The sequence below is a fragment of the Pseudoruegeria sp. SHC-113 genome (genome assembly GCF_025376885.1).
GTDB lineage: Bacteria > Pseudomonadota > Alphaproteobacteria > Rhodobacterales > Rhodobacteraceae > Pseudoruegeria.
This window is the reverse complement of sequence record NZ_JAHUBR010000005.1, coordinates 113,282-160,950: the sequence shown is the minus strand read 5'-3', so window position 1 is coordinate 160,950 and position 47,669 is coordinate 113,282. Positions and strand designations below refer to the sequence as shown.

General features: G+C 64.4%; 46 protein-coding genes (1 of these 46 cut by a window edge). 29 read left to right on the top strand and 17 right to left on the bottom strand.

What is annotated here, in order from left to right; translation table 11 throughout:
* The 9 genes from KVX96_RS19165 to KVX96_RS19125 all read left to right on the top strand — a co-directional run.
* The coding region (locus KVX96_RS19165) for a carbohydrate ABC transporter permease (RefSeq protein WP_261196463.1) at positions 1–421 on the top strand (421 nt) is incomplete at its 5' end.
* Entirely contained in the window at positions 421–1,302 is an 882-nt protein-coding gene (locus KVX96_RS19160; protein WP_261196462.1) for a carbohydrate ABC transporter permease, read from the top strand. The genes KVX96_RS19165 and KVX96_RS19160, both read left to right, overlap by 1 nt.
* A gap of 4 nt (positions 1,303–1,306) precedes the next feature.
* The gene (locus KVX96_RS19155) at positions 1,307–2,419 is read left to right on the top strand and encodes an ABC transporter ATP-binding protein (RefSeq protein ID WP_261196460.1); all 1,113 of its coding nucleotides are present in this window, start codon (positions 1,307–1,309) and stop codon (positions 2,417–2,419) included.
* Positions 2,419–3,876, top strand: coding sequence for a GMC oxidoreductase (locus tag KVX96_RS19150; RefSeq protein ID WP_261196458.1), 1,458 nt, complete (start codon positions 2,419–2,421; stop codon positions 3,874–3,876). Before KVX96_RS19155 ends, KVX96_RS19150 begins: the two co-directional genes overlap by 1 nt.
* The gene (locus KVX96_RS19145) at positions 3,876–5,468 is read left to right on the top strand and encodes a GMC family oxidoreductase (RefSeq protein WP_261196457.1); all 1,593 of its coding nucleotides are present in this window, start codon (positions 3,876–3,878) and stop codon (positions 5,466–5,468) included. The genes KVX96_RS19150 and KVX96_RS19145 overlap by 1 nt, the downstream gene beginning before the upstream one ends.
* Positions 5,465–5,773: a Dabb family protein gene (locus KVX96_RS19140; protein ID WP_261196456.1), complete on the top strand. Its 309-nt coding sequence runs from the start codon at positions 5,465–5,467 to the stop codon at positions 5,771–5,773. The genes KVX96_RS19145 and KVX96_RS19140 overlap by 4 nt, the downstream gene beginning before the upstream one ends.
* A 29-nt stretch (positions 5,774–5,802) precedes the next feature.
* Positions 5,803–6,810, top strand: a complete 1,008-nt coding sequence (locus KVX96_RS19135) for a LacI family DNA-binding transcriptional regulator (protein ID WP_261196455.1) — start codon at positions 5,803–5,805, stop codon at positions 6,808–6,810.
* Between the two features lie 16 nt (positions 6,811–6,826).
* On the top strand, positions 6,827–7,993 hold the full coding sequence (locus tag KVX96_RS19130; protein WP_261196454.1) for a Gfo/Idh/MocA family protein: 1,167 nt from the start codon (positions 6,827–6,829) through the stop codon (positions 7,991–7,993).
* Between the two features lie 22 nt (positions 7,994–8,015).
* A complete protein-coding gene (locus KVX96_RS19125; RefSeq protein ID WP_261196453.1) occupies positions 8,016–10,088 on the top strand; it encodes an FAD-binding protein in 2,073 nt (690 codons plus the stop codon).
* Between the two features lie 38 nt (positions 10,089–10,126).
* On the opposite strand, the gene KVX96_RS19120 is transcribed toward KVX96_RS19125, so the two are convergent.
* Both KVX96_RS19120 and KVX96_RS19115 read right to left on the bottom strand, forming a co-directional pair.
* Positions 10,127–12,016: a bifunctional sugar phosphate isomerase/epimerase/4-hydroxyphenylpyruvate dioxygenase family protein gene (locus KVX96_RS19120; RefSeq protein ID WP_261196452.1), complete on the bottom strand. Its 1,890-nt coding sequence runs from the start codon at positions 12,014–12,016 to the stop codon at positions 10,127–10,129.
* 131 nt (positions 12,017–12,147) lie between these two features.
* Positions 12,148–13,074: a LysR family transcriptional regulator gene (locus KVX96_RS19115; RefSeq protein WP_261196451.1), complete on the bottom strand. Its 927-nt coding sequence runs from the start codon at positions 13,072–13,074 to the stop codon at positions 12,148–12,150.
* A gap of 215 nt (positions 13,075–13,289) precedes the next feature.
* Here KVX96_RS19115 and KVX96_RS19110 point away from each other — a divergent pair, with 215 nt between their 5' ends.
* The 3 genes from KVX96_RS19110 to KVX96_RS19100 all read left to right on the top strand — a co-directional run bounded on the left by KVX96_RS19110 (position 13,290) and on the right by KVX96_RS19100 (position 18,795).
* Positions 13,290–14,420, top strand: coding sequence for a Hint domain-containing protein (locus KVX96_RS19110; RefSeq protein WP_261196450.1), 1,131 nt, complete (start codon positions 13,290–13,292; stop codon positions 14,418–14,420).
* 333 nt (positions 14,421–14,753) lie between these two features.
* Positions 14,754–15,707: a Hint domain-containing protein gene (locus KVX96_RS19105; protein ID WP_261196449.1), complete on the top strand. Its 954-nt coding sequence runs from the start codon at positions 14,754–14,756 to the stop codon at positions 15,705–15,707.
* 61 nt (positions 15,708–15,768) lie between these two features.
* Positions 15,769–18,795, top strand: a complete 3,027-nt coding sequence (locus KVX96_RS19100) for a tetratricopeptide repeat protein (protein ID WP_261196447.1) — start codon at positions 15,769–15,771, stop codon at positions 18,793–18,795.
* Positions 18,796–18,805: 10 nt separating this feature from the next.
* Here the strand turns inward: KVX96_RS19100 and KVX96_RS19095 are convergent, their stop codons facing one another.
* The 3 genes from KVX96_RS19095 to KVX96_RS19085 all read right to left on the bottom strand — a co-directional run bounded on the left by KVX96_RS19095 (position 18,806) and on the right by KVX96_RS19085 (position 21,036).
* Entirely contained in the window at positions 18,806–19,573 is a 768-nt protein-coding gene (locus tag KVX96_RS19095; protein WP_261196446.1) for a nuclear transport factor 2 family protein, read from the bottom strand.
* Between the two features lie 104 nt (positions 19,574–19,677).
* On the bottom strand, positions 19,678–20,175 hold the full coding sequence (locus KVX96_RS19090) for a nuclear transport factor 2 family protein (RefSeq protein WP_261196445.1): 498 nt from the start codon (positions 20,173–20,175) through the stop codon (positions 19,678–19,680).
* Between the two features lie 24 nt (positions 20,176–20,199).
* Positions 20,200–21,036, bottom strand: a complete 837-nt coding sequence (locus KVX96_RS19085; protein WP_261196444.1) for a nuclear transport factor 2 family protein — start codon at positions 21,034–21,036, stop codon at positions 20,200–20,202.
* A 111-nt stretch (positions 21,037–21,147) separates the two neighbouring features.
* Between KVX96_RS19085 and KVX96_RS19080 the strand changes: the two genes are divergently transcribed.
* Positions 21,148–22,041 (top strand): LysR family transcriptional regulator, encoded by an 894-nt coding sequence (locus tag KVX96_RS19080; protein WP_261196443.1) that lies wholly within the window; start codon positions 21,148–21,150, stop codon positions 22,039–22,041.
* Between the two features lie 3 nt (positions 22,042–22,044).
* Here the strand turns inward: KVX96_RS19080 and KVX96_RS19075 are convergent, their stop codons facing one another.
* Genes KVX96_RS19075 through KVX96_RS19065 form a run of 3 tightly spaced genes read right to left on the bottom strand, consistent with a single transcriptional unit; the run spans position 22,045 to position 23,887 of the window.
* Positions 22,045–23,100 carry a YeeE/YedE family protein gene (locus KVX96_RS19075; RefSeq protein WP_261196442.1) on the bottom strand — a complete coding sequence of 352 codons (1,056 nt, stop codon included), beginning with the start codon at positions 23,098–23,100 and terminating at the stop codon, positions 22,045–22,047.
* A gap of 43 nt (positions 23,101–23,143) precedes the next feature.
* Positions 23,144–23,512 carry an ArsR/SmtB family transcription factor gene (locus tag KVX96_RS19070; protein ID WP_409977143.1) on the bottom strand — a complete coding sequence of 123 codons (369 nt, stop codon included), beginning with the start codon at positions 23,510–23,512 and terminating at the stop codon, positions 23,144–23,146.
* An 18-nt stretch (positions 23,513–23,530) separates the two neighbouring features.
* Positions 23,531–23,887: a hypothetical protein gene (locus KVX96_RS19065; protein ID WP_314733149.1), complete on the bottom strand. Its 357-nt coding sequence runs from the start codon at positions 23,885–23,887 to the stop codon at positions 23,531–23,533.
* A gap of 121 nt (positions 23,888–24,008) precedes the next feature.
* On the opposite strand from KVX96_RS19065, the gene KVX96_RS19060 reads away from it, so the two are divergent.
* The 12 genes from KVX96_RS19060 (at position 24,009) to KVX96_RS19005 (ending at position 34,499) form a co-directional block, all read left to right on the top strand.
* On the top strand, positions 24,009–24,749 hold the full coding sequence (locus KVX96_RS19060) for a cytochrome c biogenesis CcdA family protein (protein WP_261196441.1): 741 nt from the start codon (positions 24,009–24,011) through the stop codon (positions 24,747–24,749).
* 19 nt (positions 24,750–24,768) lie between these two features.
* The gene (locus KVX96_RS19055) at positions 24,769–25,341 is read left to right on the top strand and encodes a thioredoxin family protein (RefSeq protein ID WP_261196440.1); all 573 of its coding nucleotides are present in this window, start codon (positions 24,769–24,771) and stop codon (positions 25,339–25,341) included.
* 110 nt (positions 25,342–25,451) lie between these two features.
* Entirely contained in the window at positions 25,452–25,925 is a 474-nt protein-coding gene (gene soxX, locus KVX96_RS19050) for a sulfur oxidation c-type cytochrome SoxX (protein WP_261196439.1), read from the top strand.
* Positions 25,926–25,949: 24 nt separating this feature from the next.
* Positions 25,950–26,372, top strand: coding sequence for a thiosulfate oxidation carrier protein SoxY (soxY, locus tag KVX96_RS19045; protein WP_261196438.1), 423 nt, complete (start codon positions 25,950–25,952; stop codon positions 26,370–26,372).
* A gap of 23 nt (positions 26,373–26,395) precedes the next feature.
* Positions 26,396–26,725, top strand: a complete 330-nt coding sequence (soxZ, locus tag KVX96_RS19040) for a thiosulfate oxidation carrier complex protein SoxZ (RefSeq protein WP_261196437.1) — start codon at positions 26,396–26,398, stop codon at positions 26,723–26,725.
* A 26-nt stretch (positions 26,726–26,751) separates the two neighbouring features.
* Positions 26,752–27,612, top strand: a complete 861-nt coding sequence (gene soxA, locus KVX96_RS19035) for a sulfur oxidation c-type cytochrome SoxA (protein WP_261196436.1) — start codon at positions 26,752–26,754, stop codon at positions 27,610–27,612.
* 90 nt (positions 27,613–27,702) lie between these two features.
* Positions 27,703–29,400, top strand: a complete 1,698-nt coding sequence (gene soxB, locus KVX96_RS19030; RefSeq protein ID WP_261196435.1) for a thiosulfohydrolase SoxB — start codon at positions 27,703–27,705, stop codon at positions 29,398–29,400.
* Between the two features lie 26 nt (positions 29,401–29,426).
* Positions 29,427–30,704: a sulfite dehydrogenase gene (gene soxC, locus KVX96_RS19025; protein WP_261196434.1), complete on the top strand. Its 1,278-nt coding sequence runs from the start codon at positions 29,427–29,429 to the stop codon at positions 30,702–30,704.
* Positions 30,688–31,950 carry a c-type cytochrome gene (locus KVX96_RS19020; RefSeq protein ID WP_409977142.1) on the top strand — a complete coding sequence of 421 codons (1,263 nt, stop codon included), beginning with the start codon at positions 30,688–30,690 and terminating at the stop codon, positions 31,948–31,950. Before soxC ends, KVX96_RS19020 begins: the two co-directional genes overlap by 17 nt.
* A 1-nt stretch (position 31,951) precedes the next feature.
* Complete coding sequence (locus tag KVX96_RS19015) at positions 31,952–32,659, top strand: c-type cytochrome (RefSeq protein ID WP_261196433.1); 708 nt, start codon at positions 31,952–31,954, stop codon at positions 32,657–32,659.
* A 42-nt stretch (positions 32,660–32,701) separates the two neighbouring features.
* A complete protein-coding gene (locus tag KVX96_RS19010; protein WP_261196432.1) occupies positions 32,702–33,967 on the top strand; it encodes an NAD(P)/FAD-dependent oxidoreductase in 1,266 nt (421 codons plus the stop codon).
* A 103-nt stretch (positions 33,968–34,070) separates the two neighbouring features.
* Positions 34,071–34,499: a DUF302 domain-containing protein gene (locus KVX96_RS19005; RefSeq protein WP_261196431.1), complete on the top strand. Its 429-nt coding sequence runs from the start codon at positions 34,071–34,073 to the stop codon at positions 34,497–34,499.
* Between the two features lie 12 nt (positions 34,500–34,511).
* On the opposite strand, the gene KVX96_RS19000 is transcribed toward KVX96_RS19005, so the two are convergent.
* From KVX96_RS19000 to KVX96_RS18975, 6 genes are all read right to left on the bottom strand, one after another.
* Positions 34,512–35,570, bottom strand: coding sequence for a YeeE/YedE family protein (locus KVX96_RS19000; protein WP_261196430.1), 1,059 nt, complete (start codon positions 35,568–35,570; stop codon positions 34,512–34,514).
* 59 nt (positions 35,571–35,629) lie between these two features.
* Positions 35,630–36,559: an MBL fold metallo-hydrolase gene (locus tag KVX96_RS18995; RefSeq protein ID WP_261196429.1), complete on the bottom strand. Its 930-nt coding sequence runs from the start codon at positions 36,557–36,559 to the stop codon at positions 35,630–35,632.
* Between the two features lie 102 nt (positions 36,560–36,661).
* Positions 36,662–37,507 (bottom strand): metal ABC transporter permease, encoded by an 846-nt coding sequence (locus tag KVX96_RS18990; protein WP_261196427.1) that lies wholly within the window; start codon positions 37,505–37,507, stop codon positions 36,662–36,664.
* Positions 37,507–38,382, bottom strand: coding sequence for a metal ABC transporter permease (locus tag KVX96_RS18985; RefSeq protein WP_261196426.1), 876 nt, complete (start codon positions 38,380–38,382; stop codon positions 37,507–37,509). The genes KVX96_RS18990 and KVX96_RS18985 overlap by 1 nt, the downstream gene beginning before the upstream one ends.
* Positions 38,379–39,257: a manganese/iron ABC transporter ATP-binding protein gene (locus KVX96_RS18980; protein WP_261196472.1), complete on the bottom strand. Its 879-nt coding sequence runs from the start codon at positions 39,255–39,257 to the stop codon at positions 38,379–38,381. Before KVX96_RS18980 ends, KVX96_RS18985 begins: the two co-directional genes overlap by 4 nt.
* A gap of 95 nt (positions 39,258–39,352) precedes the next feature.
* Complete coding sequence (locus KVX96_RS18975; RefSeq protein WP_261196425.1) at positions 39,353–40,249, bottom strand: metal ABC transporter substrate-binding protein; 897 nt, start codon at positions 40,247–40,249, stop codon at positions 39,353–39,355.
* Positions 40,250–40,590: 341 nt separating this feature from the next.
* Between KVX96_RS18975 and KVX96_RS18970 the strand changes: the two genes are divergently transcribed.
* The 4 genes from KVX96_RS18970 (at position 40,591) to KVX96_RS18955 (ending at position 45,485) form a co-directional block, all read left to right on the top strand.
* Entirely contained in the window at positions 40,591–41,859 is a 1,269-nt protein-coding gene (locus tag KVX96_RS18970) for an imelysin family protein (RefSeq protein ID WP_261196424.1), read from the top strand.
* A 64-nt stretch (positions 41,860–41,923) separates the two neighbouring features.
* On the top strand, positions 41,924–43,441 hold the full coding sequence (locus tag KVX96_RS18965) for a di-heme oxidoredictase family protein (protein ID WP_261196423.1): 1,518 nt from the start codon (positions 41,924–41,926) through the stop codon (positions 43,439–43,441).
* Positions 43,441–44,430, top strand: a complete 990-nt coding sequence (locus tag KVX96_RS18960; RefSeq protein WP_261196422.1) for an imelysin family protein — start codon at positions 43,441–43,443, stop codon at positions 44,428–44,430. The genes KVX96_RS18965 and KVX96_RS18960 overlap by 1 nt, the downstream gene beginning before the upstream one ends.
* A complete protein-coding gene (locus KVX96_RS18955; RefSeq protein WP_261196421.1) occupies positions 44,430–45,485 on the top strand; it encodes a DUF1513 domain-containing protein in 1,056 nt (351 codons plus the stop codon). The genes KVX96_RS18960 and KVX96_RS18955 overlap by 1 nt, the downstream gene beginning before the upstream one ends.
* Before the next feature lie 13 nt (positions 45,486–45,498).
* On the opposite strand, the gene KVX96_RS18950 is transcribed toward KVX96_RS18955, so the two are convergent.
* The 3 genes in view from KVX96_RS18950 to KVX96_RS18940 are tightly spaced (at most 17 nt apart) and all read right to left on the bottom strand, a layout consistent with a single transcriptional unit that may run on beyond the window.
* Entirely contained in the window at positions 45,499–46,287 is a 789-nt protein-coding gene (locus KVX96_RS18950; protein ID WP_261196420.1) for an amidohydrolase family protein, read from the bottom strand.
* Positions 46,288–46,292: 5 nt separating this feature from the next.
* Positions 46,293–47,270, bottom strand: a complete 978-nt coding sequence (locus KVX96_RS18945; protein ID WP_409977144.1) for an ABC transporter ATP-binding protein — start codon at positions 47,268–47,270, stop codon at positions 46,293–46,295.
* Positions 47,271–47,287: 17 nt separating this feature from the next.
* Positions 47,288–47,669, bottom strand: the 3' end of a protein-coding gene (locus KVX96_RS18940; RefSeq protein WP_261196416.1) for an ABC transporter ATP-binding protein. 617 nt of this gene lie beyond the right edge of the window; only the last 382 of its 999 coding nucleotides appear in the window; its start codon lies off the right edge, out of view — the gene reads right to left on this strand; its stop codon occupies positions 47,288–47,290.

Below are 47,669 nucleotides of genomic sequence, written 5' to 3'. Positions count from 1 at the left end.
CCGCGATTACGCGATCTACACGGTGGTGCTGGCCGCTGTCTGGCAGACCTCGGGCTTCGTGATGGCGATGTTCCTTGCAGGACTGCGCGGGATCGACAACGAGATCCTGAAGGCCGCGCAGATGGACGGCGCCTCGAATTGGAACCTCTACCGCCGCATCATCATCCCGCAGCTGCGCCCGGCGTTCCTCTCGGCCTTCGTGATCCTCAGCCACCTCGCGATCAAGACGTTCGACCTGGTGATCGCACTTACCGGAGGCGGGCCGGGGCGGGCCACCGAACTGCCCGCGACCTTCATGTATTCCTACACTTTCAGCCGCAACCAGATGGGCATCGGCGCGGCCTCCGCCACCATCATGCTAATGACAATTGCCGCGATCATGATCCCCTATCTTTACGCCGAACTGCGGGAGAAGAAATGATGTCTGTCGCCACACAGGATACCGCCATCCGCACCGGCCGCGTCACCCGCGCGCTGATCTACCTGCTGCTGCTGCTCTTCTCCCTGTTCTACCTGCTGCCGCTCTACGTGATGGTGGTGAATTCGGTGAAACCGCTCGATGAAATCACCGGCGGCGGCATGATGAATCTGCCCCGCGTCTTCACGCTGGAGCCTTGGGCCAAAGCGTGGTCCTCGGCACAGATCGGCGTCGATCCCACCGGGCTGCAGCCCTATTTCTGGAACTCGATCAAGATGGTGGTGCCTGCCGTGGCGATCTCCACCGTGCTGGGCGCGCTCAACGGCTATGTGCTGACGAAGTGGCGCTTCCGGGGCGATACGATCCTCTTTGGCCTGATGCTTTTTGCCTGTTTCATCCCCTTCCAGATCGTGCTGATCCCGATGGCGCGGATGCTGGGGCTGATGGGGCTTGCGGGTACGACATGGGGGCTCGTGCTGGTGCATGTCGTCTACGGGATCGGCTTCACCACGCTATACTTCCGCAACTACTACGCGGTGTTCCCCACCGAGCTGATCCGCGCCGCGCAGATCGACGGGGCGGGCTTCTTCCAGATCTTCTGGCGCATCCTGCTGCCCTCTTCGGGGCCGATCGCTGTTGTCTCGATCATCTGGCAGTTCACCAATATCTGGAACGATTTCCTCTTCGGCGCGTCGTTTGCCGGGGCCGACAGCCAGCCGATGACGGTGGCGCTCAACAACCTCGTGCAATCCTCCACCGGCGTGAAGGAATACAACGTTCACTTCGCGGGCGCGATCCTCGCCGCCCTCCCCACGCTTCTCGTTTACATCGTCGCGGGCCGCTACTTCGTGCGCGGGCTGATGGCAGGCTCCGTGAAAGGATAATCACATGGGCTTTCTCGACATCGACAACACCACCAAATCCTATGGCTCGGTCGAAGTCCTGCACAAGGTCGACATCTCGGTCGAAGAGGGGGAGTTCCTCGTGCTGGTCGGGCCATCGGGCTGCGGGAAATCCACCCTGCTCAACATGATCGCCGGACTGGAGGACATCACCAGCGGCGAGATCCGGATCAAGGATCAGGTGATGAACGGCGTGCACCCCTCGCGGCGCAACATCGCCATGGTGTTCCAGAGCTACGCGCTCTACCCCAACATGACGGTGGGCCAGAACATCACCTTCGGGCTCGAAATGCACGGCGTTCCGAAGGCCGAGCGCGAGAAGGCCATGCGCGAGGTGGCGAGCCTTTTGCAGATCGAACAGCTGCTGGACCGCAAGCCCGGCGCGCTCTCCGGCGGGCAGCGCCAGCGTGTCGCCATGGGCCGGGCGCTGGTGCGCGACCCGGACGTCTTCCTGTTCGATGAGCCGCTTTCCAACCTTGACGCGAAGCTGCGCGTGGACATGCGCACCGAGATCAAGAAACTGCACCAGAAGCTGGGCACCACCATTGTTTACGTTACCCACGATCAGATCGAAGCGATGACGCTCTCCACCCGCATCGCGGTGATGTATGGCGGCTACGTGCAGCAGCTCGGCACCCCGCAGGAGATCTACGACACGCCCGCCAATATCTTCGTGGCCACCTTCATGGGCTCGCCCGCGATGAATGTGGTGCCCGCGACGGTGGCGGTTGAGAATGGCGTGCCGATGGCCGTGGTGGCGCTTCACGACGGTACGAAAACCACCCTGCCTTTCAGCCAGCAGAACCTCACAGCCTGGGAGGGGCGCGAGATCATGCTCGGCATCCGGCCCGAGACGATCACCGATGAAGACGCGGCGGATCGCAAATCCGCCAACATCGCGCCGATGGTCAACCGCATCGTCGTGACCGAACCTGCCGGCTCTGACACCTTCGTGACGATGACGCTGGGCGGCAAGGATGTGATCGCGCGGATGCGCTCGGACGCTGACGTCCGGCCCGGCGCGGAGTTCACCTTCGCGGTGAACATGGAGAAGGCCGTGGCCTTTGACCCGGAAACGGAAATGCGGATCCTGCCCTGATGGACGCGGATCTCCTCATCATCGGATCCGGCATGGGCGGGGCGACGCTCGCCGCCGCGCTTGCGCCCACAGGCCGCCGGATCGTGATCCTTGAGCGGGGGGAGCATCTGCGCCCTTCGCCGCTGGATCGGGATGCGGAGGCGATCTTCGCACGGGGCGTGTTCCGCCCGGCGGAAACATGGCTGGACGGAGACGGGCAGCCCTTCAATCCGGGCAACTACTACAACGTGGGGGGCAACTCGAAGTTCTACGGCGCGGCGCTGATCCGCTACCGGGCCGAGGATTTTGTCCGCGGCTGGCCCTTTCCCTACGAGGCGCTCGAGGCCGATTATCAGGCCGCCGAAGAGATGTATCAGGTGCGCGGCGACGCCACGCTGGATCCCACCGAGCCGCCCCATTCCGGCGGCTATCCCCACCCGCCCGTGCCCGATGAGCCGGACATGGTCGATCTGCGCCGCAGGCTCATGGCCGTGGGCCTCACGCCTGCGCCGATCCCGCTGGGCGTGGATCTGGACGCTTGGCTCGCGGCGGGCCAGACCACATGGGATGCCTACCCCAACACCTGCCACGCCAAGATGGACGCGGAGTCCGTCGGGCTTTCGCGGGCGCTGGCTTACCCGAACGTGGAGCTGCGCACGGGCTGCACGGTGGAGCGGCTTCAGAGCGCGGCGGACGGGCGCATCATGGCGGTGCAGCTTGCCAATGGGGCCACGTTGAGCGCACCGCTCATTGTCGTGGCCGCAGGGGCGGTGCAGACGGCGGCGCTCCTGCTGCGCTCCGCCAATGAGGCCTGCCCCACCGGGCTTGCCAACCGCTCCGATCAGCTGGGCCGCAACTTCATGAACCACAATTGCTCCGCCCTTCTGGCGCTTCATCCCCTGCGACGCAACCGCAGCATCTATCAGAAAACCTTGATGCTGAACGATTTCTACCTGCCAGAGGACGACAGGCCCGCGCTCGGAAACGTGCAGATGCTGGGCAAGATCACCGGGCCGATCCTCGCCGCCAATGCCCGCCTCCCCCGCTGGCTGGCCCATGCCGTGGCCGCGCGCAGCTTCGACTTTTACGCCATGAGCGAGGATCTCCCCAACCCGGAAAGCCGGGTCACGCTTCAGGGCGGGCAGATCAAACTGGACTGGCAACGCTCAAACTGGGAAGCGCATCTGCAGCTGGTGAAGGTGCTGAAAAGCGCTCTGCGTCGCGCGGGTTTCTCCATCGTGCTCAGCCGCCCCTTTGACCAGCGTACCCCCTCGCATCAATGCGGCACCGCCCGCATGGGCCTTGATCCCGCTGCAAGCGTTGTGGACAGCACCTGCCGCAGCCATGATCACCCCAATCTGTTCATCGTCGATGCCTCGGTCCTGCCCACGTCGGCGGCCGTGAACCCGGCGCTCACCATCGCCGCCCTCGCCCTGCGCGCCGGGCGTCACATCACCCAAACGGAGTTTGCCGCCTGATGGCTGAGGGATATGATTTCATCGTGATTGGCGGCGGCTCCGCCGGGTCCGTGATCGCGGCGCGGCTCTCGGAAGATCCCAGCGTGCGCGTGCTGCTGCTGGAGGCCGGGGGCCGTGATCGCCACCCGTTCTTCCACCTGCCCGCGGGCTTTGCCAAGATGACGAAGGGCATCGGCGCATGGGGCTGGACGACGGTGCCGCAGCGGGCGATGCAGAACAAGGTGTTCAATTATACGCAAGCCAAGGTGATCGGCGGCGGCTCCGCGATCAACGCCCAGATCTACACCCGTGGCGCGGCGGCGGATTACGACGAATGGCGGCAGATGGGCTGCGAGGGCTGGAGCTACGAAGACGTCCTGCCCTACTTCCGCAAATCCGAAGACAATGACACCTATGAAGGCCGCTACCACGGCAAGGGCGGGCCGCTTGGCGTTTCCATGCCCGCCGCGCCGCTGCCGATCTGCGATGCCTATATCGCGGCCGCCGGGCAGCTCGGCATCCCGTCAACCACCGATGTGAACGGCGAACGGCAGGATGGCGCGGGCTATTACCAGCTCACCCAGCGCAACGCCCGGCGCTCCTCTGCCGCGATGGCCTTTCTCGGGCCAGCGAGGGCGCGGCCCAATCTCACCATCCGCACCAAGGCGCAGGTGCGGCGCATCCGCGTGGCGGCGGGCCGCGCCACCGGCGTGGAACTGGCCGATGGCACGGTACTAAGCGCGGACCGCGAGGTGATCCTCTCTTCCGGCGCCATCGGCTCGCCTCGCCTACTGCAGCTCTCCGGCATCGGCCCGGCGGATCATCTCGCCAGCCTCGGCATCGACGTGGTCTTCGATCAGCCGGGCGTGGGCGCGAACCTGCAGGATCATCTGGATCTTTATGCGATCTGCGAGGTCACCGGCCCACACACCTACGACCGCTTCGCCAAGCTGCACCTGAGCGCGCTGGCCGGGCTGCAATACCTGTTCACGCGCAAGGGGCCGGTGGCCTCCAGCCTGTTTGAAACCGGCGGCTTCTGGTACGCCGACCCTGAGGCGCGCTCGCCCGATATCCAGATGCATCTGGGCCTTGGCACCGGGATCGAAGCCGGGGTGGCGGCGATGCCCAACGGCGGCGTCACGCTCAACGCCTGCCACCTGCGCCCGCGCTCGCGCGGCACAGTGCGGCTGAAATCAAGCAATCCCGCCGATATGCCGCTCATTGATCCGAACTACCTGTCCGATCCCTACGACAGGGAGATGTCGATTCGCGGCCTCAAGCTGGTGCAGGAGATCCTCGCCCAGCCCGCGCTGAGCGACTACATCCTCGCCGAGCGCCTGCCCGGCCCGGACGTGAAGACGGATGAGGATTACTTCAACTTCATCTGTGTCCACTCCAAGACCTCCCACCACTGCGCCGGCACCTGCCGCATGGGGGCCGACGCAGCCGCCGTGCTGAACCCGCGCCTGCAGTTCAACGGCATCGACGGCCTGCGCGTGGCCGATGCCTCGGTGATGCCCACCGTCAACTCCTCCAACACCAACGCTCCTGCCATCATGATCGGCGAGAAGGCCGCCGACATGATCAAGCAGGATCAGGGAATGCAGCCATGATCCGCCATATCGTCTTGACCAAATTCACACCCGAAACACCGGAGGCGAAGATCCGCGAGATCTACGAGGGCCTCGCGGCCGTTGCCGAAAGGCTGCCCGGTGCGGGCGGCTTCACCGGTGGGCGCTCCGAAAGCCCCGAACAGATCGAGCGCGGCTACATGCATGGCTTTGTGATCGATTTCGACAGCTGGGAGGCGCTGCAAACTTACGCCAATGATGCAGAGCACAAGGCGCTCGGCGGCCAGCTCGTGGCCCATGCCACCGGCGGGATTGACGGTATTCTGGTGCTCGACCTCGACGTATAGAGGGCGGACAGCCAGACCGGAGAGAGCGCATGAAGCAACGCCCCACCATCCTTGACGTCGCCAAACAGGCGGGCGTGTCGAAATCCACCGTGAGCCTCGTGTTGCAGGGCAACCCGGCGGTGAAGGAGGAGACGCGCAAAGCCGTGCGGCAGGCGATGGCGGACATCGGCTATGTCTACAACCGCTCCGCGGCCACGCTGCGCTCGGCCACCTCGGGGCTGATCGGCCTCGTGATCAACGATCTGCGCAACCCGTTCTTCACCGAGTTCGCGGCGAGCTTCCAGATGGCGCTCTCGGAGGCGGGCTTTGCCACGGTGCTCGCCAATGCCGATGAGGACCCGGCGCTTCAGCGCAGGATGATCTCTTCGCTCGTGGAGCACGGCGTCGCGGGCTTCATCATCTCGCCAAGCTACGGCGAAGAGGCCGAGACGCTGGCACTGCTTGCAGGCTCTGGCACGCCGACGCTGCAAGTCTTCCGCACGCTGGAGGCTGAGGGGGCAAGCCTTCCGGTGCTCGCGCCGGATTACCTGCGCGGCGGGCGGCTGGCGGCGGAACATCTGATCGCACAGGGCTGCCGCCGGATCGCCTTTCTCGGCGGGCTGAACGACAGGCCGGTGACGCGCGAGCGGATGAAGGGCTATCTGGCCGTGCTGGAGGAACAGGGCCGTACGCCGCTGGTTCTTACGGGGCAATCCACCCGCGCCTTCGGCAAGGCGATGGCGGCGCGGCTGCACGAACAGCACCCGGATGTGGACGGGGTGATCTGCTTCAACGATCTGGTGGCGCTCGGCGTGCTTTCAGCCTGCCCCGGCCTTGGCATCCGCCCAGGCACAGATCTGCGTGTCGTCGGCTTTGACGACATCGAAGACAGCCAGGACAGCGTGCCGCCGCTCTCCACCATCAGCTGCAACATCCCCGATTTCGCCACCGAAACCGCCCGTCAGATCGTGGGCTGGATCCGCGAAGGCACCCTGCCCCCGGCACGGGCCTTAAGCCCCGTGCGGCTGATCGTGCGGGCCTCCAGCGGCGGGGCGTAACCACAAAGGACATGCGATGACAGATGTGAAAGTTGCCATTCTGGGCGCCTCGGGCTGGATGGGCCGGGTGCATACGATGGCCTACCAGAGCTTCCCCCATTTCTTCGGCACGAAAGGCGGCACGGCCCGCGTGGTGGCGCTTGTCTCCGGCCACCCCGACGCCGAGGCCGAGCTGGGTTTTCGCGCGCCGGGGGCAAAGATCCTGCGGCATTGGCAGGAGGCGGTGAACGATCCCGAGGTGGATCTGATCGACATCTGCCTGCCCGACAACATGCACTACGAGGTGGCCAAGGCCGCGCTGCTGGCGGGAAAACACGTGTTCTGTGAAAAGCCGCTGGCCGATACGGCGGCAGAAGCCCGCGACCTCGCCGATCTTGCCCGCGCCAAGGGCCTCATCACCCGCGTCGGCCATGCCTTCCCGCGCAACCCCGTGCATGACCGCGCCAAGGAGATCATCGAGGCCGGCGAGATCGGCGAAATCACCCTCTTCAAGGGCTGCCAGCATATCGACGTCTATGGCGATCCACTGGCCCCCTACATGTGGCGCGCCGATGGAAACCTCGCGCCCACGGGCATCATCGGCGATACCGGCAGCCATGTGTTCAGCTTCATGGAGTTCCTCGTGGGCCGGGTCTCTTCCCTGATTGCCGACAGCTACATCACCGCGCCCAAGCGCCCCAAGATCGACGGTCAGGATTTGGGTGGTGCCGCGCCCGAGACCACCGAGGCCACCGAATGGGGCGACGTGACCAACCCGGATGGCACCAACATCCTTTGCACGTTTGAAAACGGCGCGAAGGGGATCGTCGATTTCAGCCGCGTCGCCACTGGGCGCAAGTTCCTGCAGAGCTACGAGATCTACGGCACCAAGGGCAGCCTCCTCTATTCGTTCGACGAGGTGAACCGCCTGCGCTTCTACTCAAGCGCCGACCCTAACGGCCGCCGTGGCTTCCGCGAGATCGACGTGGGCCCCGAGCACCCTACCTACGCCGCCTTCCTGCCGCTGCCCAACTTCGCCCTTGGCTACAATGAAACCAAGATCATCGAAGCCGCCGAAGTGATCCGCTCGATCACCACCAACACGCCGATGTGGCCCACGTTTCAGACCGGCCACCACATCTGCCAGATCGTCGACGCCTGCATGGACTCCGCGCGCCAGCGCGCCTGGGTCGACATCGCCTGACGCCGAAAGAAGGAACACCCCGATGGCCCTCGCCGTGTCGCAAGAGATCCTCGACGCCCTGACCGATGTCACCATGCCCCGCCTCGCGCCGGAGCCTGAGGCGGCGGAACATGCCGTGGTTGGCGGCTTCACGATTCCGGTGCAGCGCGCCGGGGCCGTTGTGGTGGGCAGCGGGGCTGCCGGCCTGCGCGCGGCGGTGGAGATGAAGCGGCGCGGCGTGGATGTGGCGATCCTCAGCCAGAGCGCATGGGGCGGCACCTCGGCCTGTTCGGGCTCCGACAAGCAGACGCTGCACACCGCCAACACCAAGGATCAGGGCGACAATTTCTTCCAGATGGCCGCCGCCATCGGCGCGGGCGGCGCGATGGATGAGGACACCGCCTATATCGAGGCCGTCGGCTCGATCCGCGCCATGGCCTCGCTGCAATATCTGGGCCTGCCCCTGCCGCAAGACGATCTGGGCGGCACGCTGCGCTACCAGACGGACCACGACGAAGTGGGCCGCGCCACCTCCTGCGGGCCGCGCACCTCGCGGCTGATGGTCAAGGTGCTGGCCGAGGAAGCGCTGCGCCTTGGCATTCCGTTTTTCAACCAGACGACGGTTGTGAAGGTTGTGAAAGCGGCGGGCCGCGTGGCCGGGGTGCTGGCGATCCGCGCCAAGGCGGCCAGCGCGGCAAACCCATACGGGCTTGCGCTCTTTCCCTGCTCTGCACTCGTGCTCGCTGCCGGTGGGCCAGGGGAACTCTACCGCGACAGCGTATTCCCGAACGGCTGTTTCGGCACGCTCGGACTGGCGCTGGAGACCGGCCTCACCCTCACCAACATCACCGAAAGCCAGTTCGGCATCGGCACCCGCCGCGAAGGTTTCCCGTGGAACCTTTCGGGCACCTATGTGCAGGTCATCCCGCATATCTATTCGGTGGACGCGGATGGCCACGAGCATCACTTCCTCGCCGACTATTACCGCACCACGCAGGAGATGGCCTCCAACATCTTTCGCAAGGGCTACCAATGGCCCTTCCACGCCAGCCGGATGCTGGAGTTCCAGTCAAGCCTCGTGGATCTTGCCATCTTCCGCGAAGGGCAGAAGGGGCGGCGGGTGTTCATGGATTTCAACCGCAACCCGCTGCCGATCGATCAGCCGTTCAGCCTCGCGCGGCTCGATCCGGACGTGGCGGGCTACCTGAAAAGCGCGGGCGCGGATCACGCCTTGCCGATTGATCGTTTGCGGCACATGAACCCGCTCGCGATCGAGCTTTACAAGCGTTACAAGGTCGACATCACCACTGATCCCTTGGAGTTCGCGGTGAACAACCAGCATATGAACGGCGGGATCGAGGTCGATACCTGGGGGCGCACAAACCTCCCCGGCATCTATGCCGTGGGCGAGGCGGCGGGCACCCATGGGGCCACGCGGCCCGGCGGCTCGGCGCTGAACGCCGGGCAGGTGTTCGGCACGCGAGTGGCAGAGCATGTGGCCGCCAGCGGGGCTCCCGTGCAGGCCCCAGAACAGGTACTGGATGTGGCGGAGGCAGCAGCACGGCCGGTTGCCGAGCTCGCCGCGCTCTTTGCGCCCGAAAGCCCGCTGGCGTGGAAGGATATCCGCAGCGCAGTGCAGGCAAGGATGAGCGATAAGGCCGGGATCCTCTGCACCCCCGGCGATGTGGCGGACGCGCTGATTGAGGCCCGCGCGCTGAACACAGACATCCGCGCGTCCGGCATCGCCCTTTCCCGCCCTTCCGAGGCCGCGCGCCTCGTGCAATGGCAGCAGATGGCGCTGGCCTCAGAGGCGGTGCTGACCGCGCTTGATGACTATATCGCCAAGGGCGGTGGCAGCCGGGGCGCGCGCGCGATCTGCGATCCGGCGGGCGAGTCTCTGCCGCAATCCGCAATTGGCCCGCTGCCCGACTATCGCTTCCGCGCGGAGCGGGAGGAAGACAAGGGCGATCAGCTCCTCGTGCAGATGGCGGGCACTGAGATGGTGATCTCCCGCCGGGCAAACCGCAGCCACGACGGCGCGAAATCCTTCTTCGAGCGGGATTGGCCGGCCTGGCTGACGGGGGCGATCTACAAAGGCGGGTCCAATCGGACGTAGCGGCTCCGCAAGCGGCTGCCCGGGACGAGGAGCGCGCCCTACCGTCGTGGCATGCCCTTCGGCTGCAAAAGCCGTTTCTGAGCGGCGATGCGGAACGGGGCGTTGGGCGCGCCGTAGCCGTCATAGCCGCCGCAGCGCTGCACGATTTCGAAGAACAGCCCGCCCGCGAAAGGCTGGCTGTAAAACTGGTAGAAGGCCCCATCGGCGTCTTCATCATAGAGGATGCTGAGCGCTTGCATCTCGGCGAGGCGCGCAGGTTCCAGCCCGAAACGCGCCTGCAGATCACTGTAGTAATTGCCCGTCATCGGCAGCGGCGTGAAACCGGCCTCGGCCATGCGGCGCGCGGTGTCGAAGATGTCATCGGTGGCAAAGGCCACATGCTGTACCGCGCCGCCAAAGCTGTCGGCAAGGAAACTGCCCGCCAGCGTGCGGTGGGTTTCGGCCCCGTTCAGCGTGATCCGCGCCGCGCCGCCCTTCGCCTTGATCGCCTGACTGCGCACCAGCCCATCGGGATCGATGACATCCACCATCGGCGTGCGCTCCATCTCGAAGATCGAGGTATAGAAAAGCGACCAGCTGAGCATCTCGTCGTAGTTCATGGTTTCCGCGAGGTGGTCGATCCGGGTGAGCCCCGCCCCGCCCTCAGGCACAGCGCCGACCGGGATGAACTCCACATCCCAAACCTCGGAGAGCCCGCTTTGATCGTCGATGAAATGCATCAGGCTGCCGCCAACGCTGCGGATCGCCGGGATCTGAAGCTCGCCTGGCCCGACCGGCTGATCGAACGTGGCCGCCCCAAGGGCCGCTGCGCGCGCCGAGGTGGCCGCCGCGTCCTGCACCGTCATGCCGACATCGCAGATCGTGGTGCCGTGGGTCAGGTAGGCGGCGCTCGCGTAGCCCTGCCTTTCTTGGTTCAGCACGATGCGGATATCGCCCTGCTGCCAGAGGGCAACCTTCTTGGAAATGTGATCGCCCACATGCGCAAAGCCCATGGTTTCCAGCAGCCGCGCGAGGGCCTCGGCCTCTGAGCCACGGGTGGCGAACTCGATGAAGGCCACACCGCCAAACCGGGCACGCGCCGGGATCCGGGGCAGCTGCGTCTGGATGTCAGGCTCGGCCTGCCGCACGTCATCCATCAGCGCCACGAGCGAGAGGTAGCCATCGCGCGCAAGCCCTTCGGGCCGCCCGCCCCGGAACTGATCGTTGAAGATCTCAAGGCTGACCGGCCCATCATAGCCCGTCGCCACCACCGCGCGCATGAAATTCGTCACCGCCAGATCGCCTTCGCCGGGCATATTGCGAAAGTGGCGCGACCAGTAGAGCAGATCCATGTCGATGGCCGGGGCATCGGCGAGCTGCACGAAGAAGATCTTGTCGGCGGGAATGCGGCGGATGGTGTCGGGATCGATGCGGCGCGCCAGCGTGTGGAAACTGTCGAGGATCAGCCCGATGTTGGGATGATCGGCACGGCGCACGATCTCCCAAGCGTCGCGGTGATCGTTCACGTGCCGCCCCCAGGCCAGCGCCTCGTAACCCACGCGCAAGCCGCGCTCCGCCGCGATTTCGCCGAGGGCGCGGAAATCATCCGCCGCCCGGTCGATCCCGCCAAGGGCCTCCGGGTGTACCGAGGAGCAGACAAGGATCAGATCCGTGTCCAGCTCCGCCATCGTGTCGAACTTGTGGGTCGCCCGGTCAAAGGCCCGCTGGCGGGCAGCACCCGTGAGCCCTTCGAAATCGCGGAACGGCTGGAACAGGGTGATCTCCAGCCCCTGATCGCGGATCATGGCGCCGATCTCGCGCGGGGGCCGTGTGTCGGCGATGAAATCCTGCTCGAAGATCTCGATTCCGTCGAAACCGGCTTTGGCGATGGCCTCAAGCTTTTCGCGCAGGGTGCCGGAAATCGAAACGGTGGCGATAGAGGTTTTCATGGCGGCTGTCCTTCCAGACGGCGGGCGGCGCCTGAGCGGTTTCCAGATCCCGCCAGATGCCCCTGCCACAGGTATACCGCCGGCCAGACTTTAACGCCTAATACCTCTTTGGATTACTTGTTAACGTGATGTTACGCTTTGCGGCGCAAGGCTGGGCCATCGGCAACGGCCTTGCCCAACTCGCGACGGAACTGCGCGATGGTGAACTCCGCGAAGCCCGAAAGCACCCTGCCCTTCTTGCGGGACACGAAGCTCTTGACCGGCACGTCTTCCTGCAACGGCCGACGGACAAGGCCAGGCATATAGACTTCGGCCACGGAAAACTCGTCGATGACGGCCACGCCCAGCCCGTGGCGCACCATGCTCACGAGCGTCTGGGCAAACCGGCCACGCATCGCGTAGTGCGGCCTCACGCCGGCCACTTCAAAAGGGCGCGCCAGCAGACGCCCGAAGGGATCGAACGGGTCGACGCCAATCAGTGGCTCCGCTGCCAGCTCGCGCGCAGACACCACCTCCTGCCCGGCCAGCGCATGGCCTTCGGGCAGGATAGCCACAAGGCGTCCTTCTGCGATTTCCTCGTTCTCGATCGCGGCATTCGCAACCGGCGAACTCATGATCACGAACTCCCCTCGATCCAGCAGCAGGTAGTCCACAGTTTCCTCGATCTTCAGCACGTTCAGATCGACGAAGAGATCCTGATAGCGGCTGCGCACCCGCCGCATAACGCGGGCCGCGATGAACTGGGCGATGGACGGCGCGGTGGCGAAGGGCAGGCGCACGTCCTCGCCCTTCTGCAAGGCACCTACGGCAAGATGCAGGTTCTCGACCCCTTTGTAGACCTCGCGCAGCTGATCAAACACGCGGGCAGCTTCCACCGAAGGAACGAACAGCCCCGCCTTGCGCTCGAACAGCCGGAGGCCGAGGCTCTCTTCGGTGTGTTTGACCAGCCGGCTGATGCCGGGCGCCGAGACATTGAGCATCTCCGCCGCGCCGCTGATCGTCCCCGTCAGCATCACGGCGCGGATGACTTCGATCTGCCGAAGCGTCATGTCTGGCATGGCCTGCCCTCCTGAGAAAAATTAACCTTAGAGTACAGGAACTCCGCAACGCGCATCTCAGGTTAATTTCAACCGCGCGCACCCAAGGCTCGTTTTTTCAGATCAGCGCGTTGGTATTCGGACCAAAGATGTCTTGATCCTTGCCAAAAACCGGGCGTTTCTGCGAGCAGTGGGGTATTAAGAAACCGGCCTTTCTTTGGAGCGCCCCCCTTGCCTTGACAGCCCCCGCCAGCGCCGTTCTTCTTTGGGGCAATGTGCTGTCCGACCACTGGGGATTGGCAAATTTAGTTAGCGCGCGTGTGCAGGAAATGGGCCCGTTCGTTGGCACGGCTAAGTTCAGGGCTGAGGAGCATCTGTGCCCTCAGCCAGGAGGGAGCAATATGGCCACTTTCGATTATCTTTCTGTCATTCAGTATTTCCGCAATGGAGAAAGCATCAATTTCTCCCGGGATGAATTTCTGGATACAACCGGGCAACTTGATGACGGAGAAACCGTCGGCCCGGAATCGGCGACCTTTGAAGCTGGCGATACCTTTGACTTTCTGATCACAAACGAAATCGCTGCGGTTTCTCCCAGAGGGGGATACACGCCGGGCGAAACCGTGACGCTGAACTACTACGGGACTTACGACGAAAACGGCATCACCTATGTGGTGCTCGCGGATCCGGATGATCCGGACGTTGGCTTTTTCTTCAGCCCTGTGGACTCCGAGACCGCCTTTGACAGTGGCTTGGACAAAACCGTCAGCCTTGATGACATTGACCAAGGCGATTTCACCGTCTGTTTCGCCGAAGGCACCATGATCGCCACGCCGGATGGGGCGCGGGCCGTGGAAACGCTTGCGATTGGCGACAGGATCCTTACTGCCGATGGGCGCGAGATCGGCGTGAAATGGGTCGGGCGGCAGACGGTCAGCAAGCAGTTCACGCCGGAAACCCGCTTCCGCCCGGTGCGCGTTCGCGCCGGGGCGCTTGGCGAAGGCGTGCCAAACGCCGACCTCACCGTCACACCCGATCACGCGCTGATGATCGACGGTTTCGCCATCAACGCCAGCGCGCTTGTGAACGGCACCTCAATCGACTGGGTGCCGATGCGTGAGTTGGCCGATCGCGTTACCTATTTCCACATTGAAACCGACGAACATGATGTTGTTCTTGCAAACAACACCCCTGCAGAGACATTCGTCGATTACGTCACACGCCGCCGGTTCGACAATTTTGCCGAGTACCGGGCCCTCTACGGTGACGAAGACGCCATCATCGAGATGAGCACCCCGCGGATCTCGGCGGCCCGGCTCGTGCCAAGGACGATCCTGAGCCGTATCGGCAATCGTGGCGCCGCATAGTTTGCCGAACATCATCGGTCGTGCTCGGACGTTTTCACCCCGACCATAACATATGCTTTTGGGTCAGCCTTTGCAGTACCCTAATGACACCAAGCCTGTTCCCTAAGCGATCTGGGGTGAATGAGTACGCAACTTGCAGGCATTCGGTCTGGTCGACTTGACAGTTTCGGCAGCGACCGTTCTTCTGAGGATATACACAACTGTCGGAGCCGGGCCTTCGGCGGAACATTGGAATTAGCGCGCATACTCTCGCAGGATTGAATTGCTCCACACGAGGTGCGGAATATTATTGTTTGTAAGTGCTCTCAGCACACTCAGTAATGAGGACTCGATATGGCTACCTTCGATTATCAATCCGTGATTTTCTATGACCGCGATGGCGGCAGCAGCAACTTCTCGTTCACCAATGATTTCCTCGACCAAAGCGGAACACTGGACGACGGGGATGTGGACAACACGTTCGAGAGCGGCGACGATTTTCAGTTCGAGATCACGCAGGCCATCAAAGATGCCTTCCCGGACATAACCATCCCGGTCGGTACGACCGTGACCTTGGATTACTTCGGCACCTACGAGCAGGATGGTATCACCTATGTCGTGCTTGAGTACGCGGACAACCCGGATATCGGCTTCATCTTCAGCCCCGAAGATGCGGACACGTCTTTCGATCACCTCGACAAGACCATCGACGTCAGCGAAATCAACCAAGGCGATTTCACCGTCTGTTTCGCCGAAGGCACCATGATCGCCACGCCGGCTGGGGAACGGGTCGTGGAAACGCTTGAGATCGGCGACAGGATCCTTACTGCCGATGGGCGCGAGATTGGCGTGAAATGGATCGGGCAGCAGACGGTCAGCAAGCAGTTCACCCCGGAAACGCGCTTCCGTCCGGTGCGCATCCGCGCCGGGGCGCTTGGCGATGGCGTGCCAAACGCCGACCTGACCGTCACGCCTGATCATGCTCTGATGATCGACGGCTTTGCCATCAACGCCAGTGCGCTGGTGAACGGCACCTCGATCGACTGGGTGCCGATGGGTCAGCTGGCGGATCGCGTCACCTATTTCCACATCGAAACAGACACCCATGATGTCGTCCTCGCGAACAACACTCCGGCGGAGACATTCGTCGACTACGTCACGCGGGGCCGGTTCGACAATTTTGCCGAGTACCGGGCCCTCTACGGGGATGAAGACGCCATAACCGAAATGAGCACGCCAAGGATCTCTGCAGCCCGGCTCGTGCCGCGGACGATTCTGGATCGTATCGGCAAACGTGCCGTCGCCTGACCAGCCACATAGCGCGGACGCCAACCCTGTCGCTCTGCATTTGCTAGCAGCAGCGAAACCGTTGGCGGCTGCCACGCTGGAACCTGATGTAGACCCGGCGACCCGGCGGGGATTGTGTCTAGCCCTGCGCGGCGCTGAGTTTCCCGACCTATCGGCGCAACTGCGGAAATTCCCAACGGAGCAGGCGACGCAAGAAAGACAGGTCAACCTGTCGGAAATTAGGCGGCCCTTGAGCCTCGCGGCGAAGGCGTTGTTGGGTTCCTCAGATGACACGCCTCTGGTTTCTATGACGTGGCGCGGCATCGCCAAGGCTCTGAACGCACTTCGGGTCCATGGCCTCGCGCAGAAACTCTACCGTGCGCTTCTGGCCCGCCAACCCGACGATCTGCTCGTCGCGGGCGAATTGGCCGATCTGCTGATCGAACGGGGCCAATTCAGACGTGCCGAGCGTGTTTTGACCAGGGCGGAAGCCCTTGGCCCAACCGCTCCGGACTTTGCCGAACGCCGCCTTCGGTTGCAGGTGATGACGGGCGAAAGCTTCTCGGCGGCGGCGAAACTCGATGAGCTGATCGCAACAGGGCAAGCCAGCCCGGGCCTTCTTTGCCTGCGTATTACGGCCGAACTCAATCTCGGGCAGGCGCGGCGGGCCCTCAAGATGGCACAGGGCTGGCGCAAGAAATACCCTGACCATAAGGGCCTTCTGCTCAAGAAGATCGACGCCGAAATCGCCTGCAAAGCGTTCGAAAGGGCGCACGACAGCCTCAGGCTGGCCTTTGCAACCTTCGGTTCAGAAACCAGCCTGACGCTTCAGGAAGCACGGCTGAAACGGGCTGAGGGCGATTTCGGCGCGGCGCTTGCGCTTGTCCAGCGCCTGAAAGAGGGTTCGACTGATCCTAGGGTGAATATGGAACTCGGGCGGGTTTACAGCGCCTTGGGCCGTTCGGACGATGCTGCGCTGGCCTTCCGTAGCGTGTTGGAGCGGGACCGAATGCACCGGCCAGCGACGATTGCGATGGTCGAGCTCTCCATTGCCTCGGAGGGCAGAGACTACTCTGAGGCTCGGTTCAAACAAACGCTGTCGGATTTTCCCGACGACGTGGAGTTGCAGGCGAAATATGCCTCGGGCCTGACCCGCGCAGGCCGGGAAAAGGAAGCAGAGCATACCTGCCGTAAACTTCGAAAACACGTCCCGGAGCACATCGGCGTCGGTGCCGAACTCGCACGCTTGTTGTTGATCCGCGGCGCGCCCCGACGGGCGCGACAGGTTCTTTACGATCTCCTGAATATGGCCCCGGAGAACCCGGCTCTACTTCTTTTGAACACTGAAGTGTTGTTGGAACTGGAAGGCCCAAAAACTGCTGAAAAATGGCTATCTGACCGCATCGAAATCGCGGAACAAAATTTGGCCGAGGCCCATGCGCCGAAAGCGGGGCCGGACCCCCGTGCACTTCTCCAACTGGCCGAACTGAACCTTCAAACTGGCCATTCGGACCGCGCGGCAGCCTACCTTGATTGCGCCAGCCGACAGGGTGTGCCGGGAGACACGGCGTTTTGGTTGCGCGCATTGCAAGCCGGGCTTTCGTTGCGAAACGAGGAGATCGCCGCGCTGGCCCTCAAGCAGGTGTTTTCGATGCCCACACTAAGAAGCGGGCCGGCACTCGCGGTTCTGGAAGCGGTCCGCACGACAACGTATGACCAGACAGCGCGAAGCTTGGCGGCCCAACTCGCCACGCAGGTTTTGGCCGCAGATCGGGCACGTTTCGACATCGGGGTGGCTTTTCGCCTTGAAGGGCCGGTAGCGGCACTCAAGACGGCGAAGCAGTGTCTTCCAATCGTATCGGCGTGGAACGATGCCTTACTGAAGGCACGGTTGCTGCATGCCGCTGGAACCCGCATATTGGGGGTTAGATATCTGCAACGCGCGATCCAGGTCTGGCCTGAGGTGCTCGCGTTGCGATTGCTCTGTGCAGAGATGTGCATGGAGATCGGGCGTTATGATGCGGCCCAAGACGCCTTGAGCGGGATCAGCCAATCCTTGGGAGACGAGCGGGTCGCAGCGGCCACGGCAAGGATGCTCGCAGAAACCGGGCAATTTGATCAAGCGCTCTCAACCGTTGAGAAGGTAGCGCGTAGCGCCTGCACGCGCGCGACAGCGGAACTTGGCCTGCGCATAAGTCTGACAATGGGCGATCTGCCCGCAGCGGAACGTTTCTCCGACCGTCTGAAAACCATCCCGACCGGTCAACGCAGCTACCACGCGCATTTTCAGAGCTCGATGCTTGGCGCCCAGCTCAACGAATTGCGGATATTGAACCGGGTGCCGGAGGAGGCGGATCCAACCAGCTTTTTCCTTCCTGCGAAATCCGTGGTGGCGCAATGGCGGCCGGACAGGGATACAGCGGACCAGACCGGTGAGCCGATTCCGCACCGCATCTGGCAATATTGGGATGCGCGCGTAGTCCCGCCGATGATCGGCTCCTTGATGGAGGATTGGCGGGAAAGCGGGTTTGCCTATCGCCGCTTCGATCTCCACAGCGCCTTGTCCTTCCTCTCCGAGGGCTTCGGAAAGGACTTCGTGAAAGCCTTCCGCCTCACCAGCCACAAGGCGGAAGCGGCAGATTTCTTCCGCCTTTGCCTTCTTCTGAAGGAGGGTGGTGTCTACATCGATGCCGACGACCGGCGCATCGGTGATCTGGAAGCTTTCCTGGCGGACAAGCGCGGCTGCGTGCTGTTCCGGGAACCCTGGGGCGCGCTTGCCAACAACGTGATCATCACGAGCCCGGATCACCCGGTTATGGCCACGGCTGTCGGAATGGCGCTGCGCTCCCTTCTTGCCCGCGAGCACGACAACACCTGGGCCAAGACAGGGCCGGGCCTTCTGACCCGCGCCGCGGCAAGCGCCATCGGCGCCCGTCGGGAAGACGTGGAAGCCGCCGTGCTGCAGATCCTGCCGCAGAGCGTGTTGGCCCCGGTCGTCGGAACGCATCTTGCCCTGCCCTACAAGGCGACCTCAGCCTATTGGAACTGGAGCGGCGCACACAGGCTGCCGCCGGCCGTTGAACAGGTGATCCAAACGGCCGCCGGGTGATCTCCTCTGGTTAGAACTTGCCGGAGTTGCCCCAGCTGTCGCGCGGGCCGATCTCTTCTTCGTTCATCCAGTGCTCCGCGATGCGGCCTTCCGCGATCCGGTAAAGGTCGAACACCGCGATGTCGCGCCCGTTGGCGTGACGCTTGCCGTAGGTCACCACGAAATCCCCCTGCCCGATCACGCGGAAGAGCATTTCATACTGGCCGCAGGCCTCCGACGCGAGCCAATCCGCCAGCCCGTCGCGCCCTGCGCCAATGCCCGGTGCGTGCTGGATCAGCCCTTCGGCGACGAAGTCACCGATCCGATCCAGGCTTTCGCCCTGCCGGATCTGCTTGGTGAACTCCAGCACCAGCGCCTTGTTGGCCTCGGTGTCCGCGCTGGCGTCCACCTCTTGCGGGCCGCCGACCATATCCTGCTCGGAGGCGATCTGCGCCTCATAGGGGGCGATCGTGTCCCAATGCTCAAGGATCAAGCCCTCGGTGTCGGTGTAGAACATGTCCATCGTCACCCATTGCGCCGCGCCCTCGTTGAGCGATTGATAGGCGCTGCAAAACACCCAGCGACCATCCTGAAACAGCTTCACGAGGCGGATGTCGCGCTTGGGGTTGCGGGCGAGGAAGGGCTCGAAGAAGGCCAGAAAGCCCTCGGCCCCATCGGCCACGCCGGTGGAATGCTGGGTGTAGCGATGCCCGGTGCAAGCCAGTACGGCCGCCCGCGCGTTGCCCCCGGCGATGCCCTCCATGTAGATCCGGCGGACGTTCTCAAGTGCTTTGGTCATCTGAAATCTCTCCCTCTGGCAATCGCGGACCGGCCCTCAAAGGCTGAAGGCCGGCCCCCTGATCCGTCAAGCCTGATCCGTCAAGCCTGATCCGTCAGGCCTGCTCAGGCCTTGCCGTGAAAGGCCTGGCTGATGGCGAAACTGTCCTCGAACCAGTGCCAGAGCACCACCTGCCCGTCGCGCACCTTGGCGCGCAGCGCGAAGGAGAAGACGCCGGTTTCCTGCCCCGACTGCGTGGTGATCCCGTTCATCCGGCCAAAGACGGCCACGGTATCGCCCGAGGCAAAGGCGTCGGTGTTTTCCCAGAGCGTGGTTTGCAGGTTCGCACCGAAGACGCAGAGGAAGGCGAAGATAGCTTCCTTGCCGCGTGTCTCCCCGATCCAGGGCAGCGAGGCATCGCCCTCGTTGTGCCAGACCATGTCATCGGCCATCAGCTTGTTCATGGCCTCTATGTCGCCGCTGCCCATGGCCTGCATGAAACCCATCACGGTGTCGAAAGAGGCTTTGCTTGTGTCGTCCATTTCCTGTGCTCCTGCCTGTGTTGCGAGGATGGCGGCCAATGCGCCCGCCAGCGTGGTGGAAAGAAAATCCCTGCGGTTCATGACTGTCTCCCGGTGCTGGGCGCGTCAGAACTTGCCGGCTTCGTTGTGGGGCGCATCGGCGCCGGGCATCGGGGCGATCACGTCCCAATGCTCCACGATCAGCCCGTCTTCGAGGCGGAACAGATCGTAGAAGGCCTGCGGATCTTCACCGAAAGTGCCTTCCGACATCGCCAGCACGAAATTGCCCTCACCGATCACGTGGTGGATCTTTGAATACTCCATCGAGATCCCCTTTTCGGCCATCTGCGCCATGAAGGCGCCAAAGCCTTCCAGCCCATCGGCAACCATCGGGTTGTGCTGGATGTAGGTCACCGGCGAGATGTAATCAGTGATGTTGATTTCCTCATGGGTGATCAGCCCCTTGGTGATGAACTCCGTCACCTTGGCCTTGTTGGCCTCGGTCTGGTCCAGATCGGTGATTTCCGTCGCGCCGTCGATCGGCGTGCGGCCCGAAGGATTGGGCGCGGCTTCGGGGATCAGGTTGTCCCAATGCTCCACGATCTTGCCGTTCTCGACGCGGAACACGTCAAAGGCGATCATCGGCGTGGGCCCGAAGCCTTCGTAGCGGCCATGGAAGGCGACCATGTCGCCATCGGCGATGACGCGGGCGAAATCGGCCTTGAAGCTGCCGGAGGCTGAAAGCTGCGCGATCAGCCCTTTCAGCGCCTCAGCGCCGTTGGGCACGTCGGGGTTGTGCTGGATGTAGCCCGGATCGAAATAGCGATCCACGGCCTCTGCGTTGCCCTTGGCCAGCGTTTCGGTCAGCGCCTCGATGGCGAAGGCCTTCACGTCTGCACTCTCGGCAAAGGCGGCCGGTGCGGTGGCGATCAGGGTTGCGGCGGCAATCGTTCTCAAAGTCATTGGTCAATCTCCCGGTGATGGGCACTAGGCCCGGTGGCGGGAAATCTATTGACGGGGCGGAAATCACATAAGTAGATCAATCCGGACCATTCAATTCCGCTGAGGCGAACAATGATCGACAAGCTCCGCAGCATCGCGCTGTTTGCGACCGTGGTGGAACAGGGCAGCTTTCGCGGCGCGGCGCTGCACCTTGGGCTGGCGCCCTCGCGGGTGAGCGAGACGGTCTCGGGGCTTGAGGCGGATCTGGGGGTGACGCTGCTCTATCGCTCCACCCGGCAGCTTTCCCTGACGCAGGAGGGCCGGGTGCTGTTTGAAAAGGCGCAGGCCATGCTGGCGGCGGCGGAAAGCGGGCTCGACGCGGTGAGCCCCATGGCCGGTGAGCCGCGCGGCAGCCTGCGGCTGACGGCCCCCGCCTTCGTGACGCAGACGGAGCTGATCGACCGTTTCGCCACCTACGCCAAGCGCTTTCCGCGCGTCGATCTGGACATCGATTTCTCCGACCAGCCGCGCGATCTGATCGGCGGTGGCTTCGATGTGTCGATCCGGGCAGGCTGGCTGGAGGACAGCGCCCATCTGGCGCGCAACATCGGCAGCGCGGAGCGGCTGTTGGTGGCCAGCCCGGATTACTTTGCCGCCCGCCCCACGCCCACGCACCCGCGCGATCTGGCCGAATGGGACTGGATCCGCTTCGCCCTGCGCCCCGCCCAGACCGAGATGATCGGGCCTGATGGTGCCAAGGCGAGCGTGCTGGGGAAATCGGCGCTCTCCGTCAATTCCGCCAGCGCGCTCTACGAGTTCGCCGCGCGCGGGCTGGGGCTGTCGGTGATCCCCGAACACCTCGCCTGCCGGGGCTTTTCACGCGGCGAGCTTGTCCATGTTCTGCCCGAATGGGGCGTGAAGCCGCTGGGCTTCTACGCCGTCTGGCCCGACCAATCCCGCCGCGAGAACCTGACGCTCCACTTTGTGCGTTTCCTCGCGGACGAAGCCCCCGGGGCGAAAGCGTGAGGTTTACTCGGCCGGGGCAAACCCGGTGATCAGCTGACGCAGGCCGATGGCCGCGCCAATGAAGATCGACACAAAAGCCACGGGCGCGCTGTAGGCCAGAACCGAGAAGGCCGAGATCCCCTGCCCAACGCTGCAGCCCACCGCGAGGATCGCACCGGGGCCCATAAGAGCAGCACCAAGGATTTGGCGGCGCAGCTCGCGCGGATCCTCGCAGGCTTCCCAGCGGAAATGGCCGCGCGAATAGGAGCCAAGACAGGCCCCCAGCACCACGCCCACAACGGAGCCAACGCTGAAGGAAAGCGTGTTCCCGGAGGCTGTCATCGCGTAGTAGATCGTATCGCCGATCGGCGCAGCGAAGGAGTGGGTTTCAACAGGCTCAGCCTCAAACCCGGTGGTGGCGATCCAATAGGTTCCGACCCAACCGGATACGATCGCAAGGCCCACAACAGCGCCCCAGATGATGCGAGAGGGTTCCTCAAGCATCGATTTACGCGCCGCGCCCCAGAGCACCAGCGCGCCACCGATGAGCGCGCCGGAAACAAGCGGCGACACCCCTGCCCGCACCGACATCCATTGGCTTATCCCCTGCGGGGTGGTGGCGCCCTCCTCCACCGGAAACAGCCACACACGGGCATGAGCCAGCGGGCCGGACATCACCACATAGGCCGAAAGCCCCATCACGATGACGATCATGAAAGAGCGCAGATCCCCCCCACCAAGCCGGGCCAGAGCGCCGTAGCCGCAATTGCCACTGAGGGCCATGCCATAGCCGAACAGAAGCCCGCCGACGATGGTGCCAAGCGGATTCCAGATCCGGTCCAGATAGGCCGTGGCCTCAGGCTCCAGCCCGCCAGCCGCCATGGCAAGATGGGTGCCGATCACGGCAACCCCTATGGCCACGAACCACATGCGCAGCCGCCGGTCATCGCTGCCGTAGAGGTAGTCTTCGATGGCCCCGAGCGTACAGAACCGGCCAATCCGGGCCGCAAGCCCAAGGGCAATGCCACCGATGAGGCCGATAAGGGCCACCGCATTGGCTTCTCCGATCAGATCGAGCATCCCGCGCCTCCTCCCAAAAGCCGGAACAAGGTCTGCGGTGGCGCTACTCGGCCTTGCAGAACAATTCGTAGACAACTTCCATGATTTGGCGCGGGCGGTCATCTGTCAGACTGTAGTAGATCGCCTTGCCCTCGCGGCGCGGCGTTACCAGCCCTTCCAGACGCAGGCGGGTCAACTGCTGAGACACCGCGGCCTGCCGTGCCGAGAGGAGCTTTTCCAGCTCGGTCACGGATTTCTCACCGGTGGCCAGATGGCAGAGGATCATCAGCCGCCCTTCGTGGCTGATCGCCTTCAGGAAATTCGACGCCGCCTGCGCGTTCTCCATCATCCGGTCCATGTCTTCGGCGCACATGTTCTCATCGAACACCGGCAAGCGGGACTTTGATGGGCGTGAGGCGTTTTCCTGTGTCATATGCAATGTCATAAGGCTTTACCCGTTATCGTCAAAGGCAATTTCGGCGTCCGTCAGCATGACCTGCAGCAAACCCCAGAAGAAATCTTCGCCCGGATAGCCCTCGATGCGGCTCACCTCCACTCCGTCATGCGCAAGGACGAACGTCGGGCTGAAAGCGATCCGGCGGGCAAGCTCAAGCCCATCGGGCGGCGCACGCAGGTCGAACCGCTCCAGCGGTGCGGCGCGCCCCTCCGGCGTTTTGGCGTAGATGCCACCGATCTCCCGGTTCCATTGCGCGCAATAGGGGCAGCCCGGTTCTTCCGCCATGAACAGCCGCGTCTCGGCCATGCTGGCGGAAGGCAGCCAGATCAGCGCCACAAGGGCGAGCAACACCCGTCTTCGTATCATCGCCAAGCCAATCCCGATCCAATCCCGATCCAATCCCACGATTGACGCAGGTTCTTCTATGATCATAATTTAATATGCGAATATTTCAAGACGAGGAATCGGCCGCATGTTTGACGTGAGCTTTCTGGCTGCATTCGCGGCTGGCCTTCTGTCTTTCCTGTCGCCCTGCATTCTGCCGATCGTGCCGTTCTACCTGAGCTATCTGGCGGGCGTGGGCATGAACCAGATCTCTTCGGGGGCCGAGATCACGGGCGCAGTCCGGCTCCGCGCCTTCCTCGCGGCGTCCTGCTTTGCGCTTGGCGTGATCACGGTTTTCATCGGGCTCGGCGCAACGGCCACGGCCTTCGGGCAGATGGTGCGGGAGTATTTCGACATCCTGCGCTGGATCGCTGCCGCCCTCATCATCGCCATGGGGCTGCATTTCCTCGGTGTGATCCGCATCGGATTTCTGTATCGCCAGTTTCGCTCGGACGCCGGCGATGCACGGAAAGGCGGCCTGCTAGGCGCTTATGTGATTGGCCTCGCCTTTGCGTTTGGCTGGACGCCCTGCGTCGGCCCGGTTCTGGCCGCGATCCTGTTCACCGCCGCCGGACAGGACACCGCGGGCCAGGGCGCAGCGCTGCTGTTCACCTACGGGTTGGGCATGACACTCCCCTTCATCGCCGCTGCGCTGTTCATCGGCCCCTTCATGCGCTTCATGGCGCGCTTCCGCCGCCACCTGCCGCTGGTTGAGAAGCTGATGGGCCTGCTGCTGATCCTCTTTGGCGTGCTCATTGCCACCAACGCCGTCAACTACATCGCCCAATGGATGCTGGAACACATTCCGTGGTTCGGCTCAATCGGATAGCCCGAAAAGGAGAGATCTCATGAAACGCCGGACGTTTACAACCCTCGCCGCCGCCTGCGCCCTGCTCTGGGCCCCGACGCTTTCAGCCGTTGAACTGGGGGACGACGGCCTGCACAAGGCACCGTGGATGCGCGATACGTTCAAGGATCTGGCGGAGGATCTGGCCGAGGCAAACGCGGAAGGCAAGCGCCTGCTGCTGCTGGTCGAACAACGCGGCTGCATCTATTGCACCAAGATGCACGAAGAGGTCTTCGTCGTGCCCGAGATCGCACGCTACATCGAAGAGAATTACTTCGTCGTTCAGATCAACATGTTCGGCGATGTCGAAGTGACAGACTTCGACGGTGAGGCCCGCTCGGAGAAGGACATGGTCCGGCGCTGGGGCGCGCTGTTCACCCCGACGATGATCTTCCTGCCATCCGCCGTCGGTGAGGGTCAGACCGCTGCGGAAGCGGCGGTTGCAACCATGCCCGGGGCCTTTGGCAAGGGCACGACGCTTGATCTGCTCACTTGGGTGAAAGAGGAGCTTTATCAACAGGATGAGCCTTTCCAGAAGTATCACGCGCGCATGATCGAAGCCCGGCGGAACTAGGGGAAATGCTGCAGGTGCAACATATAGAATAATTCATGTAAATGAATTTGTTGTTGCGTGAATCGGATTTGTGTGCCCAAGTATACGGACACCGAGCTTAGGGAGGGCTCATGTCTCGATTTGCCAGCATCCTCTGCGCAGCAACGATCTGTGCCACGGCCAGCAGCGCCGAAACCGTTCAGCCGACCGATGTCGCCTTTGCCGATGGGGCGGTTGAAATATCGCTCACCGGAACGCCGGGAAACCCTGACTCCGGGGCCGAGATCATGAACAAGGGTGCCGGCAACTGCATCGCCTGCCACCAGGTCAGCGCGCTGAGCCACCTGCCGTTCCACGGAGAGATCGGACCGCCGCTCGATGGCGTCGCGGATCGCTGGAGCGAGGCGGAACTACGCGGCATCGTCGCCAATGCGAAGATCATGTTCGAAGGCTCGATGATGCCGTCCTTTTACAAGACGGATGGCTTCACGCGGCTTGGCAATGCCTACACCGGCAAGGCCCACGAGGGCGATGTCGCCCCGCTGCTCGAAGCCCAGCAGATCGAAGACGTCGTCGCCTACCTGATGACGCTCAAGGAAGAGTAAGAGATCCAATTTCGGAGGAATCCCATGCAACTGACACGGCGCAACATGCTGCTGGGCAGCTCCGCCACGCTGGCCGTAGCCGCGTTCGGTGGCCTGCCTGCTGCAGCATCGCTGGCGGAAGACGCCATTGCGAAAATGACGGGCGGAGCGGCGGCCGCTGAAGGGGCGCTGACGATCAACGCGCCTGAAATCGCGGAAAACGGCAACACGGTGCCGATCGAGGTCGACGCTCCGGGGGCGGTGATGGTGTCCGTCTTTGCGGACGGCAACCCCACGCCCGCCGTCGCGACGTTCAAGTTCGGCCCGCTGGCCGCGTCCCGCACCGCCTCCACCCGCATCCGTTTGGCCAAGACCCAGAACGTGATCGCTGTGGCCGAGATGGGAGACGGTTCGTTCCAGCAGGCTTCGGCCAATGTGAAGGTGACCATCGGCGGCTGCGGCGGCTGAGGCTTTAGACGAGGAGAAAGAACATGGCATCTGGTGTGAAACCCCGCGTCAAGGTCCCGAAAACGGCCTCCGCCGGCGAAGCGATCACGATCAAGACGCTGATCAGCCACAAGATGGAGAGCGGCCAGCGCAAGGATGGCGATGGCAATCCCATTCCGCGCTCGATCATCAACCGCTTCACGGCCGACTTCAACGGCCAGAACGTGATCGACGTGATCCTTGAGCCCGCGATCTCGACGAACCCCTATCTCGAATTTGCGGCCACCGTCCCGGAAGCGGGTGAATTTACCTTCACCTGGTTCGACGACGACGGCTCTGTCTACGAAGAAAAGAAAGCCATCGCCATCGGCTGAACCGTCGGCATCTGGGAGGAGGACACATGGAAAGAACAGGACGCTTCCGCCGGAGCCTTCTGCTGGGCGCTGCCTGCGGAACGCTCGCGCTCGGCGCACAGGCAGACCCGGACGAGGATCAGCTCGTGATCAACGAGGAGATCGAGATCGTCACCGAGGTCGAGGCCCCGGCGCATATGGAGAACGTGCGCACCATCTATTCGGGCTGGCGTTTCCGCTCTGACGAAACGCAGGCCGTTCAGATGGATGATTTCGACAACCCTGCAATGCTCTGGGTCGAAACGGCCGCGGAAGTCTGGGAGACAGCCGAGGGCAGCGAAGGCAAGGCCTGCGCGTCCTGCCACGAGGGGGCCGAGAGCATGGCCGGCGTGAAGGCCGTCTATCCCAAGTGGAACGAGGCCGCGGGCGAAGTGCGCACGATCGAGATGCAGATCAACGATTGCCGCGAGAACCGCATGGGCGCCGAAGCGTGGAAATACAACGGCGGCGACATGACCAATATGGTCGCGCTGTTGGCATCTGTGTCCCGCGGGCTGCCAGTGAACGTCGCGATCGACGGGCCCGCCGCCGAGACGTGGGAGCAAGGCAAGGACATCTACTACACCCGCTACGGGCAACTGGAGCTGTCTTGTGCGAACTGCCACGAAGACAACTACGGCATGATGATCCGGGCCGACCACCTGAGTCAGGGCCAGATCAACGGGTTCCCGACCTATCGTCTGAAAAACACCAAGCTCAACTCGGTTCATGACCGCTTCAAGGGCTGTGTACGTGACACCCGCGCCGAGACCTTCTCTCCCGGCTCGCCGGAGTTTGTGGCGCTTGAGCTTTATGTCACCTCGCGCGGCAACGGGCTGAGCGTGGAAGGCCCCAGCGTCCGCAACTGATCCGGAAATAGCCCTGCCCGCTGTCGGGTGGGGCTTTTTCACACATTAATAATTCAAATATGCGAATGTGAATCAAGGAGCGCGATCGCGATGATTTCCCGGAGAGATTTCCTGCAGGTTGGCATGGCGGCCAGCGCCCTTCTGGGCAGTTCCGGCTTTGGCAACTGGGCCCGGCTTGCCGCGCAGCAGAAGCTTTCGCAGGACGATCTTCTGGCCTTCGAGACCTTCGGCAATGTCTCCCTGATCCACATCACGGACATCCACGCCCAGCTCAAGCCGATCTATTTCCGCGAGCCCTCGGTGAACCTTGGCGTGGGCGCCAACAAAGGCGCCGTGCCCCATGTGACGGGTGCGGATTTCCGCAAGCTCTACGGCATCGAGGATGGCAGCCCCAGCCACTACGCACTGAGCTCCGGCGATTTCGCCGCGCTGGCGCAGGGCTATGGCCGGGTCGGCGGGCTCGACCGGGTGGCCACCGTGATCAACGCCATCCGCGCCGATCGCCCGGACGCGATCCTGCTGGACGGCGGCGACACATGGCATGGCTCCTACACCTGCCTCAAGACGCAGGGCCAGGACATGGTCAACGTCATGAACGCGCTCAAACCGGATGCGATGACCTTCCACTGGGAATTCACCCTCGGCAGCGAACGGGTGCAGGAGATCGTGGAGAACCTGCCTTTCGCAGCCCTTGGTCAGAACATTTTCGACGCAGAATGGGATGAGCCGGCCGAACTGTTCCCGCCCTACAAGATGTTTGAGCGCGGCGGCACCAAGATTGCCGTGATCGGGCAGGCCTTCCCCTATATGCCGATCGCCAACCCGGGCTGGATGTTTCCGGAATATGCTTTCGGCATCCGCGATGAGAACATGCAGGCGATGGTCGATGAAGTCCGTGGCATGGGGGCGGAATGCGTTGTGGTGCTGAGCCACAACGGTTTCGACGTCGACAAGAAGATGGCCGGCATTGTCTCCGGCATCGACGTGATCCTCTCTGGCCACACCCATGACGCCCTGCCGGAACCGGCGCTCGTCGGGCAGACGATCATCGTGCCCTCGGGCTCCAACGGCAAATTCGTCTCCCGCGTGGATCTGGACATCCGGGACGGGCGCATGATGGGCTATCGCAGCAAGCTGATCCCGATCTTCTCGGACGTGATCTCGCCGGACCCGGAGGTCGCGGCGCTGATCGACGCCGAGCGCGCGCCGTTCCTTGCGGAGATGGAGGAGGTGATCGGACAGACCGAGAGCCTTCTGTACCGGCGTGGCAATTTCAACGGCACATGGGATGATCTGATCTGCGATGCGCTGCTGTCAGAACGCGACGCCCAGATTGCCCTGAGCCCCGGCGTACGCTGGGGGCCGAGCCTGATCCCCGGCCAGAACATCACCCGCGAAGACATCTACAACGTCACCTCCATGACCTACGGCAAGGCGTACCGCTCTGAAATGACGGGGGACTTCCTGAAGATCGTGCTGGAAGACGTGGCCGACAACATTTTCAACCCCGATCCCTATTACCAGCAGGGCGGCGACATGGTTCGGACCGGTGGGCTTGGCTACCGGATCGACGTGAGCAAACCGCAGGGCGAGCGGATCAGCGACCTGACCCTGCTTTCCACGGGCGAGGCCATCGACCCAGCCAGCAGCTACACCGTAGCGGGCTGGGCCTCGGTCAACGAAGGCACCGAGGGGCCGGAGATCTGGGACGTCGTGGAAAATCACATTCGCGGCCTTGGCACCGTCACGGTGCAGGACAACACCAGCGTCGAAGTCGTCGGCGTATGAGACGAAGGTTTGAGGAGAATTCACGCATGAGCGATGCATTGAAGCCCCCATCCCGGCGTGCCTTCCTGAGGGGAAGCGCCGCAGCGGCGGCCGGAGGCCTTGCCGCAGGGGCGGCACGGGCCAGCGGCCCCGATCCGCTGATCACGGAGGTGCAGGACTGGGCCTCCTCCACGGGTGAGGGCGTCGACGCAACCCCCTACGGCCTGCCGATCGAGTTTGAAAGCGATGTCGTGCGGCGCAACGTGCCGTGGCTGACGGCAGATCCAATCTCTTCGATCAACTTCACACCGATCCACGCGCTGGACGGCACGATCACCCCACAGGGCTGCGCGTTCGAGCGCCATCACTCCGGTGCCATCGAGCTGCGCAAGGAAGATTACCGACTGATGATCAACGGCCTGGTGGACCGTCCGCTTGTCTTCACCTACGCCGATCTCGAACGCTTCCCGCGCGAAAACCACGTCTATTTCTGCGAATGCGCCGCCAACACCGGCATGGAATGGGCCGGGGCGCAGTTGAACGGGGTGCAGTTCACCCACGGCATGATCCACAACATGGAATATACCGGCATCCCCCTGCGCACCCTTCTGGCCGAAGCGGGGCTCGCGGCGGCCGGAGATCTGGCCGACAAATGGGTCTACGTGGAAGGGGCAGATGCCTCCTCCAACGGCCGTTCGATCCCGATGGAAAAAGCGCTGGATGACGTGCTTGTCGCCTTCAAGGCCAACGGCGAGGCCCTGCGCAAGGAGCACGGCTACCCGGTGCGCCTCGTGGTGCCGGGCTGGGAAGGCAACATGTGGGTCAAATGGCTGCGCCGCATCGAGGTGACGGATGCCGCCGTGGAAAGCCGCGAGGAAACCTCCAAATACACCGACGTGCTGGCCGATGGCGTGGCCCGGAAATGGACATGGGTGATGGATGCGAAATCCGTCATCACCTCGCCCAGCCCACAGGCCCCCATCACCCACGGCCCCGGCCCTCTGGTGATCTCCGGCCTTGCGTGGTCCGGCCACGGTCAGATCACGCGGGTGGATGTCTCCAAGGATGGCGGCATCACCTGGGAAACCGCGCGTCTGGGCAAGCAGGGCGACAGCAAGGCCCTGACCCGCTTCTACCTCGACACCGAATGGGGGGGCGAGGAGATGTTGCTACAGGCCCGCGCAATTGACGAGACCGGCTACGTCCAGCCCACCAAGGCGCAGCTGCGCGAGGTGCGCGGCGAGAATTCCATCTACCACAACAACTGCATCCAGACATGGTTCGTGAACGCGGAAGGAGTCGCTGAGAATGTCGAAATCTCCTAACATCCTCCTTCCCGCCCTCGGCATCACCGGGCTCTTTCTTGGCGTGGCCTATGGTGTGAACACACGCGGCTACAAGGCCGAGGAAGCCGCTTTGGCGCAGGAGCAGGCCGCAGCGGCAGAGGTCCGCGCACAAAAGACGGCCAACGAGAACGCCGCCCTTCTGGCCCAGATCGCAGAAGTCACCGCACGCGCCGAAAGTGCAGAGGCCATGGCGGCAAGCGGCGGCGGCATCACAGCCCCCGCGCCCGTTGCCGCAGCGGCCTACGGGATTGGCCGGGAGGCGCTGCCGGAAGAGATCACCGCATGGGATGTGGACATCCTGCCGGATGGCCGGGGCCTGCCCGAGGGCCGTGGCGACGTCTTCACCGGCGAGGAAGTCTTTGCCGAGCAATGCGCAGCCTGCCACGGCGATTTCGCGGAAGGCGTGGACAACTGGCCGGTGCTGGCCGGAGGCTTTGACACGCTCGCCGACAAGGACCCCGTGAAAACGGTTGGCTCTTACTGGCCCTATCTCTCCACCGTCTGGGACTACGTCCATCGCTCCATGCCCTTCGGCGCGGCGCAGACGCTGAGCGATGACGATGTCTACGCCATCGTTGCCTACATCCTCTATTCCAACGATCTGGTCGATGAGGACTTCGAGTTGAGCCACGAGAACTTCGCGGCCTTCGAGATGTACAATGCCGAAGGGTTCATCGTCGATGATCGCGCCGAAAGCGAGTATGCGCTCTGGCGCACCGAGCCCTGCATGACGGGCTGCAAGGACAGCGTCGAGATCACCATGCGCGCTTCGGTGCTGGACGTGACACCGGAAGAAACCACCGAGGGCACCACGGACGAGGCCTCCGCAAGCACCGCGCCTGAAGCCGAGGTTCAGGTGGCTTCGGCCGAAGCCGCCGCGCCGGCACAAGACGCCATCGACCCAGTTCTCGTGGCCGCCGGAGAGAAGGTGTTTCGTAAGTGCAAGGCCTGCCACATGGTGGGTGACGGGGCCAAGAACCGCTCGGGACCGCATCTGAACGGCATCCTCGGCCGCGCTTTCGCCGCTGCTGATGGCTTCAAATACTCGAATGCCATGGCGGACGCCGGAGCGGCGGGCCGCGTCTGGGACGCCGAGGCGCTTGCTGGCTTCCTTGCCGCGCCGAAATCCTATCTGAACGGCACCAAGATGAGCTTCGCCGGCCTGAAAGACTCTGCCGACGTGGACGCCGTGATCGCCTATCTCATGAGCTCTGGCGGGCGTTGATATGCGATCGCGGTTGGCTCACGCCGGTCTGCTGGCGCTCCTTCTACCCGCGGGAGCGCCAGCCTTTGGCCAGGCGGGCGATGCGGAGAACGGGCAAGAGATTTTTGCCAAGTGCAAAGGCTGCCACCAGATCGGCGCGGATGCTGTGCATCGTATCGGCCCGCATCTGAATTTCCTGTTTGGCCGCGTTGCCGGCAGCCATGACGATTTCCGCTATTCCAAGAGCTTTCAGCGCCTGAGAAACACCGGGCTGGAGTGGCACGCGGACACGCTGGATGCCTTCTTCGAAAACCCCCGCACCATGGCCAGCGGCACGCGGATGAGTTTTCGCGGCCTGCCGGACGCGCAGGACCGCGCCGATCTGATCGCCTTCCTGCGGCACTATTCTGACGATCCGGCAAACATCCCCGAAGCCGATCCGACGGCGCAGGCCAGCGATCATGACATCGATCCGGCGATCCTCGCGCTAGAAGGTGATGCCGAATACGGCGCTTATCTGAGCGGCGAATGCACAACCTGCCATCAGGCAGCAGGGGGCGACGATGGCATCCCCTCTATCGTGCTCTGGCCCGAGGAGGATTTCGTGATCGCCATGCAGGCCTACAAGAGCAAGACCCGGGCCCACCCGGTGATGCAGATGGTTGCTGGTCGTCTTGGCGATGAGGAGATCGCCGCGTTGGCTGCCTATTTCGCGACACTGGAGGAGTGAACACCGCGTCCGGCACTGAACCAAAAAAGGGAGGAACAACAGATGACATTGAACAGAAGGGCCTTTCTGGGCAGCTCGATGGTCACCGCCGCGGGCCTGGCCGCACCGATGGTGCTGGCCGACGGTCATGGCAAGCCGCGCGTCGTGGTGGTGGGCGGCGGAGCCGGGGGCGCAACCGCCGCACGCTATATCGCCAAAGACAGCAAAGGCGCGGTCGACGTAACCCTGATCGAACCCAGCCGCACCTATTACACCTGCTTCTTCTCGAACCTTTACCTCGGTGGTTTCCGGGATATGGACGATCTTGGCCACAGCTACGGCGGACTCGCCGCGAACGGCGTGAATGTGGTGCATGATTGGGCCGTGGCGGTGGACCGCGACGCCAAGACGGTCAGCCTCGCGGGCGGGGCCGTGCTGCCCTACGACAAGCTGATCCTGAGCCCCGGTATCGATTTCGTGGAAGGCGCTGTTCCGGGGTGGGATGTCTCTGCCCAGAACGCGATGCCCCATGCCTATAAAGCCGGATCGCAAACAGAGCTTCTGAAAGCCCAGTTGAATGCCATGCCGGAAGGTGGAACCTTCGTGATGGTGGCCCCGCCCAACCCCTACCGATGCCCGCCCGGCCCCTACGAGCGGATTTCCATGGTTGCCCACCACCTCAAGGCCAACAATCCGACGGCGAAGATCATTGTGGCCGACCCGAAGGAAAAGTTCTCCAAGATGGCCCTCTTTCAGGAGGGATGGGCGAACCATTACGAAGGTATGGTCGATTGGATCGGGGCCGATTTCGGCGGCGACAACGTGTCGGTGGATCCGGCAGCAATGACCGTGTCGATCGACGGCGAAGTGACAAAGGCTGACGTCTGCAATGTCATCCCGGCCATGAAAGCGGGCCGGATCGCGGAGCTTGCCGGCGTGACCGACGGCAACTGGGCCCCGGTGAACGCGGCCGACATGTCCAGCAAGGCGGACCCGGATGTCCACGTGCTGGGCGATGCCAGCCAGCAGGGCGATATGCCGAAGTCCGGCTTCTCGGCCAACAGCCAGGCCAAGGTCTGTGCCAACGCTGTGCGGGGCGCGCTGACGGGCTCCAAGGTGTTCCCGGCGAAATTCAGCAACACCTGCTGGTCGCTGATCGCCACCGAAGACGGCGTGAAGGTCGGGGCGTCCTACGAGGCGACGCCCGAAAAGATCGCCAAGGTCGACGGGTTCATCTCCGCAACCGGTGAAACCGCAGAGCTGCGCAAGGCGACGTTCCAGGAGTCCGAAGGCTGGTACAGCGGGATCACCGCGGACATGTTCGGCTAAGGCCACTCTCCGCTGCACCTTGAGCCATACGCGAATTGACATGGCTCAAGGTGCAACAAAAGCTCATATGCAAACTTCGGAATAAATCAAAGGAGGAACCACAATGCAACGTCTTGCACTCGCCATCGTGGCCGGGCTCGCCCTGCCCGCCTCGGCCCAGGAGGCCATCACTGTCCCCTTTGACGGCAGTTTCGAAGACGCCCGTTTCGCCGTGGAAAACGCCATTGTCGGCGAAGGGCTGGTGATCGACTACGTCTCCCATGTGGGCGACATGCTGAACCGGACTGGGGGCGATGTGGGGAGCGACGCGGAGATCTTCAAATCCGCTGACATCTTCCTGTTCTGCTCGGCCGTTGTCTCGCGCGCGGTGATGGAGGCCGATCCGATGAACATCCAGCATTGCCCCTATGGCATCTTCGTTGCCGAAACAGGGGATGGCGTGATGATCGGGCACCGAGACTACCCGGATGGTGCCATGGATCAGGTAGAAGCGCTGCTGTCGGGCATCGTGGCCGAAGCGACAGCAGACTAGGTCACCGGCCCGTCAGGCTGGTTTCGGGGTTCCCCAGGCCCTGAGGGCGCGATGCGTCAGCATCGCGCCGATCCACATGCAGAAGACCGCCACCCAGGCCGTCACCGCAAGAATGGCTCCACCCGACATCCCCGCACCCACGGCGCAGCCCCCGGCCAGCATGCTGCCAAACCCCATCAAAGCCCCGCCGATCAGGTAGCGCTCCATTGGGGTATCCGGCTCAAAACGCTGGATCCTCACCTCCCCGCGGAGCGCGGCGACGATCAGCGCCCCAAGGAACACGCCCGGCACAAGGCCAAGGCCGAAGCTCATCGGCAGGTTGGGCGTATTGATCAGGGCCATGAGCGTATCGGCCGATGGGCCCGTGAAGGTGACAGACTGAAGCCCAACCACCTCGAAGGAGGCCTGCGCGATCTGATAGGTGAGCCCCCATCCCAGAAAGACAGCGCCCCCGACGCAAAGCGCAGAGACGGCCTCGGCGCGCGGCAGTTTCACGCGCGCAGCGAAGGCAAGGGCCGCCAGCAGGCAAAGCCCAACGAGCGCAACGAAAGCCGGGAAAAGCGGGGCCTCCGGGCCGATGAAGCGCCGCGCCTGCCCGCCGTCGATGGTCCAGAGCGTGGCAAGGGCGTGCCGCGCCGGTGACAGCACGCCCCGCAACGCGGCCTGCGCCACGAGCGTCAGCACAAGCCCCGTCACGATGGCGCGCAAGTTGCCCGAGGCTGAAAGCACAAGCAGACGGCTTGCGCAGCCGCGCGCAAGGATCATGCCGCAGCCAAACATCAGCCCACCGAGGATCGCGCCGGAGAGGCTCCCCGTTGTGGCCAACTGCCGCGCGGAAGAAACGTCCAGCCAGCCTGCAAGGATCGCGCCCTGCACGAGGGCGAGCGCCGAGAAAAACGCCAGCAGCCAGATCGCGAGGCGCGGGCCGGGGTGCCCGTCCGCCAGCTCCACCGTGGCCGCGCGCAGGCAAAAGCGCGAATGGGCGGCGGCCATACCGAACAGCAGACCGACCCCGCCACCCGCGGCAAGCATCAGCCGCGCCTCTCCGTATCTGTCGATCAGCTCTTCCATGACACCGAGTTCAGCTTCCTCCTGTGGCGGCGCGTTTTGACAGCGTGCAAATCCGCGGCTCAGGCGGGGACGAACCGGTAGTCGTCTTCACCCGGCGCGCCCTTTTCCACGCGCCCGATCCCACCGCCCGGCAGGTGGAACCCGACTATCTGCATCTGTTCAGAGGCCAGCCGGTCCAGAAGCTGCGACCGGCTTTTGGCGGCCAGTGGCATGTCCTGATCGGATCCGCTTTCCCAACCGGGACGGGCAAAGGCGATGTGCTCGTTGCCGATCGCATCCCCGACAATCATGGCCCCCTGCCCGCCGCCGCGCAGTTCGAACGCCATGTGTCCGGGGGTGTGGCCGGGAGTCTCGACGGCGGAAATGCCCGGCAGGATCTCCTCGCCGTCGTCGAAGAACTCGGTGATGGCCTCGATGACCTCCATCCGCCGCCGCGCGCCCACCGCGAAGGTGGCACGCGCCGCACCGATCCTGTCCACCGTTTCGGGGTTCCACCAGTAATCCCATTCGCGCCGCCCCATCATATGGGTGGCGTCTGGGAAGAGGGGATCGTCGAAATCATCCAGAACGCCCCAGATGTGATCGGGATGCGCGTGGGTGAATACAACATGCGTGATCTCTTCCGGTGTCAGCCCGGCGGCATCGAGACTGTCCAGAAGCTGGCCCGCGGAAGGCATGAAATCCGGCCCCGCCCCGGCGTCGAACAGGACGGTGTGCGTCCCATCGCGATAGAGCGCGAGGTTGCATTCCGGGGTCAGCGCATCGCCGGTGATGTTATGGGCCGCAAGGATCGGGGCCAGTTCGGCTTGCGGCATCGGCCCGAAGATGAAATCGCGCGGCAGCGTCAGGCTGCCGTCACTCACCGTGGTCAGCCGCGCCGCGCCGAGCGACAAATCGGCTAGAACGCCGCCCGCCGGGGCCAGCAGCGCCGGGGCGGCTCCCGCAGCGGCCAGCCCCCTGGCCAGAAACACCCTGCGCGATACCGGCATGGCGAAACCCTCCAATCAAATAATATTATTCGAATATGTATTGAAGAGGTGATTCACTCAAGCCTTTTGACAGTGGACGCACCGGATCGGTGCCGACCGACCTCAGACCGTGCGGCGCGCGCTGCGCCGGGTCTGGATCTGGCGGTAGGCGAAAGCCAGCAGGAAGAGCGCGGTGAGCACCAGCACGATGGTGGGGGCCGGGGCGCTGTCGAGGTGGAAGCTGATGTAGACGCCCGAGGTCATCGCGCCCATGCACAGCAGCACCGAGAGCCAGAGCATGGTGGAGAAGCGCCGCGCCAGCAGGAAGGCCGTGGCTCCCGGCGCGATCAGCAGGCCGACGGCGAGGATCAGCCCCGTTGCGGTGAGCGTCGCCACCACGGTGAGCGAGATCAGCGCCAGCAACCCGTAGTGCAGCGCGTTCACCGCAAGGCCAGAGGCCCGTGCCTGCGCCGGGTCAAAACTGTGCAGCAAGAAATCGCGCCATTTCAGGGCCAGCACGCCTGCGACCAGAAGCGAGATCGCCCCGGCCTGCAGAAGATCCGCGCTTCCTACGCCGAGCATGTTGCCAAAGAGGATGTGATCGAGGTGGCTGTCGGGTTTCACGGCCACGTAAAGCACGATGCCAAGCCCGAACATCCCGGCAAAGACGACGCCCATCACCGTGTCCTGTTTGACCCGGCTGTTACCAGCCAGATAGCCGGTGGCGACGGCGGTGAACATCCCCGCGCCGAAGGCGCCAAGAAGGAGCGGGAAGCCGAACACATAGGCCAGCACGATCCCCGGCAGCACCGCATGGCTGATCGCATCGCCCATCAGCGCCCAGCCCTTGAGCACAAGGAAACAAGACAAAAGCGCGGTGGGCACCGAGACGATCAGCGCGATCAGGAAGGCGTTCTGCATGAAGGGAAAACGGAAGGGCAGGAGCGCTGTGGCCAGTTCAAATTCCATCAGGCCGCCCCCCCGCTTGTTGGCATCCGCCGCAGCGCCTCGGCCGCCTTGCGCCGCGCCGCGAAAAGCCCGTGTTTGGGCGCAAAGAGGAAGGCGGCGAGGAAGATCAGCGTCTGCAGGCAGACGATCACGCCGCCCGTCGCGCCGTCCAGAAAGTAGCTGATATAGGCCCCGACGAAGCTCGTCACCGCCCCAACGGCGATGGAGGTGAGGATGAGGCGCGGGAAGCGATCACACAGCAGATAGGCTGTGGCCCCCGGTGTCACCACAAGGGCGATCACGAGGAAGGCCCCCACCGTCTGCATCGCCGCCACCACGCTGGCCGAGAGCAGCATGAAGAAGGTGGCTTTCAGCAGGCCGGTGCGCAGCCCGATGGTGCGGGCGTGGCTTTCGTCAAAGAAGGTGACCATCAGGTCTTTCCACTTCGCGGTGAGCACCGCGAGCGAGACGAAGCCGATGATCGCCAGTTGCAGCGTATCCTCCGGCGTGATCGCAAGGATATTGCCCATGGTGATCGTCATCACGTCAATAGAGACGGGGCTCACCGAAACCATGAACAGCCCCAGCCCGAAGAAGGAGGTGAAGATCAGCCCAATGATCACATCGGGCTTCAGGCCCGAGCGGTCCGACAGGAACAGCATCGCGCCTGCCGCCAGCCCGCCAGAGATGAAAGCCCCCAGCGCAAAGGGCAGGCCGAGCATATAGGCCCCGGCGACGCCGGGCACCACGGAATGCGAAAGCGCATCGCCGATGAGGGACCAGCCCTTCAGCATCAGGTAGGCCGACAAAAAGGCGCAAACCGCCCCGACGAGGGCCGACACCCACATGGCGTTGACCATGTAGCCGTAAGTAAATGGCTCCAGCAGCGCGCTCACGGCTGGCCCTCTGTCTCGCTCTGCTGCACCTTGCCGCCGTAGTGCACGAGCGGGCGTTCATCGTCGGTGAGGATGGTGACGGAGCGGGCATCGGCATCGTCATGCAGCGCATCGCCGCCAAGGGTGAAATGGCGCAGCACGCCACCGAAGGCTTTTTCGAGATTCTTCTGGGTGAAGGTGATTTCCGTCGGGCCAGCGGCCAGAACGGTGCCTTTCACGAGGATGGTGCGATCACAGAACTCCGGTACCGAGCCGAGGTTGTGGGTGGAAACAAGCATGATCCGCCCTTCGGCGCGCAGCTCCTGCAGGAGCGCGATGATCTGGGCTTCGGTTTTCACATCGACGCCGGTGAAGGGCTCATCGAGCAGGATGATCTGCCCCTCCTGCGCCAGCGCGCGGGCGAGGAAGACCCGCTTGCGCTGCCCGCCGGACAACTCGCCGATCTGGCGGTGCTTGAAGTCGCTCATGTTGACGCGCGCCAGCGCCGCATCCACCGCCGCGCGGTCGGTTTGGGAGGCGCGGCGCAGGAAGCCCATGTGGCCGTAGCGGCCCATCATCACCACGTCTTCCACCAGCACGGGGAAGGCCCAGTCCACCTCTTCGGATTGCGGCACATAGGCCACCAAGTTCTTGCGCAGCGCCTCGCGCACGCTCATGCCGAGCATGGTGATCGCGCCCTTGGCGGCTGGCACGAAGCCCATGATTGCCTTGAACAGCGTGGATTTCCCGGCCCCGTTCACGCCCACAAGGGCGGTGATCGTGCCGCGCGGCACATCGAAGCTCGCGTCCCAAAGCGCGGTGTGGCCGTTGCGGTAGGTCACCGTCACGTGGCGGGCGCTCAGGCCGGGCGCGGCATCGGCCTCGCCTGAGGGCATCTTGCTGGGCTGGGTCACCGATTTACCTTTCCGGTGCAGAAAACAGGTTGGGCCGCGCCCTGCACGGCGCGGCCCGGGCTTTGGAGGATGGAGGTTCAGTTCGTGGCCGCCGTCAACCCCTCGGCCACGGTGGTGGCGGTGACGCGCAGCAGATCAAGGTAGGTCGGCACCGGGCCATCCTCGGCCGAGAGGCTGTCCACATAAAGCACACCACCATAGGCCGCGCCGGTTTCCCGCGCGACCTGCTCGGCCGGGGCGGTGTTGACGGTGCTCTCGCAAAAGACGACGGGAATATCATTGGTGCGCACCCCATCGATCACCGCACGCACCTGCTGTGGCGTGCCTGTCTGATCGGCGTTCATCGGCCAGAGATACAGCTCCTTCATGGCGAAATCGCGGGCCAGGTAGCTGAAGGCACCTTCGCAGGTCACCAGCCAGCGCTGATCCTCGGGGATCGCGGCGACGGCTCCGCGCAGGGGCTCGAGCGTGGCGCGCAGCTCGCCCTTGTAGGCTTCCGCATTGGCGGCATAGGTCTCGGCGTTGGCCGGATCGGCCTCGGAGAAAGCGGCGGCGATATTGTCGATGTAGATCAGCGCGTTATCGAGCCCCATCCAGGCATGCGGGTTGGGCTTGCCTTCATAGGAGCCGGTCGCGATGGCGATCGGATCGATGCCCTCGGTGAGCGTGACGGAGGGGATGTCGCCCACGTTGGCGAGGAACTGCTCGAACCACAACTCAAGGTTCATGCCATTCCAGAGGATCAGATCGGCATCATAGGCGCGCACGATGTCCTGCGGGGTTGGCTCATAGCCGTGGATCTCCGCGCCGGGTTTGGTGATGGAGACAACCTCCGCCGCCTCCCCTGCCACATTAGCGGCCATATCGGCGATCACGGTGAAGGTGGTGACGACCTTCATCCGCTCCCCGGCCAGCGCGGGCGCGGCGATGAGGGCGGCAATGGCAGCACCAAGAAGAGAATTGGGAAGGCTCATGGGGGCAGGCTCCGAGAAGGGCGGACAAACGGCGGTGTGTTGGCGAAAGAGCTATGTCGAATCCCCGGTGCCGTCAATGCTTTTGCAAATCATTCTCAATAACATTCGTGGCAGGCACGGGCTGTAAATGTCCGATTGACATACCCAACTTTTTCACTCAGGTTATGCCGCAGAGCCAACCGCCGACTCCCGAGTGGTCAGCCAGCACCGACACTCTGAGAAAAGCCACATCACACCGCCCCGGCGTATCCCACTTCGGCACTGGCCCGTCCGGCGCCCATGCGGCCCGCGCGGGCAGCGGATAAAAACCCAACGGCTTTCCGACTCCCAGGACAGTGACCATGATCCCCATCCTCCGCGCCACCGGCGCTCTTGCCCTTTTGGCGGGCAGCAACGCGCTGGCCGACACCCCCGCGACGAAGGCTGAAGTGCTGGCCACCTACGCCAATATTGCACAAGCCAACTACGCCGACAGCCTCGCCGCCGCCCAGAACCTGCAGGCGGCTGTTGCCGCCCTGCTGGCCGCAACTTCCGCCGAAGCGCTGGACGCGGCGAAATCCGCCTGGCTCGCCGCCCGCGTGCCCTACCAGCAAACGGAAGTCTTCCGCTTCGGCAACGCCATCGTCGACGATTGGGAAGGCAAGGTGAACGCCTGGCCGCTGGACGAAGGGCTGATCGACTACGTGGACGCCTCCTACGGCGTGGCCACCGATGAAAACGCCGCCGCCGTGCTGAACGTGATCGCCAACCCGCGCTTCTCGCTTTCCGGCGTCGAAGTGGACGCCTCCGAGATCACGCCCGATCTGCTGGAAAACACCCTGCAGGAGGCCGATGGCGTCGAAGCCAACGTCGCAACCGGCTACCACGCAGTGGAATTCCTGCTCTGGGGTCAGGATCTGAACAGCCACGGCGCGGGCGCGGGCAGCCGCCCCTGGACGGACTACGCCGCCGGTGACGCCTGCACCAACGACAACTGCGATCGCCGTGCCGCCTACCTGAAGGCCGCCACCGATCTGCTGGTCTCCGATCTCGACTGGATCACCGCGCAATGGGCCGAGGGCGGCGAGGCCCGCGCCACCCTGCTGGAGGATGAAGACGCCGGCATCGCGGCGATCCTCACCGGCATGGGCTCGCTCTCCTACGGCGAAACCGCAGGCGAGCGCATGCGCCTTGGCGTGATGCTGAACGATCCCGAAGAGGAGCACTCCTGCTTCTCCGACAACACCCACAACGATCACTTCTACAACGGCGTCGGCATCCGCTCCGTCTACCTGGGCAGCTACACCCGCACCGATGGCACCGTGGTGGAGGGCGCCTCGCTCTCCGATCTGGTGACGGCCGTGGACCCGGCGCTGGATGCGGAGATGCAGGGCAAACTCGCCGCCGCCGTTCTGGCGCTCGGCGCGATCAAGACGGCCGCCGAAGCCGGCTTTGCCTACGACTCGATGCTTGAGCGCGGCAATGCCGGGGGCGAGGCCCTGATCATGGGCGGCGTGAACGGGCTGATCGACCAGACCCGCAGCATCGAACGCGTGGTTGCGGCGCTTGGCAGCCGCATTTCGGTGGAAGGCTCCGACAGCCTCGACAACCCCGACGCCGTTTTCCACTAACCCATGCGCGGGCGCGGGGCTCCTCCCCCGCGCCCCGCTTCTAAAAAAGCCAAGCCGACAAGCCATGTTCACGCGACGCGCCCTTTCCCTGCTCGCCCTGCTCACCGCCGCCCCCGCCTTCGCGGGCCCGCGGGATGAGCCGCACCTGCCCATTATGCCCCGCACCGAGGCCGAGGCCGCCCGCGTGGCGAAGGTCACCGCGCCCACGGAGGATTTCAGCAAGGCCCAGCCCTTCGAGGCCAACTCCGCCGGGGCCGCCACCGTGCGCGCGATGGAGACCGCCAATGCCTTTTCCCAGCCCTCCGCCAATATCAGCTTCGCCGATGAGCTGACGTTCAAGGTCGGCAACGGGCTGTTTCGCAAGCTCTGGGTCTCCTCGCCCTCCTCCACGCTGGCCTCCGACGGGCTCGGCCCGCTCTACAACGCGCGCTCCTGCCAGCGGTGCCACTTGAAGGATGGCCGTGGCCACCCGCCGGAAGGCCCCGAGGACAACTCGATTTCCATGTTCCTGCGCGTGTCGATCCCGGCGGCATCGGATGCGCTTTCAGAGCAGATCGAGGGCTATCTGGCCACCGCGCCGGAGCCCACGTATGGCACCCAGTTGCAAGATTTCGGCCTTGCCGGGCACCTTGCGGAATACCGGCTTCAGATCGACTATGAAGAGATCCCCGTGGCCCTTGCCGGCGGCGAAACGGCCTTCTTGCGCAAACCCAGCTACACGGCCGCCGATCTGGGCTACGGCCCGCTGCACCCCGAGGCCATGCTCAGCCCCCGCGTTGCGCCGCAGATGATCGGCCTCGGCCTGCTCGAAGCGATCCCTGCCGCCGACATTCTTGCGCTCGCGGATGAGGAGGATGCCGATGGCGATGGCATCTCCGGCAAGCCCAATATCGTCTGGTCGGTGGAGTTCGATCAGCTCATGCTGGGCCGCTTCGGCCTGAAAGCGGGCGCGCCCACGGTACGGCACCAATCCGCTGGAGCCTTCACGGGCGACATCGGAATCTCGAACCCGCTGTTCCCCGCCCCCTGGGGCGAATGCACCGAAGCGCAGGCCGATTGCCGCGCCGCCCCCCATGGCGATCAGGACGAACGCGGCTTTGAGGTCGACGCCGAGGGGCTTGACCTCGTGACCTTCTACAGCCGCAACCTCGCCGTGCCCGCCCGCCGCAATGTGGAGGATCCCGAGGTGCTGCGCGGCAAGCAGCTGTTCTACGAAACCGGCTGCACCGCCTGCCACCAGCCAGCCTTCGTCACCCACCGGCTGGAGGGGCAACCGGAGCAGAGCTTCCAGCTGATCTGGCCCTACACCGACATGCTGCTGCACGACATGGGCGACGGGCTCGCCGACAACCGCCCCGAAGCGCGCGCCGATGGGCGGGAATGGCGCACGCCGCCGCTCTGGGGCGTGGGGCTGACAGAGCAGGTCTCGGGCCACAGCTACTTCCTGCACGACGGCCGCGCGCGCTCGCTGCTCGAAGCCGTGCTCTGGCATGGCGGCGAGGCGGAGGCGCAGCGGGAGTCTGTAATCGCCATGCCGCCCCCCGACCGCGCCGCCCTCATCGCCTTTCTGGAGAGCCTCTGATGCGTGCCCTTGCCTTTGCTCTGTCCCTGCTCACCGCCGCCCCGGCGCTGGCCGCGCCGGATATGGCACGCATCGTGGAAGGCCATGTGCTGCCCGGCTATCAGGCGCTGGCGCGCGAAACGGCCCATCTCGCCGATACCGCCGCGCAAGGCTGCGCGCCCGACAGCCCGGAGCTGCAAACCGCCTACCACGCTGCCTTTGACGCTTGGGTCTCCGTCAGCCACCTGCGTTTCGGGCCTTCGGAGCAGGACGACCGCGCCTTCGCACTCGCCTTCTGGCCCGATCCGCGCAGCGCCACGCCGAAGGCGCTCGCCGGGCTGATCGCCACGGAAGATCCCGTGGTGGAGACGCCCGAGGCCTTCACCACCGTCTCCATCGCCGCGCGGGGCTTTTATGCGCTGGAGTATCTGCTGTTTGATCCGCACCTCGTGAGCGCGGCCAGCCCGGCCTACCACTGCGCGCTCGTACAGGCCATCACCTCCGACATCGCCGCCAATGCCGAAGCGATCCTCGCAAGCTGGGAAGGCGGCTACGGCGCGCTGATGATCGTGCCGGGCAATGACACCTACCGCAGCGAAACGGAAGCCGCGCAGCAGATGTTCACCGCGCTCACCACCGGGCTTGAGTTCACTGCCAATGCCCGCCTTGGCCGCCCGCTCGGCAGCTTCGACGCCCCCCGCCCCACCCGCGCCGAGGCACGGCGCTCAGGCCGCTCCCTGCGCCACGTGGTGCTGTCGCTCACCGCCACACGGGATCTAGCCGCGCTGATCTCAGGCGAAGACGCCGGCGTCGATGCCGCCTTCGCCGACGCGCTGGCGCGGGCCGAAGGGCTGCAGGATCCGACTCTCGCAGGCGTTTCAGATCCGGCCTCCCGCTTCCGCATCGAGGCCCTGCAACAGGAGGTCGACGCCCTGCGCCGCCTGCTCGCAGAGCAGGTCGGCCCCTCGCTGGGCCTTGCTGCGGGCTTCAACGCCTTGGACGGCGACTGATGGCCAGCCGCCGCGCCTTCCTTGCCGGGCTGATCGCCACCAGCGCCCTGCCCCGCGCCACATGGGCCGAGGCCGGCGGCGCGGCCTTCCTTTCCGCCGCCCGCGCGCCCGATGGCGCGTACCACCTGTGTGGCCTCACGGCGCGGGGGGAGATTGCCTTCACCCTGCCCCTGCCCGAGCGCGGCCACGCAGCGGCGGCGCACCCGCATTTGGCGCAAGCCGTCGCCTTCGCCCGCCGCCCCGGCACCTATGCCCTCGTGATCGATTGCGTCAGCGGCGACGCTTTGGCCCGGCTGGAGACCCCGCAGGGGCGGCATTTCTACGGCCACGGCACCTTCTCCGCCGATGGCACGCGGCTCTTCACCACCGAGAACGATTATGACGCCGGGCTTGGCGTGATCGGCATTTGGGATGCGGAAAACGGCTACGCACGGCTGGGGGAATTCGCCTCCGGCGGCACCGGCCCCCATGACATCCAGCGCCTGCCAGATGGCAAGACGCTGGTGGTGGCCAATGGCGGCATCGAGACCCACCCCGACACCGGCCGTCTCAAGCTCAATATCCCCACGATGCGCCCCAACCTCACCTATCTCTCAGCAGACGGCACGCTTCTGGAACGGGTGGAGCTGGAACCGGCGCAGCGGAAGAACTCGATCCGCCACCTTGCAGTGGATAGCAGCGGCACCGTCGCCTTCGCCATGCAATGGCAGGGAGACGACGCGCCGGAGCTGCCGCTGCTGGGGCTGCATTCCCGTGAAACCGGCCAGCTGCGCTTTGCGCCCGCTGCTTCCATCCCCCAGATGCAGGGCTATCTGGGCAGCGTCGCGATCACGCCCGACGGCGGCGCGCTGGCCACGACCTCGCCCCGCAGCGCGCGTCTGCAAGTGTTCGCAGGCACGGAGCTCACCCGCGAAGCGGCGCTGGAGGATGTCTGCGGCGTGGCCGCCACGAAGGGCGGTTTCATCGCCACCTCGGGCACGGGCCTCGTGGTGCCGCCTGAAGGCGCGCCGATCCGGCATCCGCTGGCGTGGGACAATCACCTTATCGCCATCTGATCCCCTGATCAGTTCAAGGCCGGTACAAATCCTGCGCCGTATGGGTATAGACCTGCGCCACTTCGCCGCCCGCGTCTGACACAACGCCCGCAAGCCAGCCCTCGAAGGCCGCCGGTTTGGGCGCGACGGGCCAGTTGGAGCCAAACATCAGCCGCGCTGGCGACAGCGTGCCGACAAGCCGCGCCACATGGCCCGCGAGCTGCACACGCACGGGGGCCTGCGCCATGTCCTCCTCCTTGGGCGGTGAGAGCTTGACGTAGAGGTTTTCGAGCCCCTCGAAGGGGCGGTAGTCATAGCTCCCCGCCCCCGCCTGCGCCGGGCGTGCGCAATGGGTCAGCACGAAGCGGATGTGGGGCAGCGCAAGGCAGAGGGCGCGCAGGGCGGCCAGGCTGTCGGCGTGCTGCAGGCCCAGCTCCACATGGCCGTGGCCGTCGAGCCTGTCGAGCGCCGCGAGCAGCCCCGGCGCGGCCAGATCGAAGGCGGCGATGGGGCGCAGGCGCAGGCCGCGCCACTTGGCGTCCTGCTTGGCCTCCGTAAGCCGCGCCTCGAAACCGGGCTCCAGCGGCTGAAGGTTGCTAACATAGGCGCAGATCAGCGGATCGGAGGCCGCCAGCCGCATCAGGCGCAGATCGTCCTTGCGGCGGGGGCTGGTTTCGATCGCCACCACGGGCCGCGTGCCCACCTCGGCGCGGTAGGTAGCGGGCAGGCAGGTGCGGTAATGGGCATCGCCGGGGCTGGGCCAGAGCAGATCGCCCGCCGCTTGGGGATCGTGAAAATGGGTATGGGTGTCGATGATCGTCACGGGGCTCAGGCCCTTGCAACCGGGTGGAAACAGGCGGCGCGATGGGGGGCGGTTTCGCCCGGCTCAAACGGTGGCACGCCCGCCGCACAGGCCGCGCTCGCCTTGGGGCAACGGGTGCGGAAGCCGCAGCCCGAGGGCGGATTGAGCGGTGAGGGCACTTCGCCTTCCAGCAGGATCCGGCCCGCTTCCGGCGCATCCGGCATCGCCGAGAGCAGCGCCTGCGTGTAGGGGTGGCGCGGCGCGGTGAAGATCGCCTCAGTGGGGCCGTGTTCCACGATCCGGCCCAGATACATGACGCCGATCTCATGGCAGAGGTGACGCACCACGCCCAGATCGTGGGAAATGAAGAGATAGGCCATGCCCAGCCGCTCCTGCAGTTCCGCCAGCAGGTTCAGGATCTGCGCCTGCACCGAAACATCCAGCGCCGAGACCGCCTCATCGAGGATCAGCACCTGCGGCTCCAGCGCGAGCGCGCGCGCGATGGACACCCGCTGGCGCTGCCCGCCGGAAAACTGGCTCGGGTAGCGGTGGGCGAAGCTCGGGTTCAGACCGACAAGCTCCAGCAGTTCCGCCACCCGCGCCTCCCATTGCGCCTGCGGCACAACGCCTTCGTGGATCTGCCACGGCTCCCTCAGGATCTGCCCCACGGTGTGGCGCGGGTTGAGGCTGGCCCAGGGATCCTGAAACACCATCTGGATATGCCGCCGCACCGGGCGCAGGCTCTGCGCGCTGGCCGTGGCCAGATCCTGCCCGTCAAACAGGATCTCCCCGGAGGTGGGCACCTCCAACCTCATCACGCAACGCGCCAGCGTGGATTTGCCGGAGCCGCTTTCTCCGACGATCCCCACCGTTCGGCCCGGATAGAGGTCGAACCGCGCCGCCTGCAGCGCGCGCACCACCTGCGTTTGCCGGGCATAGAACGGCCCCCGGCGGGAGGTGAAATGACAGCTCAGATCGCGCACCGACAGCACCGGGGCAGGCATAGGCTTTTGCGGGGCGGTCATGGTGCGTCTCCGGCGAAATGGCAGAGGCTGCTGTGGGTGGCGGACAGCGCCTTGCGCGTAGGCTTTTCCGCCGCGCAGATGGCTTGCGCCTTGCTGCAGCGGGTGCGGAAAGGGCAGCCCGATGGCAGCGCGCGCAGATCGGGCGGCGAGCCGGGGATCGGGGTCAGCTTCTGGCCAAGACGGCTGTGGCCCGGCATCGAGTTCATCAGCCCCTGCGTGTAGGGGTGCGCCGGGCGGGCGAAGAGCGCATCTTTCGGGGCCTGCTCCACGATCTCACCAGCATACATCACCAGCACCTGATCGGCGATGCGCTCGGCCACGGCCAGATCATGGGTGATCAGGATCAGCCCCATCCCGGCGCGCGCTTGCAGGCTCTGC

What these genes read in the sequence shown, in the direction of transcription:
- soxC (WP_261196434.1), top strand. Translation starts at nt 29,427, where the DNA reads ATGAGCGATGCATTGAAGCCCCCATCCCGGCGTGCCTTCCTGAGGGGA.
- KVX96_RS19140 (WP_261196456.1), top strand. Translation starts at nt 5,465, where the DNA reads ATGATCCGCCATATCGTCTTGACCAAATTCACACCCGAAACACCGGAG.
- soxY (WP_261196438.1), top strand. Translation starts at nt 25,950, where the DNA reads ATGCAACTGACACGGCGCAACATGCTGCTGGGCAGCTCCGCCACGCTG.
- KVX96_RS19005 (WP_261196431.1), top strand. Translation starts at nt 34,071, where the DNA reads ATGCAACGTCTTGCACTCGCCATCGTGGCCGGGCTCGCCCTGCCCGCC.
- KVX96_RS19080 (WP_261196443.1), top strand. Translation starts at nt 21,148, where the DNA reads ATGATCGACAAGCTCCGCAGCATCGCGCTGTTTGCGACCGTGGTGGAA.
- KVX96_RS19060 (WP_261196441.1), top strand. Translation starts at nt 24,009, where the DNA reads ATGTTTGACGTGAGCTTTCTGGCTGCATTCGCGGCTGGCCTTCTGTCT.
- KVX96_RS19015 (WP_261196433.1), top strand. Translation starts at nt 31,952, where the DNA reads ATGCGATCGCGGTTGGCTCACGCCGGTCTGCTGGCGCTCCTTCTACCC.
- KVX96_RS18955 (WP_261196421.1), top strand. Translation starts at nt 44,430, where the DNA reads ATGGCCAGCCGCCGCGCCTTCCTTGCCGGGCTGATCGCCACCAGCGCC.
- KVX96_RS19085 (WP_261196444.1), bottom strand. Translation starts at nt 21,036, where the DNA reads ATGACTTTGAGAACGATTGCCGCCGCAACCCTGATCGCCACCGCACCG.
- KVX96_RS19090 (WP_261196445.1), bottom strand. Translation starts at nt 20,175, where the DNA reads ATGAACCGCAGGGATTTTCTTTCCACCACGCTGGCGGGCGCATTGGCC.
- KVX96_RS18960 (WP_261196422.1), top strand. Translation starts at nt 43,441, where the DNA reads ATGCGTGCCCTTGCCTTTGCTCTGTCCCTGCTCACCGCCGCCCCGGCG.
- KVX96_RS19150 (WP_261196458.1), top strand. Translation starts at nt 2,419, where the DNA reads ATGGACGCGGATCTCCTCATCATCGGATCCGGCATGGGCGGGGCGACG.
- KVX96_RS19055 (WP_261196440.1), top strand. Translation starts at nt 24,769, where the DNA reads ATGAAACGCCGGACGTTTACAACCCTCGCCGCCGCCTGCGCCCTGCTC.
- soxB (WP_261196435.1), top strand. Translation starts at nt 27,703, where the DNA reads ATGATTTCCCGGAGAGATTTCCTGCAGGTTGGCATGGCGGCCAGCGCC.
- KVX96_RS19160 (WP_261196462.1), top strand. Translation starts at nt 421, where the DNA reads ATGTCTGTCGCCACACAGGATACCGCCATCCGCACCGGCCGCGTCACC.
- KVX96_RS19000 (WP_261196430.1), bottom strand. Translation starts at nt 35,570, where the DNA reads ATGGAAGAGCTGATCGACAGATACGGAGAGGCGCGGCTGATGCTTGCC.
- KVX96_RS18995 (WP_261196429.1), bottom strand. Translation starts at nt 36,559, where the DNA reads ATGCCGGTATCGCGCAGGGTGTTTCTGGCCAGGGGGCTGGCCGCTGCG.
- KVX96_RS19130 (WP_261196454.1), top strand. Translation starts at nt 6,827, where the DNA reads ATGACAGATGTGAAAGTTGCCATTCTGGGCGCCTCGGGCTGGATGGGC.
- soxA (WP_261196436.1), top strand. Translation starts at nt 26,752, where the DNA reads ATGGAAAGAACAGGACGCTTCCGCCGGAGCCTTCTGCTGGGCGCTGCC.
- KVX96_RS19105 (WP_261196449.1), top strand. Translation starts at nt 14,754, where the DNA reads ATGGCTACCTTCGATTATCAATCCGTGATTTTCTATGACCGCGATGGC.
- KVX96_RS19145 (WP_261196457.1), top strand. Translation starts at nt 3,876, where the DNA reads ATGGCTGAGGGATATGATTTCATCGTGATTGGCGGCGGCTCCGCCGGG.
- KVX96_RS18990 (WP_261196427.1), bottom strand. Translation starts at nt 37,507, where the DNA reads ATGGAATTTGAACTGGCCACAGCGCTCCTGCCCTTCCGTTTTCCCTTC.
- soxZ (WP_261196437.1), top strand. Translation starts at nt 26,396, where the DNA reads ATGGCATCTGGTGTGAAACCCCGCGTCAAGGTCCCGAAAACGGCCTCC.
- KVX96_RS19010 (WP_261196432.1), top strand. Translation starts at nt 32,702, where the DNA reads ATGACATTGAACAGAAGGGCCTTTCTGGGCAGCTCGATGGTCACCGCC.
- KVX96_RS19120 (WP_261196452.1), bottom strand. Translation starts at nt 12,016, where the DNA reads ATGAAAACCTCTATCGCCACCGTTTCGATTTCCGGCACCCTGCGCGAA.
- KVX96_RS19115 (WP_261196451.1), bottom strand. Translation starts at nt 13,074, where the DNA reads ATGCCAGACATGACGCTTCGGCAGATCGAAGTCATCCGCGCCGTGATG.
- KVX96_RS19125 (WP_261196453.1), top strand. Translation starts at nt 8,016, where the DNA reads ATGGCCCTCGCCGTGTCGCAAGAGATCCTCGACGCCCTGACCGATGTC.
- KVX96_RS18965 (WP_261196423.1), top strand. Translation starts at nt 41,924, where the DNA reads ATGTTCACGCGACGCGCCCTTTCCCTGCTCGCCCTGCTCACCGCCGCC.
- KVX96_RS18945 (WP_409977144.1), bottom strand. Translation starts at nt 47,270, where the DNA reads ATGCCTGCCCCGGTGCTGTCGGTGCGCGATCTGAGCTGTCATTTCACC.
- soxX (WP_261196439.1), top strand. Translation starts at nt 25,452, where the DNA reads ATGTCTCGATTTGCCAGCATCCTCTGCGCAGCAACGATCTGTGCCACG.
- KVX96_RS18975 (WP_261196425.1), bottom strand. Translation starts at nt 40,249, where the DNA reads ATGAGCCTTCCCAATTCTCTTCTTGGTGCTGCCATTGCCGCCCTCATC.
- KVX96_RS19135 (WP_261196455.1), top strand. Translation starts at nt 5,803, where the DNA reads ATGAAGCAACGCCCCACCATCCTTGACGTCGCCAAACAGGCGGGCGTG.
- KVX96_RS19155 (WP_261196460.1), top strand. Translation starts at nt 1,307, where the DNA reads ATGGGCTTTCTCGACATCGACAACACCACCAAATCCTATGGCTCGGTC.
- KVX96_RS18980 (WP_261196472.1), bottom strand. Translation starts at nt 39,257, where the DNA reads ATGCCCTCAGGCGAGGCCGATGCCGCGCCCGGCCTGAGCGCCCGCCAC.
- KVX96_RS18970 (WP_261196424.1), top strand. Translation starts at nt 40,591, where the DNA reads ATGATCCCCATCCTCCGCGCCACCGGCGCTCTTGCCCTTTTGGCGGGC.
- KVX96_RS19020 (WP_409977142.1), top strand. Translation starts at nt 30,688, where the DNA reads ATGTCGAAATCTCCTAACATCCTCCTTCCCGCCCTCGGCATCACCGGG.
- KVX96_RS19095 (WP_261196446.1), bottom strand. Translation starts at nt 19,573, where the DNA reads ATGACCAAAGCACTTGAGAACGTCCGCCGGATCTACATGGAGGGCATC.
- KVX96_RS19075 (WP_261196442.1), bottom strand. Translation starts at nt 23,100, where the DNA reads ATGCTCGATCTGATCGGAGAAGCCAATGCGGTGGCCCTTATCGGCCTC.
- KVX96_RS19070 (WP_409977143.1), bottom strand. Translation starts at nt 23,512, where the DNA reads ATGACACAGGAAAACGCCTCACGCCCATCAAAGTCCCGCTTGCCGGTG.